Annotated in this window: 54 protein-coding genes, 1 rRNA gene and 2 pseudogenes (1 of these 57 cut by a window edge); 31 read left to right on the top strand and 26 right to left on the bottom strand. The window is 70.0% G+C overall.

Annotation, left to right across the window (positions count from 1 at the left end):
• Positions 1-84 carry the end of a metal-sensitive transcriptional regulator gene (locus tag ACFVW8_RS12460; protein WP_389688891.1) on the top strand. The gene continues 312 nt to the left of window position 1, outside the view, so 84 of the gene's 396 nt are visible here — the last part of the coding sequence; its start codon lies beyond the left edge, outside the window; its stop codon occupies positions 82-84.
• Positions 85-199: 115 nt separating this feature from the next.
• Here ACFVW8_RS12460 and ACFVW8_RS12455 read toward each other — a convergent pair whose 3' ends face one another.
• On the bottom strand, positions 200-412 hold the full coding sequence (locus ACFVW8_RS12455; protein WP_389688889.1) for a hypothetical protein: 213 nt from the start codon (positions 410-412) through the stop codon (positions 200-202).
• A gap of 137 nt (positions 413-549) precedes the next feature.
• Entirely contained in the window at positions 550-1452 is a 903-nt protein-coding gene (locus tag ACFVW8_RS12450; RefSeq protein ID WP_389688887.1) for a hypothetical protein, read from the bottom strand.
• 132 nt (positions 1453-1584) lie between these two features.
• Here ACFVW8_RS12450 and ACFVW8_RS12445 point away from each other — a divergent pair, with 132 nt between their 5' ends.
• A complete protein-coding gene (locus tag ACFVW8_RS12445; RefSeq protein ID WP_389688885.1) occupies positions 1585-1770 on the top strand; it encodes a hypothetical protein in 186 nt (61 codons plus the stop codon).
• A 51-nt stretch (positions 1771-1821) separates the two neighbouring features.
• Positions 1822-3414 (top strand): FAD-binding oxidoreductase, encoded by a 1593-nt coding sequence (locus tag ACFVW8_RS12440; protein ID WP_389688883.1) that lies wholly within the window; start codon positions 1822-1824, stop codon positions 3412-3414.
• A 100-nt stretch (positions 3415-3514) separates the two neighbouring features.
• On the opposite strand, the gene ACFVW8_RS12435 is transcribed toward ACFVW8_RS12440, so the two are convergent.
• From ACFVW8_RS12435 to ACFVW8_RS12410, 6 genes are all read right to left on the bottom strand, one after another.
• Entirely contained in the window at positions 3515-4249 is a 735-nt protein-coding gene (locus tag ACFVW8_RS12435; RefSeq protein ID WP_389688881.1) for a phosphatase PAP2 family protein, read from the bottom strand.
• 266 nt (positions 4250-4515) lie between these two features.
• Positions 4516-5508, bottom strand: coding sequence for an NlpC/P60 family protein (locus tag ACFVW8_RS12430; RefSeq protein ID WP_389688879.1), 993 nt, complete (start codon positions 5506-5508; stop codon positions 4516-4518).
• A gap of 96 nt (positions 5509-5604) precedes the next feature.
• Positions 5605-6114 carry a hypothetical protein gene (locus tag ACFVW8_RS12425; RefSeq protein WP_389688951.1) on the bottom strand — a complete coding sequence of 170 codons (510 nt, stop codon included), beginning with the start codon at positions 6112-6114 and terminating at the stop codon, positions 5605-5607.
• Between the two features lie 26 nt (positions 6115-6140).
• The gene (locus ACFVW8_RS12420; protein WP_389688877.1) at positions 6141-7940 is read right to left on the bottom strand and encodes an alpha/beta hydrolase; all 1800 of its coding nucleotides are present in this window, start codon (positions 7938-7940) and stop codon (positions 6141-6143) included.
• Positions 7937-8200, bottom strand: a complete 264-nt coding sequence (locus ACFVW8_RS12415) for a hypothetical protein (protein WP_389688875.1) — start codon at positions 8198-8200, stop codon at positions 7937-7939. Before ACFVW8_RS12415 ends, ACFVW8_RS12420 begins: the two co-directional genes overlap by 4 nt.
• A gap of 383 nt (positions 8201-8583) precedes the next feature.
• The gene (locus ACFVW8_RS12410; RefSeq protein WP_389688873.1) at positions 8584-10275 is read right to left on the bottom strand and encodes a hypothetical protein; all 1692 of its coding nucleotides are present in this window, start codon (positions 10273-10275) and stop codon (positions 8584-8586) included.
• Positions 10276-10679: 404 nt separating this feature from the next.
• On the opposite strand from ACFVW8_RS12410, the gene ACFVW8_RS12405 reads away from it, so the two are divergent.
• Both ACFVW8_RS12405 and ACFVW8_RS12400 read left to right on the top strand, forming a co-directional pair.
• Positions 10680-11867, top strand: coding sequence for a low temperature requirement protein A (locus tag ACFVW8_RS12405; RefSeq protein ID WP_389688871.1), 1188 nt, complete (start codon positions 10680-10682; stop codon positions 11865-11867).
• A 38-nt stretch (positions 11868-11905) separates the two neighbouring features.
• Entirely contained in the window at positions 11906-12442 is a 537-nt protein-coding gene (locus ACFVW8_RS12400; protein WP_389688949.1) for a kinase, read from the top strand.
• Positions 12443-12467: 25 nt separating this feature from the next.
• Here the strand turns inward: ACFVW8_RS12400 and ACFVW8_RS12395 are convergent, their stop codons facing one another.
• From ACFVW8_RS12395 to ACFVW8_RS12375, 5 genes are all read right to left on the bottom strand, one after another.
• Complete coding sequence (locus tag ACFVW8_RS12395) at positions 12468-13652, bottom strand: hypothetical protein (RefSeq protein WP_389688869.1); 1185 nt, start codon at positions 13650-13652, stop codon at positions 12468-12470.
• 244 nt (positions 13653-13896) lie between these two features.
• Positions 13897-14904, bottom strand: coding sequence for a YdcF family protein (locus tag ACFVW8_RS12390; RefSeq protein WP_389688867.1), 1008 nt, complete (start codon positions 14902-14904; stop codon positions 13897-13899).
• 91 nt (positions 14905-14995) lie between these two features.
• The gene (locus tag ACFVW8_RS12385) at positions 14996-15448 is read right to left on the bottom strand and encodes a hypothetical protein (protein WP_389688865.1); all 453 of its coding nucleotides are present in this window, start codon (positions 15446-15448) and stop codon (positions 14996-14998) included.
• A 346-nt stretch (positions 15449-15794) separates the two neighbouring features.
• The gene (locus ACFVW8_RS12380; protein WP_389688863.1) at positions 15795-16295 is read right to left on the bottom strand and encodes a hypothetical protein; all 501 of its coding nucleotides are present in this window, start codon (positions 16293-16295) and stop codon (positions 15795-15797) included.
• Positions 16296-16555: 260 nt separating this feature from the next.
• Positions 16556-19723 (bottom strand): glycoside hydrolase family 2 TIM barrel-domain containing protein, encoded by a 3168-nt coding sequence (locus ACFVW8_RS12375; RefSeq protein WP_389688861.1) that lies wholly within the window; start codon positions 19721-19723, stop codon positions 16556-16558.
• Between the two features lie 309 nt (positions 19724-20032).
• On the opposite strand from ACFVW8_RS12375, the gene ACFVW8_RS12370 reads away from it, so the two are divergent.
• Positions 20033-20191 (top strand): hypothetical protein, encoded by a 159-nt coding sequence (locus ACFVW8_RS12370; RefSeq protein ID WP_389688859.1) that lies wholly within the window; start codon positions 20033-20035, stop codon positions 20189-20191.
• Between the two features lie 62 nt (positions 20192-20253).
• Complete coding sequence (locus ACFVW8_RS12365; protein WP_389688857.1) at positions 20254-20802, top strand: hypothetical protein; 549 nt, start codon at positions 20254-20256, stop codon at positions 20800-20802.
• 55 nt (positions 20803-20857) lie between these two features.
• Here ACFVW8_RS12365 and ACFVW8_RS12360 read toward each other — a convergent pair whose 3' ends face one another.
• Positions 20858-23137, bottom strand: coding sequence for a protein kinase (locus ACFVW8_RS12360; RefSeq protein ID WP_389688855.1), 2280 nt, complete (start codon positions 23135-23137; stop codon positions 20858-20860).
• Positions 23134-25572: a PQQ-binding-like beta-propeller repeat protein gene (locus ACFVW8_RS12355; protein WP_389688853.1), complete on the bottom strand. Its 2439-nt coding sequence runs from the start codon at positions 25570-25572 to the stop codon at positions 23134-23136. Before ACFVW8_RS12355 ends, ACFVW8_RS12360 begins: the two co-directional genes overlap by 4 nt.
• A 393-nt stretch (positions 25573-25965) precedes the next feature.
• Here ACFVW8_RS12355 and ACFVW8_RS12350 point away from each other — a divergent pair, with 393 nt between their 5' ends.
• The 3 genes from ACFVW8_RS12350 to ACFVW8_RS12340 all read left to right on the top strand — a co-directional run bounded on the left by ACFVW8_RS12350 (position 25966) and on the right by ACFVW8_RS12340 (position 30146).
• Positions 25966-26397, top strand: coding sequence for a hypothetical protein (locus ACFVW8_RS12350; RefSeq protein ID WP_389688851.1), 432 nt, complete (start codon positions 25966-25968; stop codon positions 26395-26397).
• 274 nt (positions 26398-26671) lie between these two features.
• Positions 26672-26995 carry a hypothetical protein gene (locus tag ACFVW8_RS12345; RefSeq protein ID WP_389688849.1) on the top strand — a complete coding sequence of 108 codons (324 nt, stop codon included), beginning with the start codon at positions 26672-26674 and terminating at the stop codon, positions 26993-26995.
• 94 nt (positions 26996-27089) lie between these two features.
• A complete protein-coding gene (locus ACFVW8_RS12340) occupies positions 27090-30146 on the top strand; it encodes a Tn3 family transposase (protein WP_389688848.1) in 3057 nt (1018 codons plus the stop codon).
• A gap of 233 nt (positions 30147-30379) precedes the next feature.
• On the opposite strand, the gene ACFVW8_RS12335 is transcribed toward ACFVW8_RS12340, so the two are convergent.
• Entirely contained in the window at positions 30380-30580 is a 201-nt protein-coding gene (locus ACFVW8_RS12335; RefSeq protein ID WP_389688846.1) for a hypothetical protein, read from the bottom strand.
• Positions 30581-31067: 487 nt separating this feature from the next.
• Positions 31068-31229: pseudogene (locus ACFVW8_RS12330) on the bottom strand (metallopeptidase TldD-related protein); the annotation flags it as partial.
• A gap of 145 nt (positions 31230-31374) precedes the next feature.
• On the opposite strand from ACFVW8_RS12330, the gene ACFVW8_RS12325 reads away from it, so the two are divergent.
• Positions 31375-31596: a hypothetical protein gene (locus ACFVW8_RS12325; RefSeq protein ID WP_389688844.1), complete on the top strand. Its 222-nt coding sequence runs from the start codon at positions 31375-31377 to the stop codon at positions 31594-31596.
• A 564-nt stretch (positions 31597-32160) separates the two neighbouring features.
• Here ACFVW8_RS12325 and ACFVW8_RS12320 read toward each other — a convergent pair.
• The gene (locus ACFVW8_RS12320) at positions 32161-33138 is read right to left on the bottom strand and encodes a site-specific integrase (RefSeq protein ID WP_389688842.1); all 978 of its coding nucleotides are present in this window, start codon (positions 33136-33138) and stop codon (positions 32161-32163) included.
• A 246-nt stretch (positions 33139-33384) separates the two neighbouring features.
• Between ACFVW8_RS12320 and ACFVW8_RS12315 the strand changes: the two genes are divergently transcribed.
• Positions 33385-33816 (top strand): hypothetical protein, encoded by a 432-nt coding sequence (locus tag ACFVW8_RS12315; RefSeq protein WP_389688840.1) that lies wholly within the window; start codon positions 33385-33387, stop codon positions 33814-33816.
• A 46-nt stretch (positions 33817-33862) separates the two neighbouring features.
• Here ACFVW8_RS12315 and ACFVW8_RS12310 read toward each other — a convergent pair whose 3' ends face one another.
• Entirely contained in the window at positions 33863-34306 is a 444-nt protein-coding gene (locus tag ACFVW8_RS12310) for an ATP-binding protein (RefSeq protein WP_389688838.1), read from the bottom strand.
• Positions 34307-34535: 229 nt separating this feature from the next.
• Between ACFVW8_RS12310 and ACFVW8_RS12305 the strand changes: the two genes are divergently transcribed.
• Genes ACFVW8_RS12305 through ACFVW8_RS12295 form a run of 3 tightly spaced genes read left to right on the top strand, consistent with a single transcriptional unit; the run spans position 34536 to position 35852 of the window.
• The gene (locus tag ACFVW8_RS12305) at positions 34536-35387 is read left to right on the top strand and encodes a Scr1 family TA system antitoxin-like transcriptional regulator (protein WP_389688836.1); all 852 of its coding nucleotides are present in this window, start codon (positions 34536-34538) and stop codon (positions 35385-35387) included.
• 11 nt (positions 35388-35398) lie between these two features.
• A complete protein-coding gene (locus tag ACFVW8_RS12300) occupies positions 35399-35590 on the top strand; it encodes a DUF397 domain-containing protein (protein ID WP_389688834.1) in 192 nt (63 codons plus the stop codon).
• Positions 35583-35852: a DUF397 domain-containing protein gene (locus tag ACFVW8_RS12295; RefSeq protein ID WP_389688832.1), complete on the top strand. Its 270-nt coding sequence runs from the start codon at positions 35583-35585 to the stop codon at positions 35850-35852. The genes ACFVW8_RS12300 and ACFVW8_RS12295 overlap by 8 nt, the downstream gene beginning before the upstream one ends.
• 35 nt (positions 35853-35887) lie before the next feature.
• On the opposite strand, the gene ACFVW8_RS12290 is transcribed toward ACFVW8_RS12295, so the two are convergent.
• Together ACFVW8_RS12290 and ACFVW8_RS12285 are read right to left on the bottom strand one after the other, a co-directional pair.
• Positions 35888-36421: a TetR/AcrR family transcriptional regulator gene (locus ACFVW8_RS12290; protein WP_389688947.1), complete on the bottom strand. Its 534-nt coding sequence runs from the start codon at positions 36419-36421 to the stop codon at positions 35888-35890.
• 22 nt (positions 36422-36443) lie between these two features.
• Complete coding sequence (locus ACFVW8_RS12285; RefSeq protein ID WP_389688830.1) at positions 36444-37280, bottom strand: alpha/beta fold hydrolase; 837 nt, start codon at positions 37278-37280, stop codon at positions 36444-36446.
• Positions 37281-37615: 335 nt separating this feature from the next.
• Here ACFVW8_RS12285 and ACFVW8_RS12280 point away from each other — a divergent pair, with 335 nt between their 5' ends.
• The 3 genes and pseudogenes from ACFVW8_RS12280 to ACFVW8_RS12270 all read left to right on the top strand — a co-directional run bounded on the left by ACFVW8_RS12280 (position 37616) and on the right by ACFVW8_RS12270 (position 39691).
• Entirely contained in the window at positions 37616-38377 is a 762-nt protein-coding gene (locus ACFVW8_RS12280) for a MerR family transcriptional regulator (RefSeq protein WP_389688945.1), read from the top strand.
• Positions 38378-38388: 11 nt separating this feature from the next.
• Positions 38389-38481 (top strand): annotated as a pseudogene (locus tag ACFVW8_RS12275) (IS5/IS1182 family transposase); the annotation flags it as partial.
• A gap of 142 nt (positions 38482-38623) precedes the next feature.
• A complete protein-coding gene (locus tag ACFVW8_RS12270; protein WP_389688828.1) occupies positions 38624-39691 on the top strand; it encodes a hypothetical protein in 1068 nt (355 codons plus the stop codon).
• A gap of 62 nt (positions 39692-39753) precedes the next feature.
• Here the strand turns inward: ACFVW8_RS12270 and ACFVW8_RS12265 are convergent, their stop codons facing one another.
• Positions 39754-40554, bottom strand: coding sequence for an aminoglycoside phosphotransferase family protein (locus ACFVW8_RS12265; protein WP_389688826.1), 801 nt, complete (start codon positions 40552-40554; stop codon positions 39754-39756).
• A gap of 79 nt (positions 40555-40633) precedes the next feature.
• On the opposite strand from ACFVW8_RS12265, the gene ACFVW8_RS12260 reads away from it, so the two are divergent.
• From ACFVW8_RS12260 to ACFVW8_RS12250, 3 genes are all read left to right on the top strand, one after another.
• A complete protein-coding gene (locus ACFVW8_RS12260; protein ID WP_389688824.1) occupies positions 40634-41530 on the top strand; it encodes a helix-turn-helix transcriptional regulator in 897 nt (298 codons plus the stop codon).
• Positions 41527-41736: a VOC family protein gene (locus ACFVW8_RS12255; RefSeq protein WP_389688822.1), complete on the top strand. Its 210-nt coding sequence runs from the start codon at positions 41527-41529 to the stop codon at positions 41734-41736. The genes ACFVW8_RS12260 and ACFVW8_RS12255 overlap by 4 nt, the downstream gene beginning before the upstream one ends.
• A 72-nt stretch (positions 41737-41808) precedes the next feature.
• Entirely contained in the window at positions 41809-41982 is a 174-nt protein-coding gene (locus ACFVW8_RS12250; protein WP_389688820.1) for a hypothetical protein, read from the top strand.
• A gap of 104 nt (positions 41983-42086) precedes the next feature.
• On the opposite strand, the gene ACFVW8_RS12245 is transcribed toward ACFVW8_RS12250, so the two are convergent.
• Positions 42087-43523, bottom strand: a complete 1437-nt coding sequence (locus ACFVW8_RS12245) for an MFS transporter (protein WP_389688818.1) — start codon at positions 43521-43523, stop codon at positions 42087-42089.
• 185 nt (positions 43524-43708) lie between these two features.
• On the opposite strand from ACFVW8_RS12245, the gene ACFVW8_RS12240 reads away from it, so the two are divergent.
• Positions 43709-44035 carry a hypothetical protein gene (locus ACFVW8_RS12240; protein ID WP_389688816.1) on the top strand — a complete coding sequence of 109 codons (327 nt, stop codon included), beginning with the start codon at positions 43709-43711 and terminating at the stop codon, positions 44033-44035.
• 50 nt (positions 44036-44085) lie between these two features.
• On the opposite strand, the gene ACFVW8_RS12235 is transcribed toward ACFVW8_RS12240, so the two are convergent.
• On the bottom strand, positions 44086-45213 hold the full coding sequence (locus ACFVW8_RS12235) for a MarR family transcriptional regulator (protein ID WP_389688814.1): 1128 nt from the start codon (positions 45211-45213) through the stop codon (positions 44086-44088).
• 526 nt (positions 45214-45739) lie between these two features.
• Between ACFVW8_RS12235 and ACFVW8_RS12230 the strand changes: the two genes are divergently transcribed.
• The 9 genes from ACFVW8_RS12230 to ACFVW8_RS12190 all read left to right on the top strand — a co-directional run bounded on the left by ACFVW8_RS12230 (position 45740) and on the right by ACFVW8_RS12190 (position 55552).
• Positions 45740-46444, top strand: a complete 705-nt coding sequence (locus ACFVW8_RS12230) for a DUF5701 family protein (protein WP_389688812.1) — start codon at positions 45740-45742, stop codon at positions 46442-46444.
• Positions 46445-46504: 60 nt separating this feature from the next.
• On the top strand, positions 46505-47050 hold the full coding sequence (locus ACFVW8_RS12225) for a GNAT family N-acetyltransferase (protein ID WP_389688810.1): 546 nt from the start codon (positions 46505-46507) through the stop codon (positions 47048-47050).
• 100 nt (positions 47051-47150) lie between these two features.
• Positions 47151-47858: a DUF402 domain-containing protein gene (locus ACFVW8_RS12220; protein WP_389688808.1), complete on the top strand. Its 708-nt coding sequence runs from the start codon at positions 47151-47153 to the stop codon at positions 47856-47858.
• 315 nt (positions 47859-48173) lie between these two features.
• Entirely contained in the window at positions 48174-48482 is a 309-nt protein-coding gene (locus ACFVW8_RS12215) for a hypothetical protein (RefSeq protein WP_024493027.1), read from the top strand.
• Between the two features lie 181 nt (positions 48483-48663).
• Positions 48664-49530: a hypothetical protein gene (locus ACFVW8_RS12210; protein WP_389688806.1), complete on the top strand. Its 867-nt coding sequence runs from the start codon at positions 48664-48666 to the stop codon at positions 49528-49530.
• Positions 49520-50887, top strand: coding sequence for a hypothetical protein (locus ACFVW8_RS12205; protein ID WP_389688804.1), 1368 nt, complete (start codon positions 49520-49522; stop codon positions 50885-50887). The genes ACFVW8_RS12210 and ACFVW8_RS12205 overlap by 11 nt, the downstream gene beginning before the upstream one ends.
• The gene (locus tag ACFVW8_RS12200) at positions 50884-52434 is read left to right on the top strand and encodes an SCO6880 family protein (protein ID WP_389688802.1); all 1551 of its coding nucleotides are present in this window, start codon (positions 50884-50886) and stop codon (positions 52432-52434) included. The genes ACFVW8_RS12205 and ACFVW8_RS12200 overlap by 4 nt, the downstream gene beginning before the upstream one ends.
• 60 nt (positions 52435-52494) lie before the next feature.
• Positions 52495-53913: an ATP-binding protein gene (locus tag ACFVW8_RS12195; RefSeq protein ID WP_389688800.1), complete on the top strand. Its 1419-nt coding sequence runs from the start codon at positions 52495-52497 to the stop codon at positions 53911-53913.
• Between the two features lies 1 nt (position 53914).
• The gene (locus tag ACFVW8_RS12190) at positions 53915-55552 is read left to right on the top strand and encodes a type VI secretion protein (protein WP_389688798.1); all 1638 of its coding nucleotides are present in this window, start codon (positions 53915-53917) and stop codon (positions 55550-55552) included.
• A 12-nt stretch (positions 55553-55564) separates the two neighbouring features.
• Here the strand turns inward: ACFVW8_RS12190 and ACFVW8_RS12185 are convergent, their stop codons facing one another.
• A complete protein-coding gene (locus ACFVW8_RS12185) occupies positions 55565-56122 on the bottom strand; it encodes a GNAT family N-acetyltransferase (protein WP_389688796.1) in 558 nt (185 codons plus the stop codon).
• Positions 56123-56297: 175 nt separating this feature from the next.
• A 5S ribosomal RNA gene (gene rrf, locus ACFVW8_RS12180) occupies positions 56298-56392 on the bottom strand; the annotation flags it as partial.

The following is a 56392-nucleotide window of genomic DNA, read 5'->3' as shown; positions in this document are numbered from 1 at the left end:
GATGCTGCGGTCAAGGGCGGCGAGGAGATCGACGCGAAGGTCGAGGAGGCCACCAAGGCCATCGCCCGGCTGCTGCGCACCTGAGCCCGGTCACCCGCACCGCCATCGCGTGCGCCTGTGCTGCTGCTGCCGCCGCCGAGTCGGAGGTCTCACGACTGACGCGCCGCAGGGCGCCGCGCCCCCTGCCGCCCCGCGCCCGTCACCCCCGGCGGTCTCCCTGCCGGGGGACGGTGGTGCGTTCGGTGATTGTGACCCGCTCCGTGATCACCTTGACGTCGAGCACCTCGTCGATACGGTCCGGACTGAGCCGTTCACCGATCGCCGCCGAGGCCGCGATCATCAGCTCCCCGCACAGCTCGATCTCGGCGAGTGCCACATGGTCCGATACGGTCCGTGCGCTGAGCGTCACCACGTCACTCACCTCTCACTGCCGTCGCCGACTTCCTAGGGTAGGGAGCGCACCACACACCGCGCATGGCACGGACGGACCATTTCGCCTCAGCCAGATGCCTAGGACGCCCGGCCCGGGGACCGGCCCGTCCGCCGCGGTCACGTCCGCCGCCCCTGGTCGATCTCACCGGTGTAGATATCGCGTTCGGCCGGCATCGGTACGGAGACCCGCACCCCGAACCCGTACAGCAGCGTCGTCGACACCACCTCGACCGGGGGCCCCTCGTTGGCGAAGCTGAACCGGTGCCGCACCTTGCGCAGCCGCCCCTCCTCGTCCAGATAGGCGTCGAACGGCACCGTGTCCGTGCTGAACCCCTTCGCCGCCGCCATCAGCGCACCCCGTGACGGAGCCGACGCCTGCCGCGCGGCCCGCCCGATGTCCGTGGTCCCCCGGTAGTGCCGCACCGTCACCCCGGCAAGGTCGCTCTCGCCCACGTACGTCACCGCACGCGCCCCGCGCAGCAGTTCGGCCGCGGCCATCGGATCGGTCACCCCACCGGTCACCAGATTGCCGTCCGCCAGGGCCGTCGTGTCGATCCTGACCCATTTGTCCTTGGGGACGCCCGCGCCGCGGTTCATCATGTAGAGCGCACCGGGGGCCAGCAGTTCCGTGATCGGCAGGTGCTCCTCCTCGCCCGCGGGGTCCTGCGGCAGCACGACCCTGAGCCGCCCGGACTGGGCGTGGAAGTCGTACGTCCCCTTGCCCCTGATCGTCACCCGGGTCCCGCCCGCGGCCGTCTCCATCGACGTACTCACCTCGGCGGTCCCGGCCCCGGCCCCGTTCCCCCGGGCCGAGGGCGAGGCGCTGCCGGACCCCGTCCCGGAGAGCACGCCCGCCGCCCGCCGCACCGTCTCGACGGCCCCGACGCCGGAACGGTCGTCGGCCGAGGCCCGGTCGCCGCCACCACCCGAGCACCCGGCGGCCGCCGCCATCACGCCCATCGCGGCGAGGGCGCACACAGCGCGCGCCCCGCCTCCGGATCTGTGCTGCTGCACCACCATCGCCTGCCAACCCCCAAAGCCGTACCGCTTGCCCGAGCCCCCCACCCGTTCCGATAACGACGGCCCCTGTCCCCCGTAACGCCGCTCACCCGCCCCTCACCGCCGGACGGCCCCGCCCAGTACCGTGGACGCGTGTATGACCAACACACCGCCGAGGTCCCGCCGGCCGTCCCGCCGGCCCGGTCCGCCCACGAACCCACCACCGTCGAGCGCGGCTCGTTCTGCACGGCCCGCTGCTCCTGCGGCTGGTCCGGACCGGCCCGCAGATCCCGCGACCGGGCCCGCGCAGACGCCGAGGCCCACCGCGCAGCGTCCTGACCGGCCGCCGCCCCTTCCCCACGAGGACCGTTCCCCCACCCCGGAGGCCCGATGACCCTGCCGAACCGGCGCACCGTCCTGACCGCGGGCGCCGCAGCCGTACTCACCGGCGTCACCGCCACCGCCTGCGACGACACCGGATCCGGCACGCCCACCGGCGGCTCCACCCCGGCCACGGCGACGGCCTCCGGCACCTCCGCGGCCCCGTCGGGCAGCGCGACCTCCGGCCCGGCCGACTGGCCGGCGCTGGCCAAGAGCCTCGACGGGTCCCTCATACGTCCCGACGACGCGGCCTACCCGACCGCGCGTCAGCTCTACAACACCCGTTACGACGGCCAGAAGCCGGCCGCGGTCGCCTACGTCAGGCACGAGGACGACATCCGGGAGTGCCTGGCCTTCGCCCGGCGCAGCTCCACGCCCGTCGCGATCCGCAGCGGCGGGCACTCCTACGCCGGCTGGTCGAGCGGCGACGGCCGGCTCGTCATTGACGTCTCGTCACTGTCCCGCGTCGACAAGGACGGCACGATCGGCGCGGGGGCCCGGCTCCTGGACGTCTACCAGGGCCTCGCCGCCCACGGTCAGACGATCCCCGGCGGCTCCTGCCCCACGGTCGCCATCTCCGGCCTGACCCTCGGCGGCGGCCACGGCGTCGCCGCCCGCGCGTACGGCCTGACCTGCGACAGCCTCACCGCCGCGACGATCGTCACCGCCGACGGCAAGACCGTCACCGCCGACGCCAAACACCACCCGGACCTCTTCTGGGCGCTGCGCGGCGCGGGCAACGGCAACTTCGGCGTCGTCACCGAACTCCGCTTCCGCACCCGCCCCGCGCCGCGGACCGTCACCGCGTACATGTCCTGGCCGTGGTCGCGCGCCCGGTCCGTCATCACGGCCTGGCAGGAGTGGGGCCCCGACCAGCCGGACGAGATCTGGTCCTCCGCACACATCGCGGCGGGCCCCGGCGGCGGCAACCCGACGGTCTCCGTCTCGGCATTCAGCCTCGGCACGTACGGCGATCTGCAGAACGCCGTCGACCGCCTCGCCGACAAGATCGGCGCCCCCGCCTCCTCGGTCTCGCTGCGCCGCCGCAGCTACCAGGAGGCGATGCTCGTGTACGCGGGCTGCTCGGGCATCACCGACGCCCAGTGCCATCTGCCGGGCACCACACCCGGCCGCACCTCGCAGGGCACGCTCCAGCGCGAGACGTACGCGGCCGCGTCCGACTTCTACGACCACTCGCTGCCCCCGGCCGGCGTCCAGGCCCTGCTCGACCGGACCGAGGCCTTCACCCGACTCGGCACGGACGGGGGCGGCGGCGGATCGATCGCGCTCACCGCGCTCGGCGGAGCCATCAACCGGGTCGACCCGCAGGCCACGGCGTTCGTCCACCGGCGCTCCAGGGTGCTCGCCCAGTACATCGGCGCCTGGCGCCCCGGCACCTCGGGCAGCGCACAACAGAACTGGCTGAAAGACACCCATTCCGCGCTGCGCCGTTACGCATCCGGGGCGGCGTACCAGAACTACGTCGACCCGAAACTGACGGACTGGCGGGACGCCTACTACGGCGAGGCGGCCGGCCGCCTCGCCGAGGTGAAGAAGCAGTACGACCCGGACGCGTTCTTCACGTTCCCGCAGTCGCTCTGAGAACGACCGCCCGCCGGGGTGTGAGGCGGGGGGCGGGCGGTGCGACCGGCGAACACCGGCTGCGCCACCGCCGCCCAGGGCTTCTCAGGGCCCCACGCTCTTACGCCGCGAGGCCTTTCTCGCCCTCCGAGCCGCCGCCCGAACCGGGCCGCGGCTCGGGAATCCCGCGCGCCTCGCCCCGGTCTCCGTCCCCTGCCGCCGACAGCGGCCGACGCGACCGCACGAGCCGGCCCAGCCGGGGAGAGCGTGCGACGGCACCCACCAGGGGCGTCAGCAGCATCATCGCGAGCGGAGCGAGGAGCAGCGCGGCAGCCGTACCGAGAGCGAAGCCGCCGATGACGTCCGTCGGGTAGTGAACGCCCATGTAGATCCGGCAGAAACCCTCCAGCAGCGCGAGCGCGATCGCCGCGATGCCGAACTTCCGGTTCGCCACGAAGAGCCCCACGCCGAGGGCCATCGCCATCGTGGCGTGGTCACTGACGAACGAGAAGTCGTTCTTCCCGTCCACCAGGACATCGAGCCCCTGGTGGTCCTTGAACGGCCGCGGCCGTTCGACGAATCCGCGGATCGGGATATTGATCAGCAACGCGATCCCGGCCGCGAGCGGCGCCCAGACGAGCCCGGCGACGCCGGTCACCGAGTCCTCGGCCGTGCCGCGCCGGCGGACACTCCACCAGCACCACAGGACCACCAGGACCATGCCGAGCATGATCCCGTACTCGCCGATGAACTCCATGACCCGGTCGAACCACGTGGGAGCTGACCTGGCGAGCCCGTTGATGTCGTAGAGCAGGCCGACATCGGGGTTCGACCCATCCATTGCGAGTCCAGCCATCTGCCGCGGCCCCTTGCCTTGTCTGCTGCTTCTGCGGCACACGCCCATGTGCACCGCTTTGACGAACCCCCGTGTTCGGTTCGATCACGTACGTGGGACGACGCTCGGTCAGTGGCTGCGGCCCCGGTCCAACCAGAGAACGACGCGCTCCGTGCGTACGTTCCACTCTCCACCGAATGATCACCATGACGTTATCGAAGAGTGACTCATCGTCGCAGCTCAGGGCCCAGGCTTCACAGAGAGTTCCGGCCACGGCCGCCCGCAGGTCAGGCTGCCGGCTGCGCGGTCGGGAGGGCCGCGGCACCGTCCTTGGTGACGCGTGTCGCACCGAAGTAGTCGGGCGTGTCGATCTTGTCGAACCGGATGACGGCACCGGTGTACGGGGCGTTGATCATGTACCCGCCGCCAACGTACAGGCCGACGTGGTGGATGGCCCGCGAGTTGTTCAGGTCGTCGGAGAAGAACACCAGGTCACCGGGGAGGAGCTCGTCACGTGAGGGATGCGGTCCGGCGTTGTACTGGTCGTTCGCCACCCGCGGCAGCTCGATGTCCACCGTCCGGTACGCGGCCTGCGTCAGCCCCGAACAGTCGAACCGCCCGCCCTGCTCCGCCGTGCCGTTGCCGCCCCACAGGTACGGGGTGCCGAGCTTCTTCTGCGCGTAGTAGATCGCCCCTGCCGCCTGCTGCGAAGGCTGCACCCGCCCGACGGGCCGGGCGAAGCTCTCCTCCAGGGAACGGATGATCTTGACGTAGTTCTGCGTCTCCGAGATGCCCGGGACGCCGCCCGACTTGATCACCCGGTACGCGCCGGCGTTGTAGGCCGCCAGCATGTTGTCCGTCTGATCCCCCGGCACCTTCTTCACGTATCCGGCGAGTTCACAGTCGTACGACGCGGCGGAGGGAATCGCGTCGGCCGGATCCCAGACATCCCGGTCACCGTCGTTGTCCCCGTCGATCCCGTGCCCGGCCCAGGTCCCGGGGATGAACTGCGCGATGCCCTGCGCGGCGGCCGGACTCTCGGCCCTGGGGTTCCAGCCGCTCTCCTGGTACAGCTGTGCGGCCAGGAGTGCGGGGTTGAGGGCCGGACAGAGGTTGCCCCACTTCTCGACCAACGGCTGGTACTTGGCCGGCACGGCCCCCTTGGCCAGCCCAACGGCCCCACCGGCGCCGCCCCCCAGGCCGGCGGCGGCGGAGTACGTACCGACGATGAGCAGCGCCACGAAGCACATGGCGGCCCCGACGCCGATCCCACCTGCCATCCAGAATTTCCGCACCCATCAACCATCCCCCATCGGGGACGGGTTCATGGGCGGTTTCGACGGTGTGTACGAGTCATCGGGGTCACTGACCGCCCATCAGGACGCTCCGGCGGACCAGAAGTCGTCGTGGACGTTGGGGCGGGGCAGCGGGTAGGTGCCCTCGTAGGACGGTCCATTGGGCGGCGTCGTCGACTCGGCCACCTCGGACTCTTCCACGCATGGGCTGTCCACTTCGAAGAAGGCTTGGCCTCCTCCGAAGATCAGACTCACGCCGAACCCACCTCCCGTCTGAGCGTAGATCGCAGGCGAGTAGCGGTCATTGTTAACCCCCTTAATTCTGTAGCCATGCTTGCGCCACTCTCGTTCCACCAAACCCAAGAAGCTTCCGCGACGTTCGTCTGACACAATGGTCATCACTGACCGTCGGCGCGTTACATCATAGGCCCCCGCGGTCGTCGGACCATGGGCCCATTGAACGACAGGCTTAATTTTCGTTAACGTCGCATCCAAAATTTCATCTGCTCGCTCTGCAGCGGCTTGCATATCCAAGTCCGTCCTCTTCCCATCATGAATGCAACTGGATAGCGATGCGCACAAAGTGAGCATCAGCACGCACACCGAAAGACGAAAATTCACCGATACTCCTCAGCTTTCAGTCTCTGCGATTGCCCAGCTGCAACTAGAGCGATGCTGTTAGCCGATGAGTTGTCGCGATCCGGGTCGAAGTACTGAGAATGCGCATCGATGGAGAGCCCCTGACTGCCAATAAGCCGTGGCCCTTCATCCACAGGGAAGCGCCTCGCCCCAAATGCGCTGCTTGCCGGGTCTTTACCGAACCAGAGATCGTCATCCCCCTGGTCAGCTGCGTCACCGAGAACGTGGGCACCGAAAGGCCCGGCAACGGCCCACCCAACGGCACCCGCGACACTCTGCTGTTTCGATGGGAGTTTGGTCACGACATCATTCTCTGCTGCACCCACGAAAACATGCCCCTTGCCCACCCCGAGATCCTCTGCACGGTCAACCCCCACACCTGGACTTCCGACTAACACGATGTCATCGACACCCGGAATCCCCTCCCCCTGCTGCGTAGCAGCGCCAACAGTGCGCGATCCGTACGAGTGGCCAATCGCTGTCATGTGAGGATGCTCGTTTTCATTCGTGGCCGAAATGCCACTCATGAAACCGTTAAAAGCCCCTCCGCCCTTCACCGCTCGTTCGTCTCCCATCACATCCAGACTATCCAGGCCGTCCAGCGACTGAGGTGCGTCGTAACCGAGCCAGACAATCGCGGCGCTCGAAGGGTCGTGCATCTGGGTCCCGATGGCGGTATCCCTAGCTCGCTTGAGGTCACCCTTAGCGAAATCCTCGTCCAACGACGTATTCAACCCCGGCACGTAAGCCGAAACATTTCGCGCCGTATCCGGATTCCCGTACGAAACGATCGCTCTCCCGTTCCCCTCGTCCCCGATGCCGAGCAGAAACATCGGGGGTTGTCCGCCCGCCCGCAACTGCCGGTCGATCTCTCGCAGCCCCTCCAACTGCGTCTCCGCCTTCGCATCGTCCCGGCCCTCCAGCTTGCCGATCAGCAGCTGGAGGTTGTCTCGGTTCGCCGCGTCGCGGACCAGGGACGGGATGCCGTCCAGGTTGCCGATCAGGTCCGGGTACACCGCGAGGTACTCCTCGCGCTGTTCGTCCGTCAGGGCGGCCCACCACGCGCGGCGTGTCGCCGGGTTCGCGTCGAGGGGGACGGCCGCCTTCAGGTAGCCGCGTGCCGCGTCCCGTACCGCTGCCGCGTCCCCCGCCGCGTCCGTCCACGTCCGGTCCGGGACCTTCAGGCCCTCCTCGGCCTTCAGCTTTCGCAGGATGCCGGCGAACTGCCAGTCGACCTCGGCGGCCGTGCGCACCGCTTGCGTCACGCGGTCCGCGATGTCCTGCGCCTTCGCTGCGTGCGGGTTCGGGGCCACCAGGCCCGACGGGGGCAGCAGCCCCGGCGCCGCCCCCACCGAGGCCGTACCGCCCGGCAGTGGCTTCCCGTCGACCAGGCCCTCCCCCGCCTCCGGGTACGTCACCGAGCCGTCCGCGTGCACGGTGAAGCGCAGGGCCTCCGCGTCGTCCAGCGCGTCGCGCAACGCGCGCTGCTGGACCTTCATCTCGTGGGCGAGGCTGTTCAGCGTCGTGCGGAGGAGGCCGCACTCCGTGTACACGTACTGCAGGTTCCGGCCCAGCTGCCGCAGCCTGCCCACCGCCGCGTCCGCCGCCTCGCCGTGCTGGGTCTCGCGCAAGCCGTTCAGCAGCTGCTTCTCGATCCGGTCCCGGCCCGCGTCCGCGCGGTTGCTCGCCTTGCCCCAGCCGTCGGCGGCGCCCTCCAGCTCGGCGCAGCGCAGATCCCGTAACTGGGCCCAGGTCAGGGTGGAGGGGGACGGGCTCACCGCTCGACTCCTCGCGTGCGCCTCGCCACCGGTCCGAAGGAGGACTTCACATCCTCATTGGTCCTGCCCTGGGCGCCGGCGACGGATCGCAGGCTCCCGGCCAAGGAGCCGCACTCCCGGCGCGCGCACTCGAACCGCCGCTCCCAGGACTCCCGTACCGCCCCCAGCTCCGCGAGCGCGGTCAGCCCGGCCGTGCCCGCGAGCACGCCCTCGTGCGCCGTAGCCAGCTCCTCCTTCACGGGGGCGAGGTGCACGCCCATCCCCTCCGCGCCCCCTGCCGCCCGCAGCCACGCGCCGCCGCTGTGCCGGAGCTGGTCCCCGCCAGCCCCGCCAGCCCCGCCAGCCCCGCCAGCCCCGCCAGACGTACCAACCCCACCAGACGTACCAACCCCACCAGGCCCGTCACCCACCCCGCCTGCCAGGTCGCTCAGCCTCTGCCGCCCCCCGGGCTGCCCGACAACGGCCACACCGCTCACCCCGTTCCTTGATCGTGGAGCGGCACTGTGCCAAACCCGGCACCTGCGACACGCCGCGTCAACCGACGCCGGGGAGCAGGCAGCCCCCTGCTCCCCGGGCCTCCCAACGCGCCGCCGTCGCGCACGCATCACCCGAACGGTGGACGGGGCACCGCGCCTTGCGGGTTCTACGGGCCGGGCGTTCTCGGATCCTCCGTGCCGAGCCGGTGCAGGGCGGCCGCTGCGCGGTCCTCGGGTGGGGTGCCGTCCTCCGGGATGTACCGGATGGACTGCCGCCGGAAGCCGTCCTCGTGGCCGTGGCTCAGGGCGAGCGCCGTACGGTCGGGGTCCTGGAAGTCGGTTCCGACCCAGTCCAGTTCCACGTCCCAGCGGGCGAGCAGTTCCGGCCGGTCACGCAGACCGGCGGCGATCAGCCGGGCGACCCTGCGGGCCGGCCATGTCCACGAGTGGTCGTTCTCGGCGCGGGCGATCTCGGCGTCGTACGCGGCGGCATCGAAGCGGTACACGGGGATCTCGCGGGTGTGCAGCGGGGACGGCGGCGGGGCCGGACACCGCCAGTCGGACCAGACCACCTCGTCGCCGTCCCGGCGGATCGTGACGTGCAGCGCACCGCAGCAGCCCTCGGTGCAGTACGCCTCCGCGAGCTGCACCTCCCGGGGCTCGTCCGTCGCCCGCAGCCTGCCGCTGTCCAGCAACCGCTCCGGGGAGTGTCCGGACCCCCGCCCGAAGAACTCGGGCACCAGAGGGCGGCCGTCGACCAGGAAGCGGACCTCCACGGTGCTCGCCTCCACGGGGTCGCCCACCACGGTCTCAACCCGCAACCGTCCCGCCGACTCCAACTCTGGCTCCCCCTCCGATCCCGATCCCGATCCCGATCCCGCCGACTCCGACTCCGACTCCGACCCCCGCGCCGGATTCTCGGGCGCGCTGAACGGCTGCCGTGCCGCGCGCCGGGCCCAGTCCAGCCGTCTCCGTTCAGCAGCTCCAAGAGCCTCGCCGGCCTCGGCGTGCAGGACAGCGCGGTACTCCGGCCCGCTCAGCACCGCGTCCAGTGCCTCCAGCAACCCCTCGCGCACCCCCGGCCCCCACGCATGCAGCCGGCTCGGACCGCTGTGCAGGTCGAGGGCCAGGGAGAGCAGGATCCCGTAATGATCGAGCGTGGCCGACAGCCCTGCCGCGCGCGCCACGACCGCCTCGTACGTGGGGACGGCCCCCGGGAAGGAGAGGATCTCGGCCCGGCCGTCGCACCGGCTCGTCATCTGGAACAGCAGCCACCCGGTCACGGCCGCCAGCCCGGGAGCCCCGGGCCCGTCGGCCGAGAGGAGAGCGGCGGGGCCGGCCGCCTCCGCGATCCGCCGCGCCGTCTCCGGCCCCACGGCCGGTGCGGCCCGGGGGGCCTTGAGCAGCCACCACCGGACGGCGGCGGCATCCCCCGCCACGAGAGCCTCGACCAGACCGCGCAGTGCGGGCGCCTCTGCATGATGGCCGAGCCACACCAGGGCACCGGCCGTCCGGTCGATCGCGTCGAGGGCGCGCACGGCGGGGCCGACCAGATCGCGCAGCTGCCCGAGGATCCTGAGGTACGGCACGTCCTGCGGCTCACCGACCCGGACGAGCAGGGAGAGTCCGACGCAGACCGCCTCGGGGGTCGATCCCGCACGGGTGAGTGACCGCGCGAGGGCGCGGGCCCGCTGCTCATCATCGAGGACCAACTCGCCGACGAGTCGGTGGATATGCGGTACGCGGATCGGTGGAGTGAGTTCGGAGAGCTGACGCTGGAGCTGCTCGGCCGCCCGTGCCGCGTCGGGGGCAAGGAGCAGAGGGACCAGGAGTTCGGTGAAGACGGCCCTGGTCGTCACCCAGCTTCGGCTGCCCTCACGTCTCCGCTCAAAAGGACGGGGAGGACCGGGAGGACAGGGCAGCGCGTAACCCAGCCTGGGCAACTGCCCGTCGGGCTCCGCCCGGTGAAGGCTCAGAGCGAAGGAGTACAGCGAGGGCCGGGGAGTGAGCGCGCCGCGCTCTTCCTGGGCGTTCAACGGGCGGGGCGGTTCTCGATTCCGCAAGTCATGGTCATGCGGTGGAGTCTGGCAGGCCGGACGACGGCACTCCACCCGATTACTGCGGCGCTCCACGCGATTCCTACGACGCTCCACCCGGTTTCGGCAACTACTGCTGCACCCACCCGATTTTCGGCAACGCCGATGCCGCGCCCAGGCGAGCCCCCGCCGCTCCCCGCCGCTCCCGGGCGGAAGAATGCGGGCCCATGAGCCATTCACAGCCCGCCCCCCACAGCGCTTGGCATCGCCCGATGGTCGCCCGCCTCGCCGACGAGAAGCACCGCACCGCGACCATGCTGGAACTCTTCTTCGACCTCTGCTTCGTCACCGCCGTGGCGCAGGCGGCGACCGCGTTCGAGCACGAACTCGCCGAGGGCCGCATCGGCCACGGGGTGCTCGGCTACGCGATGGTGTTCTTCGCGATCTGGTGGGCGTGGATGAACTTCACCTGGTTCGCCTCCGCGTACGACACCGACGACGTGCCGTACCGGCTGCTCACCCTCGTGCAGATCACCGGCGCGCTCGTGCTGGCCGCCGGTGCGGCCGAGGCCCTTCAGCACGAGGACTTCACGGTCATCACCTGGGGCTACGTCATCATGCGGCTCGCCATGGTCGCCCAGTGGCTGCGCGCGGCCCGCTCCGATCCCGAGCGGCGCCGGACCTGCCTGCGCTACGTCGTGGGGATCCTCGTGGTGCAGATCGGCTGGGTCGTACGGCTTGCCCTGCCCGACGACACCGGGCTCGCGACGTTCGCGGTGCTCGTCGTCGCCGAGATCGCCGTCCCGGTCTGGGCGGAGAGGGCGGCCGTCACCACCTGGCACCCGCACCACATCGCCGAACGGTACGGCCTGTTCACGCTGATCGTGCTCGGCGAGTCGATCACCGCCGCCACCGGTGCCGTACGCGCGTCCCTCGACACCCACGCGGCGCTGGGCGACCTCGCCGCCCTCGTCGTCGGGGGCATCCTGACCGTCTTCTCCCTGTGGTGGCTGTACTTCACGCAGAACGCCCCCCGACGGCTCACGACCCTCCGCGTCGCGCTCCTCTGGGGCTACGGGCACTACTTCGTCTTCGCCTCCGCCGCTGCCGTCGGCGCCGGTCTCGCACTCAACGTCGCGCACACCGCCGGCCACGGCCACCTTTCCGACCATGCGGCGGCAGCGGCCTACACGGTTCCGGTCGCGGTCTTCATCACGCTCGTGTGGCTGCTGCACCACCGACCCGACACCTGGGGCGGCGCGGCGGACATCGTGCACCCGGTCGCGGTGCTCGCCGTGCTCGCCGCCACGTTCGCACCCTCCCCCGTCCTCGTCACGGGCATCGTCACGGCGCTCCTGATCGCCGCCAAACTGGCCCTGGCCGCGCGCGGTGCCGCGAGGGAGCCGGTCCTCTGAACGCGGCCCAGGACTTCCCCGGCCCCGGTGCGGCGGGCCTGAGCACCGGCACCGCCGGGACCCGGCTCGTCCTCCTGCGGGGCAACTCCGCCTCGGGCAAGTCGAGCGTCGCCGCAGGCATCCGGGAACGGTTCGGCCGCGGCCTGGCGATCGTCGGCCAGGACAACCTGCGGCGGAACGTTCTGCGCGAACGCGACCGCCCCGGCGCCGCGAACATCGGCCTGATCGACGCCGTCACCCGTTACTCGCTCGACGCCGGGTACCACGTGGTCCTCGAAGGCATCCTGTACGCCGACCACTACGGCCCGATGCTCCAGCGGCTGTGCGCGGACCACCGCGGCCGCACCCACTGCTACTACCTGGACGTCGACTTCGAGGAAACGCTCCGTCGGCACGCGACGAAGCCCCAGGTGAGTGAGTACGGGGAGACGGCGCTTCGCTCCTGGTACCGCTCGCGTGACCTGCTTCCCGGCGTCGCGGAGTCGGTGATCGGCGCCAACAGCAGTCTGACCGACACGACGGACCGCATCATGGCGGAGACCGGTCTGGCCGGCCTCCCTCCGCTCGAACGCTGACCCACGCCCGCAAAGGGGCCCGGCTTCAGCGCGTGCTCCGGGCCGCCGCCTGCCCCGGCAGTACGATCCCCTGCGCCTGCGCGGCCTTCCCCGGGCGCAGGGTCCACGGCACCGGCGAGGTGTCGGTCAGCCATCCCTCGGCGAGCGCGCGCCCGACGACGAGCCCGCGCACCGTCCGCGACAGCTTCTTCCAGCTCAGGCCCCGGCAGAGCTGGCCGTAGGACGGGCCGTGGCCGTGTTCCGCGCGGAAGGCCACGGTGAACGCGGCGGCCTCCCGCCCGCAGTCTGGATGCGCGTCCCGCCACTTGTCGTAGGCGTCGAACGCCGACCGGGGGGCGGGAACGGCGGCCGGTGAGAACATGAACGCCTTCGCGACCTGTCCGAACGGGAGTCGGCACAACGGGCACTGCTCCACCGCCTCCACATGCCGCAGCAGCGCCGGGGTGACGCCCGACTTCCACTCCGCCCACCGCTCCGGGGTGACCTCCTCCGGCTCCGCCTCGGCCACCGCCTCGCGCGCCGCCCGTCGCTCCTCCTCCAGCCGCGCGAGGGCCGCGAGCTCCTCGGGGGTGCGGAATCTGCCGGCGAGGTGGCACACCGCCGGGCCGAGCCGGTAGGAGTCGCCGGACAGTTCGGCGAGGAATCCCTTGCCGAGGAGCTCGGGCAGCGCGGCGCGGCAGGCGGCGGGCAGCTGCGGGGGGATCTCCCCGACGAACTCCGAGGAACTGTGCGCGGCCAGGAACAGCCCGGCGAGCCGGGTGGCCGGCCCGGTCTTCTTCACCGGCTTGGCCATCCGCGTACGCATGGCCCATCCGGACACCCGCGACCGTGTCCCCTTGCCCAGCGGCATCGTGTGACCGGGCCCGGGTGTCATACCGGGCACGACGATCCCGACCGGCTTGTCCTGGTCCCCGCCGATCAGATCCCCCGGCACCTGCCACCCGGCGGCGGTCAGCTCCGCGAGGGCCCGCTCCGGATCATCCAGCCGCAGCGACCGCAGATCGGTGCCGGTGAGATTGCCGATGCCGCTCCGCGCGGCCCGGATGGCCACGACCACCGCGAGAAGCTGCGCATCGACGGAGGCGACAGGGAGCGCGGCCACGTACGAGAGAAGCTCCCGCGCGCCTTCCCCCTGGCGTGGCGTCAGGAGGAACGGGGGCACCGAAGGCGGCGAGGCGACAGCCTCGGCCGAGATGTCAGATGTGGGCACATCACATCTAACGGTGATCAGACCACGGAAGTCACGCGTGATGTGAGACACGCTGCCTGCCGCTGGGGTTCCGGGCCCGGGCCAACCGTTCCCCCGGGAGGGCGACGACGAGTTCAGCAGCCGCTGGAGGTCCCGTACGAGGGCCAACGCATCGGCATCCGTTCCGGCCAGGTGATCAAAGATCCGCGTGGCCGGCCGCGCCTGCCGCGCCGTGGCCCGCAGCATGTGCTGGGCGAACACTTCCTCACCTCATGGCTACGACCGTAGCCAGCGCGGTGAGCAGGAGGCACAGCGCGAGGTTGACATATCGGTGTTCCCAGAACACGGCGACGAATTCGCGGATGGTGGCACTCGGCCAGAAGTACGCGGCGGTGGGCGAGCCGATCACCTGGCCACGGACGTTCTCCTGACGTGCGGCCATCGCCGCGCGGAAAGCATGGAAGTTGTTGGTTACCACCACGCACCGGTAGTCGGGGTCGATGTCGTGCATCAGGGTGCGACTGAAGCGAAGGTTCTGCGTGGTAGTGCGGGATACGGGTTCCTGCAGGACCTGTGAGGGCTTCGCACCGTGGTCGAGGAGCCACTGGGCCATGGCGGCGGCCTCGGGCAGCTTCTCGTCGGCCCCCTGCCCGCCGGAGGTCAGCAGGACAGGAGCTGGACCGCCGCGCGCGGTTTGTTCGTCGTGAATACGCAGGCCGACGCGCAGGCGGGAGGCCAGCAGCGGGGGCACGCGTTCACCACCGATGAGCCCGGACCCCAAAATGAGGACGAAATCCACCTCACTGCGCACCCGGACCCGCCCGTAGAGCCAGGCGTAAGCGAGAAAACACAGGAAAAGGAAAGCGACGTAGCCGGTAAGCAGAGCGAGGGCCAGAATGAAAGCCTGGTAACCGTTCGAATCCGCGAGGTAGTCGGCACTCGCAGTCAGAGCAAGGACAGCGAACAACGCCAATCCTGACAGCCCGGAGAGGAGATTGGCCGGGCGGCGTCCCTCCTTGCGGATCATTGTCAGCCCGTTGACAACGAGGAAGCCACCCAGCACGACGACTGCCACGACGGGGACGAGAAAGACCAGAGAGTACAGCGTCATGGCCAACCCGTGCGGGAGCCGGTCGATCCGGGTGAGGAGAGCAATGGACAGACTGAGCCCGGTGAGACCCAGCAGCACGGCATTACGGAACTGGCGCCGGTCCTGGCGCACTCCCAGACAGAGGAGCGTCAGAAACCCGAACGCTGGCGCGAAAGCGAACACATGAACCTCACGGTGCGCGGGCCGCTGCAGAGCACGCCCAGAGCGGACACGGACATGACGACGAAGCGAACTGCCGCGGTGACGGGCACCTTCACCTGTTGTTCTGGCTGTTGTCCTTCACCCAGTCCTCATTGGTCTGCCAGGCGTACAAGGTGTGGCCGTCAAGGGCGAGATAGTAGGTGCCGCACCGGCTGTGCGCCTTGGTGGCGACGCCGGAGGGAAACCAGGAAGCCTTGATCTCCGGGGCCGGAGCCTCACTTCTGTTCAGTGCCGTGCACGAACCCGGGAGGCGCCCGCCCGGCAAGGTGGCTTTGAGGAGCCGCTGACCTCCCGTGGTGCGCATGGCGTACTCCACAGCCGAGGCATCATCGGGCAGCCACCGCGGTACCGACGGACGGTCGTCCTTCGCCTTGGATCCGGTGGCATACGAGGAGGTCTGCTCGTGCCGGCCCTCGTACCACTGCTGGGCCTCCGGCACTGCCACAGCCGCCCCCACACCCAGGACTGCCACCGCGCTCACCGCACCGATCACCACACCACGCATTACGTGCTCCTCTATGCACTCGAAGACGACTTACCTCTATCTTCGAGCCCATTTCTAGCCTGTTTATCAGCCTATATGGCGGATTAGCGTAGTTCTCAGGTCTTACATCCCCTGACACGACCCCTGGACAGGTGTGACCGCGACTGACCTGATCCGCGATGGTGACGGGCATGACCACAACGGTTGTGCCCGGCCACCGTCCTCCGAGCGTCACGGTCGGCCTGTGAGGCCTCGCCCGTCGCCCGGACGGGTCCCCGTCAGCGAACCGACGGGGGCTCATGAACGATCCAGGTGGGGTCAGCCCCCCGACAGTTCAGGCCGGGGGCTCACTCATGTCACTGCACCGTCATCGAGAACGCCTCATCCGCATAGCCGCGTAGAAGCCCGAGCCTCCGATGAGCACGGCACCAGCAGCAATGTACGCAGGTTCGGACTGCCCCCCGTGAGCGCCGCCCACACCGGCGTCAACGCCCTTCATCTGGCTCTTGGAGACGGTGACCGTGAGCTTGGCGTTGGCCTTCTGGCCGCTCGCACACACGACATCGACGTCATACACCCCGGAAGCCGTTCCGGAAGGCACGGTGAATTCGCCCTGAAGGGCCGCGGTATCAGCGGCAGGCCCCAGCTTGAAACTCACACTGGTGCGGGGGGAGGCATTGGTGGCGCCCTCGGCAGAAGCGTCATCACCACACGCACGGGTAGCAGCCCACACGGAATCGCCGGGCTTGGCGGACGACGGGGTCAGCTCGATACCCCTGTCGATATCGTCAGCCGAAGCGACAAAGGGCGCCATGGACAGTGCGGACACCGTCAGACCTGCTATTGCAACGATCCGCGCGAAGCGCATGAGTCCTCCACGAGTCGGCGGGCCAGGAAAGCCCGCGCTTCCCGCCAATCAACAGGAACAGCGTCCTCCACGCATGTCCTGTACACCCAAGCGTGACTGCCACCGTCGCTCCATCCGAGTAGCCCAGCGCTTTGTGTGCCGAATAGCCGACTACGGCACTTGGCGTTCCGGCGTCATCAGCACACAAAGAGGTTCGCCGGCCACCACCATGGCCGGCGAACCGGGGCCAGGACCTGGACGCCCCTCCCTGCGAGCCCCCGCTACGCGGACCGCAGCCGGTACGCGTACGTGTACGTGCGTCCCGCGTGCAGCAGGTACGCGTCGAGGGGCGGGGCTCCCCAGGAGTCGTTGCCGCCGACGCCCGTCTGGCGATGGTTGACGCCCAGGATCGTCTCGTCCCGCCGCTTCAGCTCGTAGGGGTGCTTGGGCCCCTCCAGGTCGAACGGCGTGCAGTGCAGGACGCTCGTCTCCAGCATGGGTTCGCCCTCGCCGGGGTCGGCCCGCACCAGCAGTCCGGTGCCCGACCGCTCTGTCACCGACAGGGTGCGTACGTCGGTCATGTTGCCGGTCTGTTCGGGGCGGACGTAGGGCGCGATCTGCTGGTCGACGGTCGAGCGGTAGCGGCCCACGAACGCGCCGGTGTGCCGGTCCCAGTAGTTCTCCTGCGGACCGCGCCCGTACCAGTCGATCTGCTCGTAGCCCTTCGGCATCGTCAACAGGACGCCCACCAAAGGCAGGTCGGGCAGTCCGTCGGGCGCGTCCAGGGTGTGCCGGATCCGGATCTCGCCGTCCCCGCGCACCGTGAACACCGTGGTCCAGGTGGATGCCGTGGGGGCGGTGGGCAGGGTGCACTCCACCTCGACGGTGACCACTCCGGCGGCCGGCTGGCCGGTCCTGACGGAGGTGACCTGGCGGTCGGTGCCGGCGTCCCGCCAGGTCCGCAGGGAGTCCTGGGCGCCGCGGCCGATGTCGTTGTCGGTGGGCCCGCGCCAGAAGTTCGGCACCGGGCCGCCCGCCAGCAGCAGCCGGCCCTTGACCCGGTACGACGCCAGCGTCCCGGTGGACTTGTCCAGGACCACTTCCACGTCGCGCCCGCTGATCTGCACCCGCGCGTCGGTCTCGTCGAGCGTGAGAGCGGGCAGCGTGTCCGGGGCCGGGTCGGCGGGGGCCGGGGTGTGCCAGTCGAGCGCGAGCTGTTCGCCGGCCACGGTGTGGCCGGCATCGGCCCAACTGGCTTTCGACTTCAGCACGAAGGACACGTTCAGCCAGTACTCGGCGCCCGGCTCGGGCGTCCCCGGCTTCCGGAAGGGGATGCGTACGGTGCCCTCGTCGCCGGGCGCCACATCCGGCGTCGCGAGCCTGCCGTGCTGCACGCTCCGGCCGTCACAGCTCACCTCCCAGCGCAGCTCGTACGCGTCCAGGCCGCTGAACAGGTGCTTGTTCCGCACCGTCACCGTCCCGGCGGCGAGATCCGCGGCACCGACCGCGACCGGCTGGTAGACCTTCTTGAGCTCCAGCAGGCCCGGGTGCGGTGTGCGGTCCGACGCGACCAGGCCGTTGCAGCAGAAGTTGGCGTCGGTCGGATACCCGTCGTGCCAGTCCCCGCCGTACGAGAGATACGTGTGCTTGGCGTCGCCCGGTACCGGCAGCCGGATCGCCTGGTCCACCCAGTCCCACACGAACGCGCCGTGCAGATTCGGGTAGCGGTCGAAGATGTCCCAGTACTCCTTGAGGTTGCCGCTGCTGTTGCCCATGGCGTGCGCGTACTCACAGAGCATGAAGGGCGTGTCCTTGCCCGACTTGCCGTACGCCTCCACGTCCGCGGGCTTGGTATACATCTCGCTGTGCAGGTCGGCGACCTCGTTCATGCCCTCGTAGTGCACCGGCCTGGAAGCGTCCCGGTCGTGCACCCAGTCGGCCATGGCCTGGAAGTTGGATCCGCCGCCGGCCTCGTTGCCCAGCGACCAGACGACGATGCTCGGGTGGTTCTTGTCCCGCTCGACCATGGAGCGCAGCCGGTCGAGGCAGGCGTCGGTCCACTCCGGCAGGGAGGCCGGCACGGTGTCGCGCACCCCGTGGGTCTCCAGGTTCGTCTCGTCGACGACGTACAGGCCGTACTCGTCGCACAGCTCCAGCCAGCGCGGGTTGTTCGGGTAGTGCGAGGTGCGCACGGCGTTGATGTTGTGCTGCTTCATCAGCCGGATGTCCTGCAGCATCCGCGGTTCGCGGATCGCCTGGCCGTGGTCCGGGTCGGACTCGTGGCGGTTGGTCCCACGGAACATGACCGGTTTGCCGTTGACGGTGAACTTGCCCGGCCCGTAGTCGACCTGCCGGAATCCGGTCCGGGTCCGCTGGACGTCGACCGTCCGCCCCGAGCCGTCGGTCAGGGTGACGACCAGGGTGTAGAGGTTCGGGTCCTCGGCCGACCACAGCGCGGGCGCGGAGACGTCCGCCTTCAGCGTCACCTCGGCGTCCCCGTCGCCCGGCCAGTCGACGTCTCCGGTGAGGGGACGGCCGACCCGGCGCCCCCGGCCGTCGTACAGCACCGCCTCGACGCGGTGGCCGCCGGCGTCGCCGTCGCCCCGGTTGCGTACCGTCGCGGTGACCGTGAGGACCGCGTCCCGGTACGCGTCGTCCAGCGCCGTCCGCACGAACAGGTCCTGCACATGGACCGGTTCGATCGCGTACACATAGACGTCACGGAAGATCCCGGACAGGTCGATCATGTCCTGGTCCTCCAGCCAACTGCCGTCGGACCAGCGGTAGACCTCGACGGCCAGGGTGTTGTCGCCCGGCCGCACGTGATCGGTGATGTCGAATTCGGCCGGGGTGTAGCTGTCCTCGCTGTAGCCGACCCGCTTGCCGTTCACCCAGAGGAAGAACGCCGACTTCACGCCCTGGAAGGAGATCAGGGCGCGCCGGCCCGACCAGTCGCGCGGCACGGTGAACGTCCGGCGGTAGGAGCCCACCGGGTTGAAGTCGTGCGGGACGGCCGGCGGTTCGGGTTCCTCGTAACCGACCCACGGGTAGCGGATGTTGAGGTAGATCGGCTCGGGGTAGCCCTCGATCTCCCAGTTCGACGGTACGGGGATGCGGTCCCAGCCGCCGTCGTCGTAGCCGGGCGCCTCGAAGCCGACCGGCCGGGCGTCCGGGTTCCTGGACCACTTGAAGCGCCAGCTCCCGTTCAGGGAACGGAAGTACGGCGACTTCTCCATGTCACCGCGCAGCGCGGCTGAGCTGCTTGCGTACGGCACGAGCCGGGCCCGCGCCGCCTCCCTGCCGACCTGGAACACTCTCGGCTGCCCGTCCCACTCGGGGATGGGGGCGTCCGCGGCGAAAGCCTGTCTCTGTGCGGAGAAGACGGCCCAGCCCGCGAGGGCTGCACCGGTCGAAAGGACGGAACGACGGCTCGGACGGTATGCGCTCATGAAGCGACTCCGAACGGAAGACAACAAGAACCATCACCATTAGACGGAATCGCTCAACACGCAAGACTCCGCGCGGGATCGCCGCCACGTCACGGCCGAGGTCACCCCTCGGGCAGGGGCCCTCACCACCGCAGAGTGCGGCCCGGTACCGCCGGATGTGGCCGGAAGTGTGCGCCGGCCCGTCAGCAGAGTCGTTGCGGCATGCCGTTACGCGACTGCGTGCGTTCAGTCCGTGTTCTCCCGGCAGGAACCTCCCGCTGAGACCATCAGGAGTATCGGACGCGGCCGGTACCGGCGGGAGGGGCTGCCATGGCGTCGATGCCCGGCTGGGCGCTCGCGGTGCTCATCCCCTGCGGGTCGCTCGCCCTGTGCCTGGGCGTGTTCCTGATCTGGGCCCGGCTGGGGACGAAGGAGCCCTTGGAGCACGACAATCCGATGCCGGAGACGCACTTCCGGGAGGAAGGCTGAGGCTCACGCGCGCACCGGGTCCACAGAGCCGGTCACGTCTGCTCGGCACCGCTCTGCCCGCTGTGGCGGCGGTGTCCGTGTACGGCTGGGCCCACTGGTGCTTCGCGGGCCCGGCGGCACCGCCCGCCGGCCTCGCGGTGGCGGGCGGCGCCCTGCTGGTGGCCGGAACGAGCGCGGCGTACTTCGCCCTGGTGAGTGGAAGCCGCGGCCTCTTCGGGGCCCTCTTCCTGGCCGCCGGGCTGCTGGCCTGCGCGGCCGTCGCCGACCGTGCGACCGCACGCGGAGAGGTCGCCACCTGTGCCGTGCGCGACGTCCGCACCGAGCACCTGGCGTCCTACGGCGAGGGCGGGCCGCCCGGGGCGACCGTGTACCGCCTCGCCCTGCGCTGCCCCGGCGGCTACCCCACCCTCCTCAAGGCCAACCGGGCCCTCGCGCCCGTGGGCGGGACGGTGCGCGTCGCATACGACCGTGAGCACCGGGTGTCCCCGGCCCCGGAGGGCGGGACATCGCCGTGGAGGCCGGCGCTGTGGGCCGCTACCCTGCTCGCCGCCGGCACCGCTCTCGCCCGGGGAGGGCACACACCGGACGGGCCTGGGCCACCCGATGCGTGAGGGGAAGGCGAGCAGGCCGCCACGTTCCGGGGATTCAGGTCCTGGACAAGGGGACTCAGCTCCGGGAGAACTCGAACGCCAGGACCGTGCTGGCACTCGACATCCACACCCGGTTGCCGCTGGACACCGCCGTCCAGGGCCGCACCAGCGGGTCGTTCTCGTAGTGGCGGTACCAGAGCTTCCTGCCGTCGGCCGTCGCGTATCCGTACAGGCCGGGGTCGCTGCCGCCGCTGACGCCGAGCACCACGGTGCCGGAGCCGGCCCAGAGCACCTGGTGGAGGCCCTTGCCGAGGTCGGGCGTCTGCCAGCGTCTCCCGCCGTCGCGCAGACCGTGGGCCGCCAACGGGCCGTTGCCGGCGGTGGGATCCGTGCCGACGGGGGCGGCCGCGGTGGTGAAGAGGGTCTGGCCGATGGGCGTCAGCTGCTGCTTCGTCGCCGCCTCCACACGGGCGGGCCACAGGGACGTGCCGCTGTCCGCGTCCAGGCCCGCGACGGACCCCTTCGCCAGGCTCAGATCGGTGACCACCGTCCGGCCGTCCGGGCTGATCAGCACCGAGGCGGCCAGGGACTCGTTCTGGATGCCGTCGCCGGGGTCGAGCCCGCTGTCGGTCCTCCACCGTTCGTCGCCGTCACTCAGCCGCAGGCCGACCAGCTCGGCGGTGTCGTGCCGCAGGGCGACGGCAAGGCGCGTGCCCGGGTCCCCGCCGATACCGAACACCTCGGAGTCGTAGTCCCAGAGCTTCTTCCCGGAGTGCGCGTCGAGTGCGTACACCGTGCGCCGCCCGTCCGCGCCGGACTGCTTCCGGGCCACGCACAGCAGGGTCCGGCCGCGCGGGTACACCGCGGTGAGCGCGGCCTCCCGGTCCCAGCGGCGCGTGCCCCCGCTGTCCACCGCGTACAGCCTGCCGGTCGCGTTCGACGTGACGTACGCCCACCCGTCGTCACCCGCCCGCACGGTCAGGTCGGTGAACTCCGGCTGGGGATTGCCCGGCGGAGCGAAGCTCCAGCGCTTCCTGCCGGTGACGAGGTCCCTGGCGTACACCGCGCCGTCCAGCTCGACGACGTACGCGGTGCGCCCGTCCGTCGCGGAGGGGGTGGACGCGTACGCCTTGCGCTGCCACAAGGGGGTGAGCTTCGCGGGGTCCAGTGCCGCCGCCCCCGCCGCGTTCTTGCCGTTGACCAGCAGCCGGCCGCGCGCCGCCGTCCACACGCCGGAGAAGCCGTCGGGGAGCCGGGCCTCGTGCAGCAGCCGGGCGCGGGGCGCCTTCCCTGCGGACCGCTCGCGGCGGATCAGATACGCGCCGCCCCCGAGCGCCGCCGCGGCGGCCGCGCCGCCCGACACCGTGAGCACCCGCCGCCGGCTCCACCGGGCCGCCCACGCGTCGTCCAGCGCCGCCCGGTCCGCCTCCTGGCGCCGCCGCACCTCCCGCTCCACCGGATCCGGCAGCCAGCCCGCGTCCGGAAGTACGGGCGCGCCGAACAGCGCCGCCAGCTGGGACACCTTCGGCCGGTTCCACGGGTCCTTGTCCAGGCACCGTGCCAGCGCCTCCCGCAGTTCCTCCGGCACGGCCGTCAGGTCCGGCGCCTCGTGCACGGTCCGGTACAGGAGGATGTGCAGACCGCTCGCCCCGAACGCACCGCGCCCGGTGGCCGCGAACACCAGGGTGGCGCCGAGCGAGAAGACGTCCGCCGCCGACGTACAGGTCCGCCCGGAGATCTGTTCCGGCGGCATGTACCCGGCGGTGCCGACGAGTTGGCCGGTTCCGGTCAGTCCGGCCCCTTCGACCGCCCGCGTGATACCGAAGTCGATGACCCGGGGCCCGTCCGCGGTCAGCAGGATGTTGGACGGCTTCAGATCGCGGTGCACAAGACCCGCGGCGTGAATGGCGGCCAGCGCCTCGGCGAGACCGGCGGCCAGGTCCCGTACCGTCCGCTCCGGCATCGGCCCGTACGCGGTGACCGCGTCGGTCAGGGACGGCGCGGGCAGGTAGGCGGTGGCCAGCCAGGGCTGCGCGGCCTCGGTGTCGGCGGCCAGCACCGGGGCGGTGAAGGCGCCGCTGACCTTGAGGGCGGCCTCCGCCTCGGCACGGAACCGGTCCCGGAAGTGCGGGTCCTGGGCGTAGCTCTCCCGCACCACCTTCACCGCCACCGCCCGCCCGCCCCGGGTGGCGGCGAGATACACCCGCCCCATGCCCCCGGAGCCGAGCAGCCGGACCACCCGGTACGGGCCGATGGCCGCCGGAAGCGGCGCCGACGACGGCGGTACGGGAGACGGTTCGGACGGGAGTGCCCCGGAGGGCGGGACGGCGGCCGGCCCGGACGACGGGACGGTCATGCCTCGGCGGCCCGGTACGCCCGCAGCCGCCCGTCGCCCATGATGAAGACCGTACGGTCCTGCACCGTCAGGCTCCAGAACGCCATTCCCGTGGGCACACCGGCATCGGTGCCGGACGACGAGGGAGCGGGGGTCGCCGCGGCCGACGAGCCCCCGGAGCCCGTCTTCTCCTGGAGCGACCACAACTGCTTGCCGTCCGAGGTGCGCAGGACCATGCAGCCGCCCGTACCGCCGTTCATGTCCATCCCGTCCGACGTCATCACGGCCGTGCTGAACAGCGCCGCGGTGACGTGTTCGGACGCGGACACGATCCGGCTTCCGTAGACGCCCAGCGGAATCGGGCTGCGGGTCTGCCACCGCTTCTTCCCGGTCTTCAGGTCGATGGCGTAGACGCTGTTGAGATCGCTGGTGATCACCAGTCCTCCCGCCACGGCCGGGGTGGAGCCGGCGGTCATGGCGAACGACCAGCGGCGGCGGCCGCTCTTCGCGTCGTAGGCGGTCAGTCCGCCCTTGACGTTCACGGTGATCAGCAGCCCCCCGGCCGCCGTCAGGGCGGAGGTGAGCTGCCCGCCCCCGGCCTGCATGTACGGGGGGAGGTGGCTGTCCGGGTCGGCGGGCACATCGACGGACCACCTGTTCTTGCCGTCGTCGGCGTTCAGGGCGTGCACGGTCAGCCCCTTGCCGGTGTCCTCGCAGTAGTAGAAGCCGTGTTCGTCCGCGGCGTACCGGGCCCCGTTGAAGGAGTTGTCCCGCATGGGCTGCTGCCAGCGGGCGGTACGGCCGGCCAGGTCGACGGCGCCGACGGAGCTCGGCATCCCGGTGCTCGGGGTGGCTCCGGGGGTGGGGAGACCGCTCGGGACCCGGGAGAAGAGGCAGTAGGCGGTTTGGCCATGACTGGCCATCAGGTTGATCGGGAGGTGCTCCTTGTCCGTCTTCGTCGTGGAGCTCTTGCGCCCGGTGGCGGGATCCACGCTGGACATGAGGTATTCCAGCTTGAAGGAGGCGGAGTTCATGCCGTAGTTGGTGAGGAGGAGCCCGTCCCCCACCCGCCCCAGGATGGTCGCGCCGACTCCGAACCTGTCCTTGCTGCCCGCCGGCACACCGTAGGACACCCCGCGCTTCCAGCGGACCTTGCCGGTCGAGGCGTCGAGGGCCGCCGTTGCGATACGGCTCTCGTTCATCACCAGGGTCGAGCCGAAGGCGTCGAGCACGGGCATCGTGGTGGAGGCGGGCGCGGGCCAGGTCCACAAGGGCTTCGGCGGATCGGTGAGCTTCACCGACGGCACCGCCTGTCCGACCGGTTTGCGGCTCGCGCCGTTCTTCCCGGCCACGGTGCTTTCACCGTCACCGTCCCCGTCGCCCCACACCGCGACGGCCCCGCCGCCCACCACCAGCACCCCGAGGGCGGACAGCCCGCCGATGAGCGCCCGTCGCCGGCTGATGCGCGGCCCGGCCCCCGGCCCTCCGGGCAGCGTCCCCGGCGGCGGCGGGACCACCGCCATCAGCTCCGCCTCCCTGGCCCGTGCCGCCAGGTCCTCCCGCAGAGCGGGCAGCAACAGCGCCTCCGGGTCGGCGGGGGCCAGCCCGGTAAGGATCTCCTCCAGCGTGGGCCGCCGCGACGGCGTCTTGTCCAGGCAGGCGAGCAGGAGCGGGCGCAGCGCGGACGGGACCCCGTTCAGATCGGGCTCCTCCGTCACGATCCGGTGCAGCGCCCCCTCGTCCCCAGGACCGAACGGCCCCTCCCCGCAGGCCGCGTACACGAGGAGCGCGGCCAGCGTGAAGATGTCGCTCTCCGGCCCGGCGTCGTGGAACGACACGACCTGCTCCGGCGCCATGAATGCCGGGGACCCGATCACGGTGCCGGTGCCCGTCAGCCGGGTCTCGCCTAGGGCCTTCGTGATCCCGAAGTCGATCACCCGGGGCCCGTCGGCGGCGAGCAGCACGTTGCCGGGCTTCAGATCGCGGTGCACGAGCCCTGCGGCGTGCACGAGTTGGAGCGCCTCGGCGAGGGCGGTCCCGAGGCCCCGCAGCGCCGGCTCCTGGAATGTCCCGCAGATCCGGATCGCCTGGTCGAGGGTCGGCCCGGCGATGTAGGCGGTGGCCACCCAGGGGCGGTGGCCGTCCGTGTCGGCGTCGATGACGGACGCGGTGTAGAGGCCGCTGACCCGGCGGGCCGCCGCCACCTCCCGGCGGAAGCGGCTGCGGAAGGCCGGATCGTCCGCGTACTCCTCGCGCACCTGCTTGACCGCGACCAGCCGTCCCGAGACGGTCCGGCACAGGGACACCACGCCCATCCCGCCGCCACCGAGCCCGCGCATCACCACGTACGGCCCGATGGTGGCGGGTAACACGGTGGTCGCCTGCTCCGAAGCCGGCACCGCCGCCGCAGCATCCCGCAACGGTTCCGCTCCTGCGCCGGGCTCCTGTGCTGCCATGCTTCCCCCAAGTGTCGGGTGCGGGTGTCGGGTTCGATATCGGTGCGGGGTTCGGGTGCCGGATTCTGGTGCGGGTCTCGAGTGGCGGATTCGGGTGCGGGTCTCGAGTGCGGGATCCGGGTGCGGGATGCGGGTGCGGGATGCGAGTGTCGGATGCGCTCCTGCGACAGGAGGGACGCCGTGGCCCTCACGCACGGTTCCGAGGCCCGGACGCTCCGTACGCCCCGGCTGCCGGCAGCCGCCGAGGTCCGGACCCACTCGACGAGCGGGATCACGTCAAAAAGCTAGCGGAAAGCGCCGCCACCGTCGGCAAGTTGAGAGTTATTCAGCTACGAGCAGGCGCGGCGCACCGGCCCCTCGTGCGGAGCGGTTCCCCCGGCGTACCGTCCGGCCATGCCCCTGACCTACCTCACCCTCTCGCCGCGCCGTGGCATCGCCCTCGTCGAGCTGCGGCTCCACTCGACGTACGGCGGCCTGATCGAGGGTGCGGCGACCACGGCGGTCAATGACCGGATCGTCGCCGACCTGCTGCGTACCGCCCGGGAGGCGTACCCCGGTCTGCCCGTCCACCTCGTCCCGCCCGCACGCAAGGACCGCGGCCGGGTCACGCGCCGGGGAGAACCGATGGAGGATCTGCCACCCGTGGCGTGCGTCGGCGAGTTCGACTCGAAGGAGCTGGACCCCGCCCACAACGACGGCTGGCACTTCTCCGCGCTCGTCGTCGTCTGGTTCCAGCACACTCCGGACCCTCCGACGAACGACAACGCGCCGGCAGACCTGCGCAGTCTCGCGTGGGAGGAACTGGCGGAGGAATTCGAGAGCTGAGAGGTCTGGGCACGGATAGTGGACGCCGGAAGCCCCGGCGCATCACCCTCGACGTCCGGGCTCCCGTTCCCGTTCCAGGACCCGTTCCAAATCCGTTCCAAGCTGCGGTAGCGGTCCGGTGCCGAACATCACCGGATCGTCACGCCACTGCGATGAATCCGGAAGATATCGCCCATGGGATTCCGCCGGCCGTAGCGTGAAGTGGCAGGAGCTCAGGAGGGTGCGACTCACCCACGCTCCGGTCCGTCTTCGCGTCTCACTCGGGGGAGTATTCATGCATACGACTCGCAGCCGCAGGCACACCGCCACTCTGGGCGCCGCCCTGACCGCCGTACTCGCCCTGGCACTCACCGCCTGCAACGGGGACGACGGCAGCACCGACGGCGCCGACCGGCCGAACAGCTCCGCACCGGCCACCGCCTCTTCCGGCGCCTCCGGGCCCGCCGAGCCCACGCACACCGCAACGACCGGCGGCGCCGGGGACACGGCCCCTTCCGGCACGGCCACGCCCGGAAGCAACGCCTCGCCGGCCACCGGAGGCGACACCAGCGACGCCTACGCGGGGGTTGAGGAACATCGGAACGAAAACCGACGCTAAGCTTTCCGCGTACCTGAGAGCGCTTTGACCTGGACTTCTTCGAGGGCGGAGCCTTCAGCAGTCGTGTTGATCATTGACTGTGTGGAGGTCCGGGGTGCCGGTCGAGTTTCTGACGGATGCACAAGCCGCCGCGTACGCGGCGTACAACGGGGCGCCGTCCCGTACGGAGTTGGAGCGGTTCTTCTTCCTGGACGACGCGGACCGGGAGCTGATCGAGGGCAGGCGGCGGTCCCACAACCGGCTGGGCTTCGCGGCCCAGCTCACGACCGCGCGCTACCTCGGGGTGTTCCTGGACGACCCGACCGACGTGCCGGCCGAAGTCGTCGACTATCTCGCCGAGCAGCTCGGCATCGCGGACGCGTCGGCACTCAAGGCGTACGGGGAACGGGAGAACACCCGGCTGGCTCACGTCCGTGAGCTGCGGAAGCTCCTGGAGTACACGGAGTTCGCCGAGGCGGAAGCCGAGTTGCGGGTGTGGGTGGACGCGCGGGCCTGGACGACCGGGGAGGGCCCGAAGGCGTTGTTCGACGCGGCGGTGGGGTGGCTGCGTGAGCGGCGGGTGCTGCTGCCCGGCGTGACGACGCTCGCCCGGCTGGTGGCCTCGGTACGGGAGGCGGCGAACCAGCGGCTGTGGGACAGCCTCTACCGGCTGCTGAGCACCGGTCAGCGGGCGGTGCTCGACTCCCTGCTGACCGTGCCGCCCGGAGCGCGGGTGTCGGAGTTGGACCGGCTGCGGCGCGGCCCGGTGCGGATCTCCGGCCCGCAGATGAAGTGGGCGCTTGAGCGGGCGGCGGAGATCGACGCGTTCGGGATGGGTGAGCTGGACGTGTCCGGGATACCGCCCCGGCGGCTGGCGGAGCTGTCGCGGTACGGCGTGGACGGCAAGGCGTCCCTGCTGCGGCGTCACGGTGACTCGCGCAGGCTGGCGACGCTGCTGGCCACCGCGGTCTACCTGACGTCCCGGGCGGTCGATGACGCGCTGGACCTGCTGGAGGTGCTGGTCGCGACGAAGCTGCTCGCGCGGGCGGAGCGGGAGACGGCGAAGCAGAAGCTGAAGACGCTGCCGAGGATGGAGCGGGCCGGGATCAGGCTGGCGACCGCGTTCCGGGTCGTGTTCGACACCACGAGTGAGCAGGTCGACACCGAGTCCGGGGAGATCAGTCCGCCGGAGGTGGCGACGCTGACGGCGATGTGGGAGCGGATCGAGGAGGTGGTGCCGCGCGAGGAGCTGGCCGCCGCGATCGCCGCGTTGTTCGAGCTGGCGCCGCCGATCGACTCGGACGCGGATGAAGCATGGCGGACGATGCTGGTCACCCGGTTCCCCACCGTACGGCCGTTCCTGGCGCTCCTCGTCCAGGTCGTCGACTTCGGCGCCACCCCGGAGGGCCTGCCGGTCCTCAAGGCGCTGAAGTCGCTGCCCGACCTGATGGGGCGCAAGAAGGTGAGCCCTGACGAGATCGACACGTCCCTGCTGGTGGGCTCATGGAAGCGGCTGGTGCTGAGCGCGCCGCACCTGGAGGCGGGCACGGTGGACTGGAAGGCGTACGTGTTCTGCGTGCTGGAGTCCTTCCACCGGCTGCTGCGCCGGCGGGAGGTGTTCGCGAAGAACTCCTCGAAGTGGGGCGACCCGCGGGCGAAGCTGCTGGACGGCGAGGCATGGGAGCAGGTCCGTCCGACCGTGCTGGCTTCCCTGAACCTGCCCGGCGAGCCGGGTGAGCACCTGGCGGCGCGGGCCGCGCTGCTGGACGGCACATACCGGGAGGTCGCCGGGCGAGTGCCGGCGAACTCCCAGATCGTGTTCGACGACGACGGCCGCCTGCACTTCGCCGCCCTTCAGCCGGAGCCCGAACCCGCCTCCCTGACCGACCTGCGGAAGGCGGTGGAGGCGATGATGCCCCGCGTCGACCTGCCGGAGGTCCTGCTGGAGGTGTTCTCCTGTACCGGCGCCGACCAGGCGTTCACCTCCATCACCGGCGGCGAGGCCCGGCTCAAGGACCTGCACGTGACGGTCGCCGCGCTGCTGGTCGCGCACGGTTGCAACGTCGGTTACACGCCGGTCATCGGCGGGATCGACGAGCTGAAGTACGGCAGGTTGTCCCACGTCGACCAGACGTATCTGCGGCTGGCCACCTACCGGGCCGCGAACGCCACCCTCATCGAGCACCAGGCGTCCATCGGCCTCGCGCAGGTGTGGGGCGGCGGGCTGGTCGCCTCCGTGGACGGCATGCGGTTCGTCGTCCCCGTCCCCTCGGTCTACGCCCGCCCCAACCCCAAGTACTTCGGGCGCCGGGGCGGCGCCACCTGGCTGAACATGATCAACGACCAGGCGGCGGGGCTCGGCGGGAAGGTGGTGGCCGGCACCCCGCGCGACTCCCTGTACGTGCTCGATGTCCTCTACGACCGGGACGGCGGCAAGCGCCCGGAGACGATCGTCACGGACACCGCCTCGTACAGCGACATCGTCTTTGGACTCCTCACCCTGGCCGGGTTCGCGTACGCGCCGCAGCTCGCTGACCTGCCGGATCAGAAGATGTGGCGCATCGACCGCACCGCCGACTACGGCGCCTTCCAGGAAGCCGCCCGCGGCCGGGTCGACCTCGCCCGGATCGAGCGATGGTGGGAGGACATCCTGCGGATCATCGGCTCCATCCACACTGGCGCCGTGCGCGCGTACGACGTGATCCGGATGCTGTCGCGGGACGGGCGGCCGACCCCGCTGGGCGACGCGATCGCCAACTACGGGCGGATCGCCAAGTCCCTGCACATCCTGCGCCTGGCCGACGAGCCCGGCTACCGCCGCCAGATCAAGGCGCAGGCCAACCTCCAGGAGGGCCGCCACGCCCTCGCGCGGAAGATCTTCCACGGCCGCTCGGGGCAGCTCTACCAGCGCTACCAGGACGGCATGGAGGACCAGCTCGGCGCGCTCGGCCTGGTCCTCAACGCCGTCGTCCTGTTCAACACGAGGTACATGGACGCCGCGGTGAACCAGCTGCGGGCGGACGGATTCGACGTCCGCGACGAGGACGTCGCCCGCCTCTCCCCGTTCGTACGGCAGCACATCAACATGCTGGGCCGGTACTCGTTCAAGCTCCCCGAGCTGCCCGGCGGGCTGCGCCCGCTGCGCGGCAAGGACGCCGCCGACGAGGACTGAATGACACGTGACGCAACAGTCCATTATGGTTGTGCCACCTGGCCGAGCGCCCTGAGCACTAGACATAGGGGAATGGCCTAGGCCATATAGATCTGGCCGGTGTGGGCAGCGGGATCCGTTGCCTGGCTGAGTGTCGTACGACCCCGCCCAAGCTTGTGAGGCGGACGGGGCCGTACGTCGGGATAACCGCCACGCGGCCCTGGGTGTTTGGCGCACCTGGGGCCGCAGCTCTTTTAGAAGAAGAGCCGTGAGAGCACTTCGACGGCAACGCCAGAGAGGACGTTCACGGCAAGGTTCACCGCGGCCTCGATGGCGATCCGCTTGTACTCGCTGATGCGGTCCTCCCGGTCCTGTGACGTCTCCTCGTCGCCGGGCTGCGAGCCATCTTGCTCGCCGCTCTGCGCCGCGTCGCCGTCTTCAGTGCCGGTCGGCATTCCTAGTCCTCCTCTGGTCATTGGTGCACCGGACAGAGCGACCGTCCCGGAGGAGACCAGCCACCCTGCGGGGTGCACCGCAGGACGTTCGGAAGAACAGGTTTGAAATTACAGGGCAGTTGAGTACGCCCCGTGACGCTCGCACCTTCCAACTGGCTGCTGGAGCGCCCACAAACTATGTCACGAGGGGCCTGGTGCGTAGCACCGCACCCACATGATTGATCTGAGCTTTTCTTGAGGTTGGTGTGCGACCTCGGCTGACGCCGGCTGCGGAAGATCCACCGGAATCAGATCCGGCCGTACAGCTCATCTTGTGTCAGTGCAGGGAGCAACGCATTGTTTTTCTGGCCTGCACGTTCTCCTGGCCTGCACGTTCTTCTGGAGGCCCGTCTGAGCGCTGGTGAACCGGAAGACCTGGGCGCCGTCACCGTGGCACTTCCGCATCGCATTCCACCATCCGCCTGCACGTTACGCCGCGCCTCCGCCGCGACTCGTTGAATCGGAAGTTGTTCACCGCGCCGCTCACTTCGCCGTTCTCGACGAGATAGACGCCGTCCCGGGTCAGCCCGGTGAGCAGCATCGTCGCCGGGTCGACCTCGCGGATGCACCAGAGGCAGGTGAGCAGCAGCCCGCGCTCCGTGTTCGCGACCGGCAGCCGGGGGCTGGTTGTGGGCGATCATCGTGGGATTCGTGCTGGGGTTGGCCGCCAAGGCGATCCTCCCGTGAGGCCCCCGCGTCTGTGCGGGAGGTTCTGACCAGCCGGTCAGGACGGATCGACGGGGATTCAGGTTCGCGTGGTCAACGTGTTGCCCGCCCAGCGCGCCTTGTTCTCGAACACGGTGATCCTCCTGGGCACGCAGCGCACCCTGCTGCGGCTGATCGCCCTGCTCCTGGCCTCGTCTTCGCCCTTCGCCGACCTGCCGACGCTCCTCTACAGCCTCTTCTGGAAGAGGCTCACCAACCGGGGAGCCGTGCGCTTGATTCACCTACCAGGACCACCGCAAGGACGTTATTGAGTGCATGTACGCCGCCGTCGCCGCTGGCCTAGAGGCGGACTCGGGGTTGAACGCCGCCGCGACTCGTTGAACCGAACTCGTTGACCCGGCGGGGCGTTGGACCGTTCTCATCGAGGTATGCCCAGAAACGGGCGATCGGCCTCATCGGCACCTTCTTCCTCCTGACCTTGAGTAACAAGACAAGAGCCAAAAAAAGAGACCAAACCGGGTCGGATTGGATACGCCGTCAGTGACCCCGTTGGCAGGCGTCGCCGAGATCCGTTGTCGGCGTAAAACTTGTTCTCGTACACGGTCAGCGCAGTCGGCTCTGGCTGATCGCCTTTCCTCTCGTGTGGAGAGGGCCCTGACGTGCGGCTTTAAACGGAACGCAGGTCGGCTGGGTGGGAGTCTCGCTGACCGACCGGTGCAACTTGTGGCGCACCTGCTGCATGCCCGAAGAGCGGCTGCAGTGGCGGCTGTCCCGAGATGAAGATCGCCACCGCATCGGTCACCGGCCCGTTCTGTGGGGCCTCCGCTCCGGCCGCCGTAGAAGCTGTTGTTCGCAACCTCCGTATTGCGTTGGGCTCAGCGCCTGCTGTCACCGGGCGCGAGAAGGCTGGTGACTTCGGCGATCGCCTCCGCCGAGGGGTGGAAGTACCTGCGGACGTTCTCCGGCTTCTTGTGCCGGGACTTGGCCATGAGCATGAGCAGGCTCGCCCCGGCCTCGCCGAGGTGCGTGAGGCCGGAGTGACGCCACTCGTGCAGGTCCCAGCCCGTGCCGGACTCGCCGCCGATGGCGGTGTGCGCGTCCAGCAGCATGCGCGCCTGCCCGTACGACAGCCGGGCCAGCCCGGTGTCCGGGCACACGTCGCGCGGGCCAACGACCTTGCCGGGGCCCGGCTTGCGGTGCGTGACGAACACCGGCCCCCGCGTACGGCCCTTGAGCAGGCGCGGCAGCAGGCGGGCGGTGCCAGCGTCCCAGTAGGTGGGCTCCAGCACGAAGTCCTCGCGCACCGCGCCGCGGCGGCGGGTGCGCGGCCGGGCGCCCTTGGCTTTCACTGGGGCCCGGCGGCCGGCCAGGTCCAGCTCCTCGATGTTGACGCCGAGGACCTCCTCCGCCCGCGCGCACGTCTCGTAAAGCATCCGCCACAGGGTCTTCTCCCGGAGGTGGACGTCCCGGCGGGCGATGAGCCGGTCGATCGCCATCTTCGAGCGGGCCGGGGTCTCGGAGTCCGGCGGGGTCAGCCGCTTCGCCCACACCGGCACCTTCGGGCCGTCGTAGCCGCGCTCTCGGCACCAGCCGAGCCAGGACAACACGGAGGCCCGCCGGGCGTTCCAGGTGTTGACCGCTGTGCTGCCCCACAGCAGTTCGAGCGCCTCGCCGATCTCGTCGTCGGCGACCGAGGCGAGCGGGCGTGTGTCGCCGAGCCGCTCGGCGGTCTTGCCGACCCCGATCCCGTAGTTGCGGACCGTGTTCGCGTTTCCGAGCGAGTCGAGGAACACGTCGGCCGCGGTGCGGACGGTGAGAGCCTTCCCGGCGGGCAGTCGTACGAGTGTCGGCACCGCTTCCCCTCTTGCCGCAGATAACGGGGCCGCTTCGCGCACGGTCTCCCGGCCGTTCCCGCAGGTCGTGATCAGTCTTCCCGCAGATAATAGGGCGTTATCTGCGGGAAGACTTCAGACGGGTCCGGCCGCCGACGATCCGTCAGTCGCCCACCAGGGCCGATCGAGGCTTAGCGCCGGTTTTCGTTCCGATGTTCCTCAACCCCCTACGCCTACAAGCACATGTGCAAGGGCGAGGACCTCTCCGTGCGGGTGTATCCCCGGGAGGGTTCGCCCACCCAGCAGGTGATCGAGGTGAACAACATCGGCGCGAACTCCTGCGGTCTGAGCTACTTCCCGCTGGTCTTCCTGGGCAACAGCAGCAGCGCGAACCACGGCAAGGACGTCCACCCCCTCATCCCCAGCGGCCTGGGCGGGGCCCCCGCGTACCCGGTGAAGCCCAGGACGGCCGCCCTCGCGGTGATCGATCTGAACCCGAGCGGCGCGAACGCGGCAAGCGGGGCCCTGACCTGGATCAACGAGCTGAACGTGATCGCCTCCGACCACCTGCCCAACGCGGAGACGCAGAACTTCCCGCTCGGCGAGGGCGTCGAGGTGCTCAACCCGAAGCTGGGTCTGTACGACAGCACGATCGACCGGGCCGTGAAGTCGATGACCGAGGCCGACGCGAAGTCCTGACGGGGCAGGGCACACAGCGGCCGGCGAAATGTGACGACAGCTCGCCTCACTGGCAGTCAGGCTTGGCGACGCATTCGACCCACAGCAGCTTGCCGCCCTGCCCCGGCAGCCCGCCGCGCATCGGGTACGCGCCCCAGCACTCCGCGTAGAGCGTGACCAGATACAGCCCGCGGCCCCGCTCGGCGAGCTCGGCCGGAGCCTGCTCGCTCCACCGGAACGGTGCCGGGATGTGCGGTTCGGTGTCCCACACGCCGAGCCGGACCCGGCTGCGCCCCGCGTCACGCATACGCAGCGAGTACGGCCCCGAGGAGTGCCGGTAGGCGTTGGTGACCAGCTCACTGGCCAACAACTCGGCGGTTTCGATGAGTTCAGGCATGCCATGCGTGCGCAGCACGTGCCGGAGCGTGTGGCGAGCCACCCCGGGAGCCCGAGGATCCTGCGGGAGTTGGAGGGTGTACGTCCAGGGCGGCGCTACGGTGGCCGTGGGCATGGAGGTCTCCGATCGCGAAGGGGCGAGGTGGATGAGGTGTCCTGCGGTGAGGTGTCCTGCGGTGCCCGGTGACGAGGCCGCTCCGTCGAGCGGGGTACTTCCGGGCGGGTGGCCTGAGATCGAGATTAGCGGTGCGCAAAGATTCCTTGCTTAAATTGACCAGAATCCTTGCACTGAATCACTCGTGTGAGTGACCGCCCAACGGGACGCATTCCAAGGGGAGTTCGACATGACAGGCAGGGCCGCCCCTACGGCACGCCGCACACGGCTCGGCGTCGAACTGCGCAAACTGCGGGAACGCGCCGGGATGACCACCACGCAGGCGGCCGACCTCCTTGGAACAAGCTCGGGGCAGCTCAGCAACATGGAAGTGGCACGCTTCGGCGTCAGTGCCGAGCGGGTACGGGTCGCGGCCCACACCTACTCCTGCACGGATCAGGCCCTGATCGAGGCGCTCGTGGCGATGACGACCGACCGGAAGCGCGGTTGGTGGGAGGAGTACCGGGAGATCCTGCCGCCCAAGCTGCTCGATCTGGCCGAGATCGAGCACCATGGCACCGCCCTGCACGCGGCGCACAGCATCCACATTCCCGGCCTGTTGCAGACCGTCGATCACGCCCGTGAGATCTATCGGCAGGCCGTCCCCGACCTGCCGCCACCGGAGATCGAGCACCGCGTCTCCTACCGCATCAAGCGACAAGAGGTCCTCTACCGCACCGACCCTGCGCCGTACCGGGCCGTCATTCACGAGGCAGCTCTGCGCATGAGGTTCGGCGGGCCGGACATCGCCCGCAGCCAGCTCCAGCACCTGCTCAAGATGAGCGAGCTCCCCCACGCAACCATCCGCGTGATCCCCTTCGAGGCCACGTACTACCCGGGCTCGGGGCAGTCCCTGTACTACGTGCGCGGGCCGGTTCCCGTACTCGACACCGCGCAGCTGGACCAGTCACATGGCCCCGTGTTCATCGACGCGGAGTCCCAACTGGCGCAGTACCGACTCCTCCTGGAGCGCCTCGATGCCGCGTCCCTGAACGAAGAGCAGTCCCAGGAACTCATCCACAAGGTCGCCCAGAGCCTGTGAAGGGAAGCACGATGCACGCACACACCTGGCAGAGGTCGTCGTACTGCGCACAGGGCGAAGCCTGTGTCCACGTGGGCAGCGACCGACCCGGATCGATAGCACTCACCGAATCAAGCGACCCCAGCGGCGCGATACTCCACACCACCCCCGCAACGCTCCGCGCCCTCCTCCGCACAGTCAAGGAAGGGCACCTCCATGACTGACGCCCCCGCCGACCTCACCTGGATCCGCGCCGCCCCCGAGGGCGACCCCGGACCCGGCCCCTGGATCGAGATCGCCTTCGGCACGGGTGACCTCGTGCACCTGCGTGAGACCAGTGACCCCGAGAACGTCGTCACCACCACCCGCACGAAATGGGAGGCCTTCGAAAAAGGCGTCCGGGCAGGCGAGTTCGACCACTTCACCACAGGTGCCGCAAACCATCCCACCCGCACTGGTTCGGGAGAGGTCCGGACTGAAGGCTGACCGTCCTGCCCTCGGGCACGGGAAGGAACAGATCCTCACAGAGTGCGCAGGCCCCGGTCGGCAAAGGCGATCAGCCACTCAAGGCTCTCGTCGACGTCGGTGCTCCACCGGAAGCCGCCCCCCGCTTCCAGCGTGGCGAACCCGTGGAAGAGGCTGCGCAGCATGCGCAGAGCGTGGTCCGTGTCCGCTTCCGCGATCCCGTAGCCGCGCAGGGCCGCCGAGAACGCGTCGAGCAGTCGCGCGCCCGCGACTGCCAGCGGATCGTCCGGGCCGGACGGCTCCACGCCGATCGTCGCGGCGTAGCGGCCGGGGTGCTCCACCACGAAGGTGCGGAAGGCGCGGGCGGCAGCGGCCAGGGCGTCGCGGCCCGCGTACCCCTGGACCGCGCTGCCGACGGCGTCGGCCGCCTGGCTCAACGCGAGGGCCGCGATGCGGCGGTTGAGGTCTTCCTGGCCGCCGACGTGCTTGTACAGGGAGGGGGCGCGCACGCCCACCCGCTCGGCCAGTGCACCCATCGTCAGGTTCCCCAGTCCCACCTCGTCGGCGAGGGCGGCACCGGCCGCGGCCACGGCCGCCGGGTCCAGGCCCGCCCTAGGCACGGGCGGCGTCCGAACCGAGGAACGTGAGCATGAGGGAAACCACCTGGTCGGGGAACTGGTCGTGTGGGTAGTGCCCGGCGCCGTCGATCATCTCCAGGCGGCCGAGGCCCGACGGCAGGGCGTCGACGACTGCCGCTCCCTCGGCGTGCGGGTCGGCCCAGTCGGGGTCGAGCGTGCCCATCACGACCAGAACCGGGCAGCGCACGTTGCCGAGCTGCGCGCCGGCATCGGTCGGGGCGCTGCGGCCCATGGCCTGCATGGCCTTCATCCGGCCCGGCTCCCGCAGCAGCGCGTCGATCCGGCCGAGCCGCTCCGCCCAGTCGGCCGGCTTCACCCCGGGATAGGCCACGTCCAGGTACGAACGCCACAGCGGCAGACTGCCGAACACACCCGCACCGAGCAGCCGCAGCATCCCCTGCCGGAACCGCTTCACCCGCAGATCACCCAGCCGCATCGACTGCTTGCGAGTGAACGGCCCCAACTCGACGACCGCACTGACCAGCGAGGGCTCCTGCGCCGCGGCGATGGTGGCGGCACCGCCGGACACGGAATGGCCGACGAGCACGGCCGGCCCTCCCAGGTGGCGGATCACTGCGAGCAGGTCACCCGCGATGTCGGTGCGGCTCCAGGCCGGCCAGTCGGTGCTGGACTCGCCGCAGCCGCGCAGATCGACCGCGGCGATCCGGTAGCCCGCCCCCACCAGCGCCGGGATCATGGCACGGTACGCGGCGCGGCTGTCCCCCATCCCGTGAGCGAGAACGACCAGCGGGCCGGAGCCGGAAACTTCGTAAGCGATCGTGCCACCGTCGACGGCAAGGTACTCGGTCACGACAACTCCCCTGGTTGGCTAACTTCGATAGCCAAAAGCTAATAGGTGTAGCCATGCTTGTCAACCGATCGTCCGAGGCCGGCCCTCAGCCGGAACGCGAGCCGCGCCCCGGCTCGCCGACTGAGTCACCGGCCGGCCGGCTCGGAGAGCCCGGCAGTAGATGGGCTCAAACAGCGGCTGTTGGTGAGTACTGGTTCACAAGCGGCGGATCTTCAGCGCTTACTGAGCGTGGCGAGAGCGTTGCGTTCCGGCGCCCGCTTGCGCCTTCCGCAGCGTCAACTCCTACGGTCATGGCTGTGGCCGGAGAGACCGGCCCGGCGATGAAAGGCACGGCTATGGCCTGGTCCATCGCGGACGTGGCCCGGATGTCCGGGGTGACGTCCCGGACGCTGCGGCACTATGACGAGATCGGGCTGCTCGCTCCCGCGTACATCGGGAGCAACGGCCACCGCTACTACGAGGAAGCGGATCTGCTGCGGCTGCAGCAGATCCTGCTGATGCGGGAACTCGGTCTGGGACTACGCGACATCACAGCGGTCCTGGAGCGCCAGGTCGACCAGGTGGCCGCGCTGCGGGAGCACCGTCGGAGGCTGCTGGCGGAGCGGGAGCGGCTGGATGTACTGGCCGCCACGGTCGGCCGCACCATCGCCGAACTTGAGGAAGACGAGGACACCCACGATATGACGAAGATCAGCACGCCGGAGAACCTGTTCGACGGCTTCGACGCCGCCCGGCACGAGGCGGCCGCCCGCGAGCAGTGGCCTGACGAGGGAGCGCAGTCGAGGCAATTCGCCGGCACACTCACCGCTGAGGACCAGGCACGGCTGCAACGGGAGGCGACTGCGGCGATGGTCCGCATGGCCGAGTTCGCGGCAGCCGCCACGCCGGTGACCGACCCGGCGGTGCAGGCCGAGGTCGATGCCCACTACCGGAGCATCTGCCGGATGTGGAGCCCGAACGCAGCCGCGTTCAAAGCCCTCGGGCAGACCTATGTCGACGATGTGCAGTGGCGCGCGGCCTACGACCAGGTCGCTGTCGGGCTCGCCGCCTACCAGCGAGACGCCATGGCCGCCTACGCGGACGCCCGCCTGAGCTGACCGGCCACCGGACGGCCGCCATCGTCACACTGCGCATGCTCATCCGCCGTTCCACCCCTCTCCACCGCTGGGACAACCGCCCCACCACCGAGCGACTCACGTGACACCTACTGCCGAGCTCCCTCAGTCCGATGTCAGAGCGGCCCCTTAGTGTCAGTCGACATGACCGACCGAGGTGTTCCAGGGCCTGGACCAGCCCGATGACACCGAGGTGACCTTCCTGAAGTCGGCTGCGATGGTGAGGAATTGAGCGAGATGCAAGGTGTTCCCAGCAAAATCGCCGCAGGTGACATCGAGCTCGCGGACAGGACTCTCAACGCCATGGGAGTCGCCGACAGCGGCTATCACGGCGTCGGCTGGTCGGTGCAGCTTCTGGACCAGCTGTGTGATCTCCCTCAAGAGCGTCGTCGCCGCCTCGCCATTTCCCTGGCCGCGCGTTGCCACCGCATCGAGGAGGCTTACGAGTTCCGGTCACGGACACTGCTTCTGTCCGGGATCCTCGCCGCGGACCTACCCGAGGACCCGCTGTCCGCCGAGCGCGTCGAGGTGCTCGACGACCTCGGTGAATGCCACTCCTTCTGGTACGAGGAGCATCTCTCGGTCCTGGTGAAGGCGGAACTGGCGGCCGGCCGCTCTCTCACGCCGGCTGCGATTGCCGCCTTCCGTCGCAGTGGCATGGAATACGGCTTCCCGGCCGCACCACTCGTCCGCGCCGGTGAGAAACCCACCGATCCGGTGCTCAACGTGGGGGAGAAGTGGGCCGAACGTGCCCTGGAGGAGGTGGGTCCGGGTCCGGACGACCCGTGGCGAGCGCTGCTCGCGCACGCCCTCGCCGCCACGTCCGCCAGGCCCAGCGCGAAGTGGGACAGGCTGGCTCGACAGCTCGTCGAGCCGCTGGGCCCCGAGCTGGTGCGGGAGAAGGTGGTGTCCTGGCTGGCGCTGGTGGGCGTTCCGCGTACCTTCCGTGTGAAAGCCGTGTTCTGCGAAGACCGGCACTTCAACGAGGTCTTCGACCCGTACAACGCCCTCGCGCTGCGTGGCCTTGCCTGGCTGTTGTCGCTGCTGCCACCGCATCCCGACGCAGTGCGTGCGCTGGGGGCGTTGGTGGAGAACTCACTGCAGAAGGTGCCCGGGCGGGGCCCGCGCAGTGCGAAGGTGGCGCATGCGGGCGCGCTCGCCCTGGGCCGGATCGACAGTGAGCCCGCGCCGGCCGAACTGGACCGCCTCGCCGCCCAGGTGACACACAAGGCCACCGCGAAGGTGATCGCCGCCGCTCTGGAGGCGCATGCGACCGCCCTGGTCCGTCCGGCCTGAGGGATTCGGACGCCAACCCGTCGCGGGCTTCTCAGCAGAGCCGCAATCGATACCGGTCTTCGTCAGCGCAGAGCGTTCATGAAGTCAGCGCGATGGGCGGCTGTGTGGTCGTGTTCACGCCGGGACCAGTCGATCCGGGCGAGAATCTGCTCGCTGTCAGCCATCCGTGGCCCCGGGGTGTTGAGGTGCTGGTGCCACCAGAGGGCGTTGCGGTTCTGGCGGTCCAGGACGGCATCGACGAGCTCGAAGCGCTCGGCGGTCTCCAACCCGTAGGAGTCGGCGAGAATGCGTACCTGGTCCGCCTGTGCGCGGGGAGGCGGGGCTTGCGACCTGGAGGAGATGCACCACGTCCAGGCCATGTATCCCAGATCTTCCAGGGGCTCGCCGGGGGCAGCGGTGTCGAAGTCGATGAAGGCCATCGGGCGGCCCCGCTGGAAGACGACGTTGTTCGGGCCGGGATCGTGATGGCAGACGATCGGAGAGGTTCCGGTGAGGCGACTGCCGCGCGTGGCCTCATGCAACGAGCGCAGAAGCGCGCCGGCAGCCGCAACCTGATCGTCTTTCCACACCTGGAATCTGGCCGGCACCCGGCCGGGCACATAGGTGAACGTGTCGCGCCCCGCACTGTCGAGCCCGAGATGCCGTGGTGCGCCTGTGAACCCGCATTGGTGCAGGTGCTCCAGCAATTCCGCGACGAAGGGCGATCTGGCCGTGACGGGTCGCCGCACGGTGTCGTCAACGCGTACCACCCCCGCAGTGATCCGGCCTCCGGACAGTGGGACTTCGCCCTCTCCTGTGTTCACGGCAACAGCCTCTCGTCCCTCGGCCGCTTCGGATGGCCTCTGCCTGAGGTTCGCGTTCACGGGCTGACGCCCCCCCAGCGCCCCCACCACGGGTTCCGCCCCCGGACCGACCTGCGCCGCACCACCACCGTGATCACGGATGGCATCAACTTCAGGAACAAGGACGTGTCAGGCTGGGGCGATGCATCCATCTTCTGCACTGGGGGAGTTCCTGCGGTCCAGACGGGCGCGGCTACGGCCCGAGGAGCTCGGGCTACCCGGTGGTGTACGGCGGCGCCGGGTGGCTGGGCTTCGGCGCGAGGAGCTGGCTCCGCTGGCCGGGGTGAGCGTCGGCTACTACATCCGACTGGAACAGGGCCAAGCCCCGAACGTGTCGGACGAGGTACTCGACGCCCTGGCCCGCACTCTGCGCCTGGACGGCGATGAACGCCGCCACCTTCACCGGCTGGCGCGGATCACGCACGCGCAGGAGACGGCGCAACCCGAAGTGCTGCGGCCCGGAATCACGCACATGGTCCGGGCGTACACAGAAGCCCCGGCCATCGCAGTCGGCCGCCGCGGAGACATCCTTGCCTGGAATCCGCTGGCGCACGCCCTGCTGGCACCGCACTGGCCGTTCGAAACTGCGGGCAGCACACCCAACTTCGTACGCATCGACTTCACGGATCTTGAGTTCGCCCGCGGACTGTACGTCGACTGGACAGCCAAGGCCCGGGACGACATCGCGTATCTACAGGTGTCGATGAGCAAGTTCCCCAACGATGAGGCCCTGCTGGCGCTGACCAACGAACTGAAGGAACTCAGTCCCGAGTTTCGCGAGATCTGGGCCGAGCACCCGGTGAGCAACTGCGCCACCGTCTCCCGCACGTACCGGCATCCGCAGGTGGGCGTCATGACTCTCACCGCGGAACTGCTGCGTACCCCGGACGATGAAGGACTGGGTGTGACGATATTTCAGGCAGCCCCGGGGTCGGTGTCACAGGAGCGGCTGCGGCGGCTGCGGGGACTGGTGCTCGATGACACTGTGGATCAATGACTGCCTTTTACCATGTGTGCTTCGTGGTTCCGGACATCGAGCAGGCAATGCAGGACTTTAAGCGTGCGGCTGGGGTCGCGTGGAGTGATCCGGTATCCGACCGGCTCGGTGAGTGGGACTACCGCATCGTCTTCACCGCCGGCGGACCGCCCTTCGTCGAACTCATCGAAGGGCCGCCCGGCAGTCCCTGGGACGCGTCCAGGTGAGCCAGGTTCGATCACATCGGCTTCTGGACCAGCGATGTACGGCACGGCTCCCGGCGTCTGGAGGAAGCGAGCATGCCCGTGGACTTCTCCGGCTGTCCCTACGGTCGGCCGTTCGCCTATCACCGGATGGACAGCATCGGTGCCAGGATCGAACTCGTTGACGTCGCCAGGCAGGCCGACTTCCTCAACGGGTGGCATCCGGGCGGGAAACCGATGCCTGTCATCGACGAGACGCCGAGAGGCTGAGCTCTCGTCGGGCCAGGAACCTCCGCCCCCACCGTTACGGTCCGTGCGCCCAAGCCCTCGTCTTCCGGACCGGGGCGTCGCCGCGAGGATCGAAGCACCAGCGGTCAGGCAGCCGTCGCGTGCTCCTGCTCGCCCGCGCGATCGCGGCGCAGCACCGTCCCGCCCACCATCGCTCCGGTCAGCGCGACTGCTCCCGCCGCCAGGAACGCGGTGTGCAGTCCTCCGAGCGTCGCCGGCGCCCGAGTGGTGGCCGGCGTCAGAGCCTCGGCACGAGCAGCGACGATGGCGCTGAGCCCGGCTACGCCGATTGCACCGATAAAGGTCGGCATCTGCGCCAGGCTTCCAGCAACACCCTGGTCGGACTCGTCGAGTCCGGATGTGATGGTGGTGACGGCAGACACGACAGCCAGCACATGCCCGAAGCCCATCGCCGCCGAAGTACCCAGCAGCAGTGTGAGGTTGCCCTCCGCGGGCAGCATCGCCATGGTGGCGGTGCCCAGACCCTGAGCTGTGAGGCCGAGGGCGGCTGCGGCGCCGGCACCGCGTGCGCTGATCAGCCGCGCTGCAATGGTTCCCGAGATCAGGGCGGCGACACCCTCGGCGGCAAAACCGAGGCCGGTCTGCAGCGCGGTCCAGCCGACGACCTGTTGCATATACATGCTCAGCAGCAGCGTCGCTCCGCCGCACATCCCGAAGGTGATCAGGCCGATCGTCATGCCCCACTTCACGGTGGGACGGCGCAGCAGACGCAGCGGTACGAGCGGCTCGCGGTGGCGCCCCTCGACCGCGAGGAAGCCGCTGAGCAGCACCACGGCGCCGACCAGCGAGGTCAGGGTGGGCAGGCTGAGCCAGCCGGATTCACCGCCGGTGGTGATCCCGTAGACCAGAGAGAAGAGACCACCGCTGCCCAGAATCGCACCGGGTACGTCGAGCCGGGCGGGCCGGCTGTCGCGGGTGTCCCGAACAAGAACAGTGGCAGCGCCGAGGAGTACCAGCAGGCCGATGCCGGAGAGAATGAGCATGGTCCAGCGCCAGTTCAGACCGCTGGTGACAACTCCCCCACCCATCGTGCCGATCACAAAGCCGAGCGACAGAAGTGCGCCGTTGACGCCCAGCGCCCGGGTGCGCTGCGGCCCCTCGGAGAAGGCTGAGGTCATCAGGGCCATCGCCGTCGGCCCGATTGCCGCGGCCGCGATGCCTTGCCCGACCCGGGCGGCGATGAGGAGCGCGGGTCCGGCGGCGAGCCCGGCGAGAAGCGAGAAACCGGTGAAAGCGATGACCCCGGCCATGAACAGCCGCCTCCGACCGGTCAGATCCGACAGCCTCCCGAACAGCGGCATCAGAGCCGCCGTGGGCAGCAGGCAGCCGGTGACCACCCACTGCAGGGCAGCCGGGGTGGCGAAGCCGAGATCGCGGCCGATCTCCGGCAGGGCCACGGTGATGATCGAGTAGTCGAGCCCGGTCATAAAGGTCGCGCCGCACAGGGTGAACAGGACCAGCCACCCACGAGCGCCGAGCGGTATGTGCGTTGCATCCGTCATGCCGACCAGGCTGCGATGCCCCGCAGTTCCCAACCAGCGCCCTGATGAAGGTACATATGGCAGGTGCAGGTTGGACTCCGCAGAAGCACCCGGTGCTCGGCCAGCTGTGCAGATTGTGGTCCTGCTGGAAGCGGCTGAGTATCCCGTCATGGCACTGAGCCGACCGTCCCGGCTACCCTCCGTCCATGGAGCGAGACCACCCCCTCGTTCGCGACGTCTTCCCAGACCTGGTCGCCGAGCTGACCGCCCTCCTGGAGGGTGAGGGGGAACGCGAGCCGGCGCTCTGCGTGTGGGATTTGTGTCTGGTTGACGAGTGCGGCTGCGGTGAAGACTCCTGCCAGAGCGTCCGGACGGCGGATCATCCGCTGGGGCAACCGTATGGTCCGGGCCATAGATGCGTGCCTCTCCTGCCCTCGAAAGGCATGCTGATCCTGGACGTCGTGGACGAACGGATCATGTACATCGAGATACTCGATCGGCCGCCCATGCGCTGTCGCGGTGCACGGCCGTGACGTTCGCCCGAGCGGAGCAAACGACGGTGCGGGCTCAACTCAGATAGCGGTCACGGCGTCTTGAGGAGCTCGCGGAGGCTGCCGACGAGTGCGTGGATATCGCGCTCGGCGGTCGGCTGCTCGGGACTTGCGGCGGTACGGGTGGCCGTGACGGGCGTGCGGCAGGAGTGGCAGAGGCCGTCCGGCAACGCTTCGGGGCGGCCGGGAGTGCCGCATTCGGTGCACTCGGCCATGGGGCGCCGCGTCGGTGCCGCCGTCACGGCCCGGGCGGCCGGGGCGGCCGGCAGTTGGGGCGGGATGTTGTCGCGGAGGCGGCGGCGGAGGAAGCCGACGGGTGAGTCGACGCGTTCGGGGAGCCCGGCGGTGAGGGAACGGGTGAGGTACTCGGCGTCAACGCCTCGTGCGAGCCAGGCTGCGGCAAGGTCTTCGAGGGTGGCGCAGTCGGCGGCGGAGAGGGTGATCCGGGGTTCGCTGCGGCCGAGCTGGGCCAGGGCGAGGTAGGCGGGGGAATGCTGCTCCGGGGGCGGTGACGGGGTGCGCTGCGTCGGCACCGCGGCGGCGGAAACGGGAGCGGCTGGAGCGGGTGCGGGCGGGGCGGGTGCGGGCGGGGCGAGGGCAGGCTCCCGGGCTGATACGACCGGAGCGAAGGCAGGCTCCCGAGCTGATACGACCGGAGCGAGGGCCGACCCCGTGGCGGGTGCGGCCGGGGCGGGCGTCTCGGCGGGCACCCAGGGCGGCGGCGGTGCGACAGCGGCCACTTCCGGTGCGGGCCGGGGCTCCTCGGCGGCGAGGAGGGCGCTCCACCACTCGTCCGAGCGGGAGTTGCGGGACCAGTAGGTGCGGGTGACCCAGCGGACCCGGTCACCACCTGACGCGAGGCAGCGCACCTGCCGCAGGTGCCCAGCGGCCCCGAGGGCCCTCAGCGCACTGCCGACGGCCATCTGCCCGAACAGGGGGAGGCACTTGGCCAGCGACTTGATGTCCATGGCAGCTCCGTCGGGGAGCTTGTCGACGTATCCGGCGATGTACCGCTCCCGCTCGGGCAGCAGCGCGAAGTCGTCGGCGCGGGGCGGGAGCTCGTCGGGTACGGACCGCTTGCCGTAGCCGGGGTTGGCCCGCGGGTACGGGGGCGATCCTTCGGGTGCGCGCAGGGCGGAGCTAGAGTTCTCAACAGCCACGAGATCGGTCCTTCGATCTTGGGGTGAGACCCCGGCCGGTGCTTAGAACACCGCGTCGGGGTCGTTACGTTGAGGGCACGGTAAGCAGCTGCAACGCTGCGTCGCAAGTCGGTCACAAATGGTCATACTTGCTCGTCGGGGCGGGGTAGGTCGGGTGGGGAGGATTCCCCAAAACCCTTCTTTTACCTACCGGTTGTACAACAGCGCTCGACTCCCGAACCTCGAATCCCGGGCCTCGAACCCCGAGCTTCGAGCTCCGGGCCGGGGCCACGCCCCCGTACCCACGAACGAGTGGCCGAGGCGAACGAACCCACCCGGCGCTCGAACCTCGGATCCCGAGGCCCGAGGCCCGAGCTCCGAGCTCCGAGCCCGGATGCCTGCGCACCCAGGCGCCCCGTACGCCCGGACGCCCGTACAACCGGACGCCCGATGTAGGGAACATTCCGACGCCGCTCTCTCGTTACGCCTGCGGCCGTCGACGTCACCCGTACCCAGTCCCCCGTACCCCCGTACCCCGAGGAGCACCGTGCCCGCACCCGCCGCCCCCACCCCCGCCACGGACGACCTCCCCGCACTGCCTCCCCTCAGCACACAGGCCGAGACGCTGATCGGACTCGGGGTGCACGAGACCGCCGGACTGTCGGCTGCCGAGATGCGTGACTTCGCCAAGGCCGCCGAGACCGAGGACGGCGGCCTGCTCGCCGTCCACCCGGACCGGGCCCCCGCCTCCATCGTCGCGCCGCTGCTCCGCCGCGACGGCAAGCCGGGTTTCGTCGTCGTCGACATGCCCGACGTCGACCTCTTCAGCCCTCTCGACACCATCGCACTGCCCGACGCACCGCTCTATGTCCTCACCGACGTCGACCGCGGCGACCACATGGCCAACTGGAGCCCGGACGAGGCACTGCCGGCCCTCACCACACAGCACCGCACCCCTCTGCTGCTCACCGAGGGCCTCCACTGGGTGCTGCAGCAGCCATCCGCCCTGGAACGCAACCGCTGCTTCATGACCATCGGCTCACGGCTGCGCAAGGCCAACGGCGCCTTGGACGCCCGCACCCCCGCGATCTGGATCAGCAACGGCACCGGCCGGGACGGTCGCGAGCGCCGCAACGCTCCCAAGGCCGGCTGGTGCTGGGCAGGCAACCGGCACACCTGGCTGGGCTTCGCCTCCACGACAACCCGCCGCACCCAGGCCTCCGCTGTTCGCGATTCGGGCTCCGGCCGGTGAGTCGACCCGTCGGTCGACGGATCTTGAGCACCTTCGAGCCTGCTGGCTAGATTGACCGGCATGACTGACCCCGGATCTCTCGCCTGGCCACCTGCCCCGATCAAGACCGAGCGGCTCGTACTCCGCGAGTCCGAAGCGCGGGACCGTCCGACGGTCATCGAGCTGACCGCTTCGCCGGAAGTGGGCACGTACCTCGGTGGCCCTCAACCGCGCGCCGATCTCGAACGCACGATGCCGGAGATACCCGGCCGCCGCCCCGGCTTCTTCGTGATCGAGCTCGACGGGACGGCGATCGGCACGATCATGCTCGACTCGCACGCGGAGCGCCCGGGGCACATCCGTCCGGACATCGGAAAGACCGAACTCGGCTACCTGCTCCTTCCGCAGGCGTGGGGACGCGGATACGCCACCGAGGCGTGCGCAGCCGCCCTCGCCTGGTGCGCGGACGCGCATCCCGGTGAGGCGGTGGTGCTCCGCACCCAGACCGCCAACGAGCGTTCGATGCGCCTCGCGGCAAGGCTGGGGTTCACCGAGGTGGAGCGGTTCGAGGACTTCGGGGCTGAGCAGTGGTTCGGCGTGTGGACTTCGCTCACGCCACCTGCTTGAGCGAGCGCGGGCCCGACGGCGCGGATCCTCGGCGCCATCGAGCGGTGGTCCGTGGTCCGCGCACGTGTCCGGCGACCTCAACGCGGGCATGATCAATCTCATGAAAGCGGGCAAGAGGGACGTCTCGAACGAGGGCACGGGACCCGACACCAGCAACCGGGCGAGCGAGCTCGTGCGCAAGGGGCGGGAGCAGGGGCAGATCCTGCGCTGGAACTTCTTCATAGGCGGCCACCTGAGCGCCTCCGTACCGGTGCGCCTCGTCGAACGTACGGCCGCAGGCCAGCTGGTGTGGATGGAGCGCGGTACGCCGATGTGGCGCACCGCCCTCCCCCTCGGCGCCACGCACCTGCGGGACATCGCCCCGCACGAGCGCCCCGCCGAGGGCTACCCCGTCGTCGCGGACCGATGGCCGATGGGCAGCGCGCTCTTCTACCAGCCGACGGGCGCCGCGCACTCCGTTCTGTGGCTCTTCGGCCGCAGACAGAAGTTCCGCGGCTGGTACGTCAACCTGGAGCGGCGGGTCCACCACGGCGACGACATCGACATCACCGACCACGAACTCGACCTCAACGTGGCCCCGGACCGCACCTGGCAGTGGAAGGACGAGCAGTCCTTCGCCGAGAAGACGGGCCACCCCGCGTACTGGACCGCCGAAGAAGCGGTCGCCATCCGGACCGAGGGCGACACAGTGGCACGGCTCGCCGAGTCCGGAACGTTTCCCTTCGACGGCTCCTGGTGCGATTTCCGGCCACCGCCGACCTGGACAACCCCGCCCCGCCCGCCGAACCCCCGTCGCTCGCTCCTGTGAACGATGCGCCCCTCCACCTCACCTCACATGCCCCGATCGGTGCGGTTCGGGCGTCGATGCAGGTCTCGGTCAGGGTGGCGTGATGGCAATCATTGCCCGGCGTCACGCTCCGTGATACACAGAGTAACGATAAGTAATTCGCTCACACACCGATTCGATCCGCAGGTCAGGGCGGTCAGACCGGTCAAATGTGCGAGATCCGGGTAAAGAGAGCCGTCAAGTCGTCGTACGAAGGCAGTTTCATCAGCGAAGATAGAGGGTGACTCGTGCCGTGCGGTACGGGCACTGAACTACCCATCAGGGGCGGTGACTTACATGATCCTGGCAGCTGAAAAGGGCGACATCACCACCATCATCGGCGGAATCGCCCCGAACTGGGGGCCGTTCGGCACCCTGGGCAACGAGGCCCGCGTGATGATCGAGGTGGTGATGGCGATCGCCATCCTGCTCTGTCTCGGCATCGCGATCTGGGGAGCGGCGAAGCAGCGGATCGGCGCGACGGCTCTGCGCGACACGTTCAGCGCCGAGCAGGGCAAGGGGCTGATCGTGGCCGGCCTGACCGGTGTGTTCATCATCGGATCGCTGGGAACCCTGTTCACCATCGTCTACGGGATGGCTGTCTAACCCGCCGTCAGCCCGCCCAGGGGCAGCCCCAGGGCCCGCCCCGCCCCCATCCGTCCGTCGTGCCCACCGGCAGAGGTTGCGTCTCCCTGATGTCGAGTCACCACACCGCGCCCGCGCGGAAACCAGCACGGCTACCGTCGTACTACGCGGTTCAGGCAACGGTTGAGGGGGCGTACGCGGCATGAGTCTCGGCGACGAGGACGGCTACGGCAACGACTCCGGGCGTTCGAACGACGGCTACAGCACCCTCGGCGGTACGCGCCAGACCCGCACCCGCCTCCCCGACGGCCAAGGCGGCGACGGCTACGGCCCCCGCCGCCCGGCCCGCACATCCCGCTCGCTGTTCACGGTCATCGGCGTGGTCGTCCTGCTGCTCGGAGCGATCGCCTTCGCGAACATGGGTGGCGGCGATGGCGGGGGGGACGGTGCGTCGGGAAGCGGCGGCAAGAAGGCCGGCTCGGCTCCGACGGCCCCTACGGGGACGAAGCCGGTGACGGGGAAGAACGGTGACATCGCTTCGGGGTTCGCGCATGACGAGCAGGGGGCGCAGAGCGCGGCCTCCAATTTCGCGGTGGCGCTCGGCTCGGTCGAAATGTTCAAGAAGAACAGCCGCCACACGATCGTGGACGCTATCTACACCTCTACGGCTGCAGCGAAGCTCAGAGGACCGCAGGACGCTGCATACTCCCCCGCATTCCTCGCGAAGCTCGGCCTCGACAGTGATGGCAATGCGCCGCAGGGCAACACATTTGTGTCACGAACCATCCCCGTAGGCACCAAGTTGGACTCCTTCGAAGGCGACACAGCCAAGGTGTCCGTCTGGTACACGGGGCTGATCGGCATGTCCGGTCCGGGGTCCACCGATCCTGTTCGTACCTCCTGGAAGACCTTCACGGTCGAGCTCACCTGGACAAGTGAAGGGTGGAGAGCGGTCAACGACTCCCAGAAGGACGGCCCGGCGCCAGTCCCTGGAGATGTAGCGGCGTCCAGCTCAGACGAGATCAGCAAGGCCGTCGAGGAATACGGAGGCTTCACTTATGCCAGGTAGCCCCCGCCTCCGCTCCGTCGCCGCTGCGCTGGTTGCGGTGCAAACGGCTGTCGTTCTCCTGTCTGCACGGGCTGTCGCCGCACCTAGCCCCTCTCCCTCGCCGAGTTCGGACAACAAGGCCTGCGACCTACTCATCGGCCCCGCTAAGCAGTACTGCGAAGACGGCGACGCCTCCCCCACCTCCAAAGCCCCCAACAGCACCGACCCCGCCCTGGACCCCCTGACCTCCCTGGGCCGCGGCTGTGCCGACGCCGCCGCATGGATCGTCGGCAAGCTCAGCGACGCCGTCAAAAGCACCGCCAACGTCGACTTCACGAACACCCGCTTCCTCCAGCAGTACGCGATCGTCTTCGCAGCCTCCACCGTGCTGACGCTCGTCCTGTGGCTGCTCGCCGTCGCCAAGCGGGCCATCCGCGGAGTGCCGCTCACCACCGCGATCTCCGAGGCCATCGGGTTCCTGTGGCTGACGGTGCTCGCGTCCGCGTTCACGCCGCTGATCCTGTACACGATCGTCTCCGCGACCGACGGCGTCACCGACGTCATCGCCTCGTCGTCCGGCGGGCAGACCGATGTGTTCTTCGGGTCGTTCGCGGAGGCCCTCAAGAAGGACTCCGACATCGGCGGCGGCCCGATCATGCTGATCGTCGTCTCGCTGGTGTCGATCCTCGCCGCAGGCATCCTCTGGCTGGAGCTCGTGATCCGGGCCGCGCTGCTCTACGTCGGCGCCCTGCTCGGAACCGCCGTGTACGCCGGGCTCGTCGACAAGAACATGTGGGGACACGTACGGCGCTGGGCGGGCATCATGATCGCGGTGATCATGGTGAAACCGGTCATCGTCGTCGTGCTCGGGCTGGCCGGCGCGCTGTCGTCGGACGACGGACCCGACGCGTTCTCGGCCGTGGTGTCCGGGCTGTCCATCATCCTGCTGGCGATCTTCGCCTCCGGCATGATCTACCGCTTCGTCCCCGGCTTCGGCGACGAGATCCAGGGTGCACGGACCAACCGCAAGCAGGCCACCGACGGCTCCCAGGCCGCCGCCATGATCAGCTCACCCGCCGCTCTCGTGTCGCAGGGCATCAAGACGCACAGCAGCCGCGGCGGCGGTGGCCAGGACAGCGGCGGCAACAACAGCGGCGGCGGACGCCCGGCCAATCCGGTCAGCGGCGGTGTCGCCGCGCACAGCTCCCGCAACTCCGGGAGCGGGGTCGGCGGCGGATCTGTCCCCTCCGCCGCACCTCCGCCCCGCAGCGGGTCGGGTCCCACCTCCGGTACCCCGCACAGCAGCCGAGGCTCACGCGGAACCGGCGGATCAGGCAGTCCAGGTAACAGCAACCGCACAGGAGGTGGCGGGCGTTGAGCACGCAGTCCCATACGATCGCGCCCCGCCGTACGTATCTCATCGGCCGCGCGCGTCCCAACGCGATGGTCGGCAAGAACCGGGAGACCGGCGAGATCGCCCTGATCATCGCCGGGGCCTTCCTCGGCATGATGAGCGGTCTGCTCGTCCCGGTCCTGTCCATGCGGATCGTGCTGCTCACCGGCTTCCCCCTGCTCGCCCTGGCGATCGTCTACGTCCCGTACAAGCACCGGACCTTCTACAAATGGTTCGAGATCAACCGCAGCTTCAAGCGCTCCCTGCGCCGCGGCGCGGCCTACCAGTCCGGCGCCATGGAAGCGGGCATCAGCGCCGACGGGCGTGAGGTCGAGATCGGACCGCCCCCCGGCATCGGCCGGATCAACTGGCTGGCCGCACCCTTCGGACCGGACGAGATCGCCGTGCTGCTGCACGCCGACCGCCGTACCGTCACCGCGGCGATCGAGATCGAGGGGCCCGGCGTCGGTCTGCGCGACAGCGAGGACCAGGAAGCGCTCGTCGACCGGTTCGGCACCCTGCTCAAGCACGTCGCCAACGGCGACGGCTTCGTGACCCGCATCCAGATGCTGGCCCGCACCCTGCCCGCCGACCCCGACGCACACGCCAAGGACGTCGCCCAGCGCGGCGACAAGGCCTCCCCGGGCTGGCTCCAGGAGTCCTACGAACAGCTCCAGTCGATGGTCTCCACCTCCAGCGAGCAACACCGCGCATACCTCGTCGCCTGCATGGAGTTCGACCGCGAGCTCGCCGCCGAGGCCAACGCCATGGCCCGCGCCGCCCGCCCCCACGGCGGCCGCAAGCTCGACCGGGACGCCGGACTCGCCGTCGTCATGGCACGCGAGCTCACCGACATCTGCGCCCGCCTCGCCGAGGCCGACATCCGGGTACGCCAGCCGCTCGGGCAGAGCCGGCTGGCCTCCCTCGTCCACTCGATGTACGACCCCGACCACCCCATCGACCACATCCAGGCCATGACGAAGCGCAACGCCTGGCCCGCCGAACTGGACGCGGTCGAGCCGACGTTCCTCCAGGCCAAGACCCGCGAGTCGTCCACCCGCGCCCCCTGGTGCCACTCCACGGCCTGGGTGAAGGAATGGCCGATGACGCCCGTCGGCGTCAACTTCCTGGCCCCGCTCCTGGTCCACACGCCCGATGTGATCCGTACGGTCGCGGTCTGCATGGACCTCGAACCCACCGAGATCGCCATCGAGCGGATGCTCACCGAGAAGACCAACGACGACGCCGAGGCCAGCCGCCAGGCCAAGATGAACCGCACCGTCGACCCCCGCGACATCGCCGCCCACGGCCGGCTCGACCAGCGGGGTGAAGATCTCGCGAGCGGCGCGGCCGGGGTGAACCTGGTGGGGTACATCACCGTGTCGTCGCGTTCCCCGGAGTCCCTCGCCCGCGACAAGCGGACGATCCGGGCCTCGGCCGGGAAGTCGTACCTGAAGCTGGAGTGGTGCGACCGCGAGCACCACCGCGCGTTCGTGAACACCCTGCCGTTCGCCACCGGCATCCGCCGCTAGCCGTACACGACCGAGAGCACCGAGAGCACCGAGAGAGACGAAAGGGAGGTCGGTCACGCCATGCGAGATCCGCTGTCCGCGATGTCGGACGCCTTTACCGCCTTCCTCTTCGGGAAGGTGGAGACGACCCGGCTGCCAGTCCGCACCTCGACCGGACAGGCGCAGGCGGTCTATCTGCCCACAGCCGCCCCCGGCCTCGGCGACTCCGGCGTGATCATCGGCCGCGAGGTGTACTCCGGCAAGGGCTACATCTACGACCCCTTCCAGCTGTACGGACAGCAGCTCCCCGCCCCGCACTGGCTGGTGCTCGGCGAGTCCGGGAACGGCAAGTCCGCGCTGGAGAAGACGTATGTGCTGCGCCAGCTCCGCTTCCGCGACCGCCAGGTCGTCGTCCTGGACGCGCAGGGCGAGGACGGCGTCGGCGAATGGAACCTCATCGCCCAGGAGCTGGGCCTGACCCCCATCCGCCTCGACCCCACCTCCGCGCTCAACGGCGGCATCCGGCTGAACCCGCTCGACCCCGCGATCACCACGACCGGACAGCTCGCCCTGCTCCGCACCATCATCGAAGTCGCCATGGGCCACGGCCTGGACGAGCGGTCCGGCTTCGCGCTCAAGGTCGCGCACGCCTTCGTGAACGAGACGACGACCGACCGCCAGCCCGTCCTGATGGACATCGTCGACCAGCTGCGCCACCCCGAGCCCGAGTCCGCCGCGGCGATGAACGTCGACATAGACGACGTACGGGCCTGGGGCCTGGACGTCGCCCTCGTCCTGGACCGCCTCGTCGACGGCGACCTGCGCGGCATGTTCGACGGGCCGACCTCCGCCGACATCGACCTCGACGCCCCGCTGATCGTCTTCGACCTCTCGCACATCGACCGCAACTCGATCGCCATGCCGATCCTGATGGCGATCGTCGGCGTCTGGCTGGAACACACCTGGATCAGGCCCGACCGGAAGAAGCGCATCTTCCTGGTGGAGGAGGCCTGGCACATCATCAACTCCCCGTTCGTGGCCCAGCTCTTCCAGCGTCTGCTGAAGTTCGGCCGACGGCTCGGGCTGTCCTTCGTCGCCGTCGTCCACCACCTCAGCGACGTGGTCGACGGAGCCGCCGCACGGGAAGCGGCGGCCATCCTCAAGATGGCCTCGACCCGCACGATCTACGCGCAGAAGGCCGACGAGGCCAGAGCCACCGGCCGGGTGCTCGGGCTGCCCCGATGGGCGGTCGAGATCATTCCCACGCTCACCCCGGGCATCGCCGTCTGGGACGTGAACGGCAACGTCCAGGTCGTCAAACACCTGATCACCGAAGCCGAACGCCCCCTCGTCTTCACCGACCGCGCCATGACCGAGTCCTCACCGGTCGACCTGCTCCCGGAGGACGTACGCGCCGCCGAGCTGGAAGCGGAGCAGCGCGCGGCACGCATCGAGAACCAGCAGCGGCTCAACGAGTCGTCCGAGTCAACGGTGGCATGACATGGCAGGGCGCGGCACGGCACGGCCCGGTGGCAACGGGGGCGGCAGCGGCGGCATCCCCGACGGGCTGCTGATCGGCCTCCTGGCCTTCCTGCTCGGGCTGACCCTGCTGGCCTGGACGGCCACCGGCCTGGCCGGACTCCTCGCGCACGGCGGCTGGCCGGACGGCGTCTCCCTCGCCGAGACCCCGCTCGCCATGCGCCGCCTGGTGGAGGCCCCGCACGACCTGCCGGCCGCCTGGCCGACGACGCCGGCCGGAGAGCTCTCCGGGTACGGGCTGTTCTGGGGCCTGTTCATCGGCGAGCTGTTGGTGCTCGTGGTGCTGACGATCTTCGTGATGGGCGTGGTCGCCCGCTGGCGCGCCGTACGCGAACGTCAGCGCGCCGAAAGACTCGACCGGCTCGACCGACTCGGACACCAGGAGCGCCCGGAGCCGGAGCCCCTGGAGCGCTCGCCGCAGGCGAAGCGACCGACGTACGCGTACGAGGAGCAGCCACCCGCACCGAAAGGGGTGCAGACACCGGCGCCGGCACCCGCCGCACACACCACCGCCCCCCAGGAGCAGCTGCCCACCTCCGCGGAACACCCCACCGAGCCGCTGCCCCGGCCCGTGCCGCTGCCTGCCGACCCTGCCGACGCCACCGAGGCGCTGTCACGCCTCACCGAGCCCCTGGCGCCCGTCCCGACCGCCGTCCCGTCCCCCCGCACACCCCTCGTCGTCTACGGCCCCGCAGCCTCCCGCCGGCCCACCGCGGTCCAGGCCATCCGCGAGGCCGAAGGGCCCGCGCTCGTCGTCACCTCCGACCCCAGCGTCTGGGCCGAGACCAAGGACGCCCGCGCCAAGCTGGGGCCCGTCCTCGTCTACGACCCGGGCCACCTCTGCGACACCCCGGCCCGACTGCACTGGGCACCCACCGCAGGCTGCGAACAGCCCGACCGCGCGGCCGCCCGCGCCGCCGCCCTGCTCGCCCCGGTCCGGCCGCAGGCCCGCATCGACGCGGCGACGGCCGACACCGCCGAAACCCTCCTGCAGTGCTGGCTGCACGCCGCCGCCGTCGACGGCCGCCCCTTCCGCCAGGTCCACCGCTGGGCCCTGGGCGGCAGCGCGCACGAACCGGTGCGCCTGCTCCGTACCCACCCCAAGGCCGCATCCGGACTCGCCGGACTGCTGGAGTCCGCGCTCACCGCCCATCCCGAACGCCGCGAGATGGCACAGGAACTGACCGTCCGGGCCTTCGGCGCCCTCTCCTCCGTCCACATCCGCGAAGCCTGCACCCCCAACCGGGCCGACGCGCTCGCGCTGGATTCCTTTGCGGACGAAGGGGGAACGCTCTATGTGGTGGGTGAACCCATCGAGAACCCCCGGTCGGGCCCCGGAGCGATGCCGCTGCTCACGGCGCTCGCCTCAGACGTGGTCGAGCACGGCCGCCGCATGGCCGCACGGTCATCCGGCGGCCGGCTCGACCCACCAATGACGCTCGTCCTGGACGACGTCGCGGCCGTCGCACCGCTCCCCCGGCTCCCGGAGCTGCTGGCGACCGGCCAGGAGCAGGGTCTGCCCACCGTCGCCCTGCTCCGCTCCGCCGAACAGGGACGCGCCCGCTGGACCCAGCAGCTCCGGACCCCGAGCACCCCCTGACCCACCGGCCCGTTACGGCCGTGCCACCGCGTACTCCAGCTCCCGCGCCGTCGGATCGCCCGGCATCGGCACGGTCGTCCCGGTCGGCGCGAATCCGATACGGCGGTAGAAGGCGGATGCCCGCGGGTTGTTCTCGTGCACATACAGCCGTGCGCGTTCGATCCGCGGCTCCCCCAGCGACCACGCCCACTCCAGGGCGGCCCGGAACAGCGCGTCGGCCACGCCACCACCCCGCGCCTCGGGCCGGACGAACACCCCGACCACATGGGCCTGGTGGACAACGGCCGCCTCACCGAAGCGCACCTCGTCGTCCGGGCGCTCGATCAGCACCGTCGCGGTGCCCGCCCAGCTCCCGTCGGGCGCCTCGGCGATGAACTGCCGCACCCGGCCCTCACCGTCCTCCGACGCGCCCAGCGCCCGCTCCCGGTAGAAGTCGTCGCTCTGCCCGAGGCCCTGCTCGTACGTCTCCAGGAAAGCCACCGGGGCCACCGGATCCTGCAGCGCGGCCAGTCGGATCTCCTTGGCCTGCTGCCACTCGTCGGCACGCACCGGGCGTATCACGTAGCCCATACGCCGATCCTGACCCGCCGCCTGCCGCCGCGCAAAGCACTTTCGCCGCATCCAAATGCTCGGAGCTTCCGGCTGCATGAGGCTTACGCCCACAGGCGGCCGGCCCGAGGGCCGGGAACGGGCCCGGAACGCAGAAAACCCCCGTGCCAAAGGCACGGGGGTTTCCACAATAATTGTTCGGCGGCGTCCTACTCTCCCACAGGGTCCCCCCTGCAGTACCATCGGCGCTGAAAGGCTTAGCTTCCGGGTTCGGAATGTAACCGGGCGTTT

Source organism: Streptomyces sp. NPDC058221 (assembly GCF_042882365.1).
Classification (GTDB): Bacteria; Actinomycetota; Actinomycetes; order Streptomycetales; family Streptomycetaceae; genus Streptomyces.
Note: the sequence above shows the minus strand (reverse complement) of the source record. Positions and strands in the feature narration are given on the sequence as shown.

Coding starts and splice junctions, on each gene's coding strand:
- ACFVW8_RS12450 (WP_389688887.1), bottom strand. CDS start 1,452: ATGGTGGTGCAGCAGCACAGATCCGGAGGCGGGGCGCGCGCTGTGTGC.
- ACFVW8_RS12440 (WP_389688883.1), top strand. CDS start 1,822: ATGACCCTGCCGAACCGGCGCACCGTCCTGACCGCGGGCGCCGCAGCC.
- ACFVW8_RS12435 (WP_389688881.1), bottom strand. CDS start 4,249: ATGGCTGGACTCGCAATGGATGGGTCGAACCCCGATGTCGGCCTGCTC.
- ACFVW8_RS12430 (WP_389688879.1), bottom strand. CDS start 5,508: ATGGCAGGTGGGATCGGCGTCGGGGCCGCCATGTGCTTCGTGGCGCTG.
- ACFVW8_RS12425 (WP_389688951.1), bottom strand. CDS start 6,114: ATGCTCACTTTGTGCGCATCGCTATCCAGTTGCATTCATGATGGGAAG.
- ACFVW8_RS12415 (WP_389688875.1), bottom strand. CDS start 8,200: ATGGGCGTGCACCTCGCCCCCGTGAAGGAGGAGCTGGCTACGGCGCAC.
- ACFVW8_RS12405 (WP_389688871.1), top strand. CDS start 10,680: ATGAGCCATTCACAGCCCGCCCCCCACAGCGCTTGGCATCGCCCGATG.
- ACFVW8_RS12385 (WP_389688865.1), bottom strand. CDS start 15,448: ATGCGTGGTGTGGTGATCGGTGCGGTGAGCGCGGTGGCAGTCCTGGGT.
- ACFVW8_RS12380 (WP_389688863.1), bottom strand. CDS start 16,295: ATGCGCTTCGCGCGGATCGTTGCAATAGCAGGTCTGACGGTGTCCGCA.
- ACFVW8_RS12375 (WP_389688861.1), bottom strand. CDS start 19,723: ATGAGCGCATACCGTCCGAGCCGTCGTTCCGTCCTTTCGACCGGTGCA.
- ACFVW8_RS12370 (WP_389688859.1), top strand. CDS start 20,033: ATGGCGTCGATGCCCGGCTGGGCGCTCGCGGTGCTCATCCCCTGCGGG.
- ACFVW8_RS12360 (WP_389688855.1), bottom strand. CDS start 23,137: ATGACCGTCCCGTCGTCCGGGCCGGCCGCCGTCCCGCCCTCCGGGGCA.
- ACFVW8_RS12355 (WP_389688853.1), bottom strand. CDS start 25,572: ATGGCAGCACAGGAGCCCGGCGCAGGAGCGGAACCGTTGCGGGATGCT.
- ACFVW8_RS12350 (WP_389688851.1), top strand. CDS start 25,966: ATGCCCCTGACCTACCTCACCCTCTCGCCGCGCCGTGGCATCGCCCTC.
- ACFVW8_RS12345 (WP_389688849.1), top strand. CDS start 26,672: ATGCATACGACTCGCAGCCGCAGGCACACCGCCACTCTGGGCGCCGCC.
- ACFVW8_RS12335 (WP_389688846.1), bottom strand. CDS start 30,580: ATGCCGACCGGCACTGAAGACGGCGACGCGGCGCAGAGCGGCGAGCAA.
- ACFVW8_RS12310 (WP_389688838.1), bottom strand. CDS start 34,306: ATGCCCACGGCCACCGTAGCGCCGCCCTGGACGTACACCCTCCAACTC.
- ACFVW8_RS12305 (WP_389688836.1), top strand. CDS start 34,536: ATGACAGGCAGGGCCGCCCCTACGGCACGCCGCACACGGCTCGGCGTC.
- ACFVW8_RS12300 (WP_389688834.1), top strand. CDS start 35,399: ATGCACGCACACACCTGGCAGAGGTCGTCGTACTGCGCACAGGGCGAA.
- ACFVW8_RS12295 (WP_389688832.1), top strand. CDS start 35,583: ATGACTGACGCCCCCGCCGACCTCACCTGGATCCGCGCCGCCCCCGAG.
- ACFVW8_RS12280 (WP_389688945.1), top strand. CDS start 37,616: ATGGCCTGGTCCATCGCGGACGTGGCCCGGATGTCCGGGGTGACGTCC.
- ACFVW8_RS12260 (WP_389688824.1), top strand. CDS start 40,634: ATGGCATCAACTTCAGGAACAAGGACGTGTCAGGCTGGGGCGATGCAT.
- ACFVW8_RS12255 (WP_389688822.1), top strand. CDS start 41,527: ATGACTGCCTTTTACCATGTGTGCTTCGTGGTTCCGGACATCGAGCAG.
- ACFVW8_RS12250 (WP_389688820.1), top strand. CDS start 41,809: ATGCCCGTGGACTTCTCCGGCTGTCCCTACGGTCGGCCGTTCGCCTAT.
- ACFVW8_RS12245 (WP_389688818.1), bottom strand. CDS start 43,523: ATGACGGATGCAACGCACATACCGCTCGGCGCTCGTGGGTGGCTGGTC.
- ACFVW8_RS12240 (WP_389688816.1), top strand. CDS start 43,709: ATGGAGCGAGACCACCCCCTCGTTCGCGACGTCTTCCCAGACCTGGTC.
- ACFVW8_RS12225 (WP_389688810.1), top strand. CDS start 46,505: ATGACTGACCCCGGATCTCTCGCCTGGCCACCTGCCCCGATCAAGACC.
- ACFVW8_RS12220 (WP_389688808.1), top strand. CDS start 47,151: ATGAAAGCGGGCAAGAGGGACGTCTCGAACGAGGGCACGGGACCCGAC.
- ACFVW8_RS12215 (WP_024493027.1), top strand. CDS start 48,174: ATGATCCTGGCAGCTGAAAAGGGCGACATCACCACCATCATCGGCGGA.
- ACFVW8_RS12210 (WP_389688806.1), top strand. CDS start 48,664: ATGAGTCTCGGCGACGAGGACGGCTACGGCAACGACTCCGGGCGTTCG.
- ACFVW8_RS12205 (WP_389688804.1), top strand. CDS start 49,520: ATGCCAGGTAGCCCCCGCCTCCGCTCCGTCGCCGCTGCGCTGGTTGCG.
- ACFVW8_RS12195 (WP_389688800.1), top strand. CDS start 52,495: ATGCGAGATCCGCTGTCCGCGATGTCGGACGCCTTTACCGCCTTCCTC.
- ACFVW8_RS12190 (WP_389688798.1), top strand. CDS start 53,915: ATGGCAGGGCGCGGCACGGCACGGCCCGGTGGCAACGGGGGCGGCAGC.
- ACFVW8_RS12185 (WP_389688796.1), bottom strand. CDS start 56,122: ATGGGCTACGTGATACGCCCGGTGCGTGCCGACGAGTGGCAGCAGGCC.